56 protein-coding genes and 1 pseudogene (1 of these 57 cut by a window edge) are annotated in these 55,901 nt (G+C 62.8%); 27 read left to right on the top strand and 30 right to left on the bottom strand.

Annotated features, from left to right (window positions below; translation table 11 throughout):
• Nucleotides 1–88: 88 nt before the first annotated feature.
• From truB to ACWHXP_RS01485, 8 genes are all read right to left on the bottom strand, one after another.
• Nucleotides 89–1,093: a tRNA pseudouridine(55) synthase TruB gene (gene truB, locus ACWHXP_RS01520; RefSeq protein WP_310160003.1), complete on the bottom strand. Its 1,005-nt coding sequence runs from the start codon at nt 1,091–1,093 to the stop codon at nt 89–91.
• Between the two features lie 99 nt (nt 1,094–1,192).
• Nucleotides 1,193–1,585: a 30S ribosome-binding factor RbfA gene (gene rbfA / locus ACWHXP_RS01515; RefSeq protein WP_006464329.1), complete on the bottom strand. Its 393-nt coding sequence runs from the start codon at nt 1,583–1,585 to the stop codon at nt 1,193–1,195.
• A gap of 109 nt (nt 1,586–1,694) precedes the next feature.
• Nucleotides 1,695–4,574: a translation initiation factor IF-2 gene (infB, locus tag ACWHXP_RS01510; RefSeq protein ID WP_489634641.1), complete on the bottom strand. Its 2,880-nt coding sequence runs from the start codon at nt 4,572–4,574 to the stop codon at nt 1,695–1,697.
• A gap of 52 nt (nt 4,575–4,626) precedes the next feature.
• Complete coding sequence (gene nusA / locus ACWHXP_RS01505) at nt 4,627–6,186, bottom strand: transcription termination factor NusA (RefSeq protein WP_088756291.1); 1,560 nt, start codon at nt 6,184–6,186, stop codon at nt 4,627–4,629.
• Nucleotides 6,183–6,677, bottom strand: a complete 495-nt coding sequence (gene rimP, locus ACWHXP_RS01500; protein ID WP_034334451.1) for a ribosome maturation factor RimP — start codon at nt 6,675–6,677, stop codon at nt 6,183–6,185. Before rimP ends, nusA begins: the two co-directional genes overlap by 4 nt.
• Nucleotides 6,678–7,062: 385 nt before the next feature.
• On the bottom strand, nt 7,063–9,072 hold the full coding sequence (rluB, locus tag ACWHXP_RS01495; protein ID WP_489634642.1) for a 23S rRNA pseudouridine(2605) synthase RluB: 2,010 nt from the start codon (nt 9,070–9,072) through the stop codon (nt 7,063–7,065).
• Entirely contained in the window at nt 9,059–10,078 is a 1,020-nt protein-coding gene (gene scpB / locus ACWHXP_RS01490) for an SMC-Scp complex subunit ScpB (protein ID WP_489634643.1), read from the bottom strand. Before scpB ends, rluB begins: the two co-directional genes overlap by 14 nt.
• 407 nt (nt 10,079–10,485) lie before the next feature.
• Nucleotides 10,486–12,579 carry a putative bifunctional diguanylate cyclase/phosphodiesterase gene (locus ACWHXP_RS01485; protein ID WP_199900304.1) on the bottom strand — a complete coding sequence of 698 codons (2,094 nt, stop codon included), beginning with the start codon at nt 12,577–12,579 and terminating at the stop codon, nt 10,486–10,488.
• A 408-nt stretch (nt 12,580–12,987) separates the two neighbouring features.
• Here ACWHXP_RS01485 and ACWHXP_RS01480 point away from each other — a divergent pair, with 408 nt between their 5' ends.
• A complete protein-coding gene (locus tag ACWHXP_RS01480; RefSeq protein ID WP_489623637.1) occupies nt 12,988–14,583 on the top strand; it encodes an FMN-binding glutamate synthase family protein in 1,596 nt (531 codons plus the stop codon).
• 106 nt (nt 14,584–14,689) lie between these two features.
• On the opposite strand, the gene ACWHXP_RS01475 is transcribed toward ACWHXP_RS01480, so the two are convergent.
• The 5 genes from ACWHXP_RS01475 to ugpQ form a co-directional block, all read right to left on the bottom strand.
• Complete coding sequence (locus ACWHXP_RS01475; protein ID WP_013235553.1) at nt 14,690–14,926, bottom strand: sulfurtransferase TusA family protein; 237 nt, start codon at nt 14,924–14,926, stop codon at nt 14,690–14,692.
• A gap of 156 nt (nt 14,927–15,082) precedes the next feature.
• Complete coding sequence (locus ACWHXP_RS01470) at nt 15,083–15,637, bottom strand: NUDIX domain-containing protein (protein ID WP_489623638.1); 555 nt, start codon at nt 15,635–15,637, stop codon at nt 15,083–15,085.
• Nucleotides 15,638–15,664: 27 nt separating this feature from the next.
• Nucleotides 15,665–18,289: an alanine--tRNA ligase gene (alaS, locus tag ACWHXP_RS01465; RefSeq protein ID WP_489634644.1), complete on the bottom strand. Its 2,625-nt coding sequence runs from the start codon at nt 18,287–18,289 to the stop codon at nt 15,665–15,667.
• Between the two features lie 341 nt (nt 18,290–18,630).
• Nucleotides 18,631–18,849 carry a hypothetical protein gene (locus ACWHXP_RS01460; RefSeq protein WP_039784299.1) on the bottom strand — a complete coding sequence of 73 codons (219 nt, stop codon included), beginning with the start codon at nt 18,847–18,849 and terminating at the stop codon, nt 18,631–18,633.
• Nucleotides 18,850–19,105: 256 nt separating this feature from the next.
• The gene (gene ugpQ, locus ACWHXP_RS01455; RefSeq protein ID WP_489623639.1) at nt 19,106–19,849 is read right to left on the bottom strand and encodes a glycerophosphodiester phosphodiesterase; all 744 of its coding nucleotides are present in this window, start codon (nt 19,847–19,849) and stop codon (nt 19,106–19,108) included.
• Between the two features lie 185 nt (nt 19,850–20,034).
• Between ugpQ and ACWHXP_RS01450 the strand changes: the two genes are divergently transcribed.
• The 3 genes from ACWHXP_RS01450 to ACWHXP_RS01440 are packed head-to-tail and all read left to right on the top strand — an operon-like array spanning nt 20,035 to nt 22,371.
• A complete protein-coding gene (locus tag ACWHXP_RS01450; RefSeq protein ID WP_121043360.1) occupies nt 20,035–20,346 on the top strand; it encodes a 2TM domain-containing protein in 312 nt (103 codons plus the stop codon).
• Between the two features lie 49 nt (nt 20,347–20,395).
• The gene (locus ACWHXP_RS01445; protein ID WP_121043363.1) at nt 20,396–21,541 is read left to right on the top strand and encodes a sensor histidine kinase; all 1,146 of its coding nucleotides are present in this window, start codon (nt 20,396–20,398) and stop codon (nt 21,539–21,541) included.
• Nucleotides 21,542–21,570: 29 nt separating this feature from the next.
• The gene (locus ACWHXP_RS01440; protein ID WP_489623640.1) at nt 21,571–22,371 is read left to right on the top strand and encodes a LytR/AlgR family response regulator transcription factor; all 801 of its coding nucleotides are present in this window, start codon (nt 21,571–21,573) and stop codon (nt 22,369–22,371) included.
• 18 nt (nt 22,372–22,389) lie between these two features.
• Here the strand turns inward: ACWHXP_RS01440 and ACWHXP_RS01435 are convergent, their stop codons facing one another.
• The gene (locus tag ACWHXP_RS01435; RefSeq protein ID WP_008331432.1) at nt 22,390–22,530 is read right to left on the bottom strand and encodes a hypothetical protein; all 141 of its coding nucleotides are present in this window, start codon (nt 22,528–22,530) and stop codon (nt 22,390–22,392) included.
• 268 nt (nt 22,531–22,798) lie between these two features.
• Between ACWHXP_RS01435 and ACWHXP_RS01430 the strand changes: the two genes are divergently transcribed.
• Both ACWHXP_RS01430 and ACWHXP_RS01425 read left to right on the top strand, forming a co-directional pair.
• Nucleotides 22,799–24,550 (top strand): glutamine--tRNA ligase/YqeY domain fusion protein, encoded by a 1,752-nt coding sequence (locus tag ACWHXP_RS01430; protein WP_343726113.1) that lies wholly within the window; start codon nt 22,799–22,801, stop codon nt 24,548–24,550.
• A 152-nt stretch (nt 24,551–24,702) separates the two neighbouring features.
• Complete coding sequence (locus tag ACWHXP_RS01425; RefSeq protein WP_039784286.1) at nt 24,703–25,065, top strand: hypothetical protein; 363 nt, start codon at nt 24,703–24,705, stop codon at nt 25,063–25,065.
• 37 nt (nt 25,066–25,102) lie between these two features.
• Here ACWHXP_RS01425 and ACWHXP_RS01420 read toward each other — a convergent pair whose 3' ends face one another.
• The 3 genes from ACWHXP_RS01420 to ACWHXP_RS01410 form a co-directional block, all read right to left on the bottom strand.
• The gene (locus ACWHXP_RS01420; protein ID WP_489634645.1) at nt 25,103–26,116 is read right to left on the bottom strand and encodes a transporter; all 1,014 of its coding nucleotides are present in this window, start codon (nt 26,114–26,116) and stop codon (nt 25,103–25,105) included.
• 113 nt (nt 26,117–26,229) lie between these two features.
• A complete protein-coding gene (locus tag ACWHXP_RS01415; protein WP_034334477.1) occupies nt 26,230–26,463 on the bottom strand; it encodes a hypothetical protein in 234 nt (77 codons plus the stop codon).
• Nucleotides 26,464–26,703: 240 nt separating this feature from the next.
• Nucleotides 26,704–27,999, bottom strand: coding sequence for a solute carrier family 23 protein (locus tag ACWHXP_RS01410; protein ID WP_489634646.1), 1,296 nt, complete (start codon nt 27,997–27,999; stop codon nt 26,704–26,706).
• 298 nt (nt 28,000–28,297) lie between these two features.
• Between ACWHXP_RS01410 and ACWHXP_RS01405 the strand changes: the two genes are divergently transcribed.
• From ACWHXP_RS01405 to sbcB, 5 genes are all read left to right on the top strand, one after another.
• A complete protein-coding gene (locus tag ACWHXP_RS01405) occupies nt 28,298–28,714 on the top strand; it encodes a DUF2721 domain-containing protein (protein WP_204726023.1) in 417 nt (138 codons plus the stop codon).
• A 112-nt stretch (nt 28,715–28,826) separates the two neighbouring features.
• A complete protein-coding gene (locus ACWHXP_RS01400; RefSeq protein ID WP_034335716.1) occupies nt 28,827–29,129 on the top strand; it encodes an antibiotic biosynthesis monooxygenase family protein in 303 nt (100 codons plus the stop codon).
• Between the two features lie 203 nt (nt 29,130–29,332).
• A complete protein-coding gene (locus ACWHXP_RS01395) occupies nt 29,333–29,908 on the top strand; it encodes a DUF3828 domain-containing protein (protein ID WP_034335713.1) in 576 nt (191 codons plus the stop codon).
• A 229-nt stretch (nt 29,909–30,137) separates the two neighbouring features.
• Nucleotides 30,138–30,752 carry a YqhG/Tai3 family protein gene (locus ACWHXP_RS01390; RefSeq protein WP_134223134.1) on the top strand — a complete coding sequence of 205 codons (615 nt, stop codon included), beginning with the start codon at nt 30,138–30,140 and terminating at the stop codon, nt 30,750–30,752.
• A gap of 138 nt (nt 30,753–30,890) precedes the next feature.
• On the top strand, nt 30,891–32,327 hold the full coding sequence (gene sbcB / locus ACWHXP_RS01385; protein WP_209567458.1) for an exodeoxyribonuclease I: 1,437 nt from the start codon (nt 30,891–30,893) through the stop codon (nt 32,325–32,327).
• A gap of 15 nt (nt 32,328–32,342) precedes the next feature.
• Here the strand turns inward: sbcB and ACWHXP_RS01380 are convergent, their stop codons facing one another.
• Nucleotides 32,343–32,669, bottom strand: coding sequence for a DUF3861 domain-containing protein (locus ACWHXP_RS01380; protein WP_343743195.1), 327 nt, complete (start codon nt 32,667–32,669; stop codon nt 32,343–32,345).
• A 34-nt stretch (nt 32,670–32,703) separates the two neighbouring features.
• Nucleotides 32,704–33,333 (bottom strand): PadR family transcriptional regulator, encoded by a 630-nt coding sequence (locus ACWHXP_RS01375; RefSeq protein ID WP_039784268.1) that lies wholly within the window; start codon nt 33,331–33,333, stop codon nt 32,704–32,706.
• Nucleotides 33,334–33,574: 241 nt separating this feature from the next.
• Between ACWHXP_RS01375 and ACWHXP_RS01370 the strand changes: the two genes are divergently transcribed.
• Complete coding sequence (locus tag ACWHXP_RS01370) at nt 33,575–34,171, top strand: peroxidase-related enzyme (RefSeq protein ID WP_489623643.1); 597 nt, start codon at nt 33,575–33,577, stop codon at nt 34,169–34,171.
• Nucleotides 34,172–34,190: 19 nt separating this feature from the next.
• Here ACWHXP_RS01370 and ACWHXP_RS01365 read toward each other — a convergent pair whose 3' ends face one another.
• Nucleotides 34,191–34,691, bottom strand: a complete 501-nt coding sequence (locus ACWHXP_RS01365; protein ID WP_134223137.1) for a nucleoside 2-deoxyribosyltransferase — start codon at nt 34,689–34,691, stop codon at nt 34,191–34,193.
• A 55-nt stretch (nt 34,692–34,746) separates the two neighbouring features.
• Nucleotides 34,747–37,212 (bottom strand): acyl-CoA dehydrogenase, encoded by a 2,466-nt coding sequence (locus tag ACWHXP_RS01360; RefSeq protein WP_489634647.1) that lies wholly within the window; start codon nt 37,210–37,212, stop codon nt 34,747–34,749.
• A gap of 251 nt (nt 37,213–37,463) precedes the next feature.
• Between ACWHXP_RS01360 and ypfJ the strand changes: the two genes are divergently transcribed.
• The 7 genes from ypfJ to ACWHXP_RS01325 all read left to right on the top strand — a co-directional run bounded on the left by ypfJ (nt 37,464) and on the right by ACWHXP_RS01325 (nt 42,051).
• Complete coding sequence (gene ypfJ / locus ACWHXP_RS01355) at nt 37,464–38,345, top strand: KPN_02809 family neutral zinc metallopeptidase (RefSeq protein WP_402707759.1); 882 nt, start codon at nt 37,464–37,466, stop codon at nt 38,343–38,345.
• 39 nt (nt 38,346–38,384) lie between these two features.
• On the top strand, nt 38,385–38,765 hold the full coding sequence (locus tag ACWHXP_RS01350; protein WP_489634648.1) for an MAPEG family protein: 381 nt from the start codon (nt 38,385–38,387) through the stop codon (nt 38,763–38,765).
• A 14-nt stretch (nt 38,766–38,779) separates the two neighbouring features.
• On the top strand, nt 38,780–39,067 hold the full coding sequence (locus ACWHXP_RS01345) for a hypothetical protein (RefSeq protein WP_489623645.1): 288 nt from the start codon (nt 38,780–38,782) through the stop codon (nt 39,065–39,067).
• A gap of 92 nt (nt 39,068–39,159) precedes the next feature.
• Nucleotides 39,160–39,381 (top strand): RNA-binding S4 domain-containing protein, encoded by a 222-nt coding sequence (locus tag ACWHXP_RS01340; RefSeq protein WP_034335781.1) that lies wholly within the window; start codon nt 39,160–39,162, stop codon nt 39,379–39,381.
• Nucleotides 39,378–39,665, top strand: a complete 288-nt coding sequence (locus tag ACWHXP_RS01335) for a DUF924 family protein (RefSeq protein ID WP_489634649.1) — start codon at nt 39,378–39,380, stop codon at nt 39,663–39,665. The genes ACWHXP_RS01340 and ACWHXP_RS01335 overlap by 4 nt, the downstream gene beginning before the upstream one ends.
• Before the next feature lie 242 nt (nt 39,666–39,907).
• Nucleotides 39,908–41,146: a site-specific integrase gene (locus ACWHXP_RS01330; RefSeq protein ID WP_489634650.1), complete on the top strand. Its 1,239-nt coding sequence runs from the start codon at nt 39,908–39,910 to the stop codon at nt 41,144–41,146.
• On the top strand, nt 41,143–42,051 hold the full coding sequence (locus tag ACWHXP_RS01325; protein WP_489634651.1) for a hypothetical protein: 909 nt from the start codon (nt 41,143–41,145) through the stop codon (nt 42,049–42,051). Before ACWHXP_RS01330 ends, ACWHXP_RS01325 begins: the two co-directional genes overlap by 4 nt.
• Here the strand turns inward: ACWHXP_RS01325 and ACWHXP_RS01320 are convergent.
• Both ACWHXP_RS01320 and ACWHXP_RS01315 read right to left on the bottom strand, forming a co-directional pair.
• Nucleotides 42,019–42,405, bottom strand: a complete 387-nt coding sequence (locus ACWHXP_RS01320) for a winged helix-turn-helix transcriptional regulator (protein ID WP_489637772.1) — start codon at nt 42,403–42,405, stop codon at nt 42,019–42,021. The two genes, ACWHXP_RS01325 and ACWHXP_RS01320, sit on opposite strands and share 33 nt — an antisense overlap.
• 99 nt (nt 42,406–42,504) lie before the next feature.
• Entirely contained in the window at nt 42,505–44,205 is a 1,701-nt protein-coding gene (locus ACWHXP_RS01315; RefSeq protein WP_489634653.1) for an ATP-binding protein, read from the bottom strand.
• Between the two features lie 278 nt (nt 44,206–44,483).
• Between ACWHXP_RS01315 and ACWHXP_RS01310 the strand changes: the two are divergent.
• The 8 genes and pseudogenes from ACWHXP_RS01310 to ACWHXP_RS01275 form a co-directional block, all read left to right on the top strand.
• Nucleotides 44,484–44,852 (top strand): annotated as a pseudogene (locus tag ACWHXP_RS01310) (DUF924 family protein); the annotation flags it as partial.
• A gap of 92 nt (nt 44,853–44,944) precedes the next feature.
• Nucleotides 44,945–45,460: a type IV pilus modification protein PilV gene (gene pilV / locus ACWHXP_RS01305; RefSeq protein ID WP_489634654.1), complete on the top strand. Its 516-nt coding sequence runs from the start codon at nt 44,945–44,947 to the stop codon at nt 45,458–45,460.
• Nucleotides 45,461–45,495: 35 nt separating this feature from the next.
• A complete protein-coding gene (locus tag ACWHXP_RS01300; protein ID WP_489634655.1) occupies nt 45,496–46,374 on the top strand; it encodes a PilW family protein in 879 nt (292 codons plus the stop codon).
• Entirely contained in the window at nt 46,371–47,003 is a 633-nt protein-coding gene (locus tag ACWHXP_RS01295; RefSeq protein ID WP_489634656.1) for a PilX N-terminal domain-containing pilus assembly protein, read from the top strand. The genes ACWHXP_RS01300 and ACWHXP_RS01295 overlap by 4 nt, the downstream gene beginning before the upstream one ends.
• 2 nt (nt 47,004–47,005) lie before the next feature.
• Complete coding sequence (locus ACWHXP_RS01290) at nt 47,006–47,461, top strand: type IV pilin protein (RefSeq protein WP_121043415.1); 456 nt, start codon at nt 47,006–47,008, stop codon at nt 47,459–47,461.
• Nucleotides 47,462–47,465: 4 nt separating this feature from the next.
• Complete coding sequence (locus ACWHXP_RS01285; protein ID WP_034335795.1) at nt 47,466–47,939, top strand: GspH/FimT family pseudopilin; 474 nt, start codon at nt 47,466–47,468, stop codon at nt 47,937–47,939.
• 108 nt (nt 47,940–48,047) lie between these two features.
• Nucleotides 48,048–49,169, top strand: coding sequence for a bifunctional diaminohydroxyphosphoribosylaminopyrimidine deaminase/5-amino-6-(5-phosphoribosylamino)uracil reductase RibD (gene ribD, locus ACWHXP_RS01280; protein WP_209534187.1), 1,122 nt, complete (start codon nt 48,048–48,050; stop codon nt 49,167–49,169).
• Nucleotides 49,170–49,214: 45 nt separating this feature from the next.
• Nucleotides 49,215–49,835: a riboflavin synthase gene (locus ACWHXP_RS01275; RefSeq protein ID WP_489623650.1), complete on the top strand. Its 621-nt coding sequence runs from the start codon at nt 49,215–49,217 to the stop codon at nt 49,833–49,835.
• Nucleotides 49,836–49,861: 26 nt separating this feature from the next.
• Here ACWHXP_RS01275 and ACWHXP_RS01270 read toward each other — a convergent pair whose 3' ends face one another.
• The 7 genes from ACWHXP_RS01270 to andAb form a co-directional block, all read right to left on the bottom strand.
• Nucleotides 49,862–50,725 (bottom strand): alpha/beta hydrolase, encoded by an 864-nt coding sequence (locus ACWHXP_RS01270; RefSeq protein ID WP_489634657.1) that lies wholly within the window; start codon nt 50,723–50,725, stop codon nt 49,862–49,864.
• Nucleotides 50,726–50,798: 73 nt separating this feature from the next.
• Nucleotides 50,799–51,509, bottom strand: coding sequence for an ABC transporter ATP-binding protein (locus ACWHXP_RS01265; RefSeq protein WP_039784237.1), 711 nt, complete (start codon nt 51,507–51,509; stop codon nt 50,799–50,801).
• Nucleotides 51,506–52,273 carry an ABC transporter ATP-binding protein gene (locus ACWHXP_RS01260; protein ID WP_489634658.1) on the bottom strand — a complete coding sequence of 256 codons (768 nt, stop codon included), beginning with the start codon at nt 52,271–52,273 and terminating at the stop codon, nt 51,506–51,508. Before ACWHXP_RS01260 ends, ACWHXP_RS01265 begins: the two co-directional genes overlap by 4 nt.
• Complete coding sequence (locus tag ACWHXP_RS01255; protein ID WP_489634659.1) at nt 52,263–53,216, bottom strand: branched-chain amino acid ABC transporter permease; 954 nt, start codon at nt 53,214–53,216, stop codon at nt 52,263–52,265. The genes ACWHXP_RS01260 and ACWHXP_RS01255 overlap by 11 nt, the downstream gene beginning before the upstream one ends.
• An 8-nt stretch (nt 53,217–53,224) precedes the next feature.
• Nucleotides 53,225–54,139, bottom strand: coding sequence for a branched-chain amino acid ABC transporter permease (locus tag ACWHXP_RS01250; protein ID WP_489634660.1), 915 nt, complete (start codon nt 54,137–54,139; stop codon nt 53,225–53,227).
• 12 nt (nt 54,140–54,151) lie between these two features.
• Complete coding sequence (locus ACWHXP_RS01245) at nt 54,152–55,330, bottom strand: ABC transporter substrate-binding protein (RefSeq protein ID WP_287019793.1); 1,179 nt, start codon at nt 55,328–55,330, stop codon at nt 54,152–54,154.
• A 102-nt stretch (nt 55,331–55,432) separates the two neighbouring features.
• Nucleotides 55,433–55,901, bottom strand: partial view of an anthranilate 1,2-dioxygenase ferredoxin subunit AndAb gene (gene andAb, locus ACWHXP_RS01240; protein WP_489634661.1) — the end only. It continues 605 nt past the right edge of the window; the window shows 469 of its 1,074 coding nt (coding positions 606–1,074); the start codon falls outside the window, past its right edge — the gene reads right to left on this strand; its stop codon occupies nt 55,433–55,435.

Genomic DNA, 55,901 nt, shown 5'->3' with positions numbered 1-55,901 from the left:
TTGGAAAAACCTGTGTTATCAACGGCTTGCCGAGCCTTGCGGGCTACCCCGCAAGGCTCGGCTGAGAGCCGTTTGACGCTATCTGTCCTCAGGCGGTGGACACCAGCCTTTCGGGGGCCAGGATGGCGTATTCCTGCAACAGTCCGGTGCCCAGCAAGGCGGCGTCCGAACTGCGATAGACGCGGACGCGGCCGGTCTGCTCCGGCACCGCCACGCCTTCCTTGCCCAGCGGCAAGCGCTGGCCGTGCAGGAAGCGGCGCGCCAGTTCATCGCTGAGCTGCACCGCCGGGAAGCTGCGCAAGAGGCCGTCCACCGGCAGCAGCAAGGCCTTGCGGGCCTCCAGCTCAGCGGCGGCGTCGAAGGTCTCCAGCGTGACTGCGCCATCGAGCGTGAGAGCGCCGACTCCAGTGCGTCTCAGGGCATTGAGGTGCGCCCCACAGCCCAGTACTTCGCCAATATCTTCACCCAGCACGCGGATATATGTCCCTTTGCTGCAAGTGACGCGGATGCGCAGCATGGGGGCTTGATAGTCCAGCAGTTCCAGGGCGTGGATGGTGACGTTACGGGCTTCGCGCTCCAGCGTGATGCCGGCGCGCGCATATTCGTACAAGGGCTTGCCGTCGCGCTTCAAGGCCGAGTGCATGGGCGGCACCTGGCTGATGGGGCCACGGAACTGCGCCAGCGCCGCTTCGATCTGCGACAAGCTGACCTCAACGGCGCGCTCGCTGATGACCTGGCCTTCGGTGTCGCCGGTATCGGTGCGCACGCCCAGGTGGACCAGGGCCTCGTAAGTCTTGTCGGCTTCCAGCAAGTCCTGCGAGAACTTGGTGGCTTCGCCGAAGCACAGCGGCAACAGGCCGGTGGCGAACGGATCCAGGGTGCCGGTGTGTCCCGCCTTGGGCGCATTGAGCATGCGCTTGGCGCGGATCAGGGCGTCGTTGGAGGACAAGCCGACCGGCTTGTCCAGCAACAGCACGCCATGCACCGGCACGCGCGGCGCACGCGGCGTGCGCGCCTGCTGGCCACGCTTGGCGCGCGGCTGCGGCGGTTCAGGGGAAGCGGAACCAATGTCCGCCGTCGTATCGTCGGCCATGAAATGCAAGACCGGCCCACGCCCCGCTGAAGGGAAACGCAGACCGGCGTGAAAAGTGTGAAGAAAACTGCAATGCAAAGGGAAAAGAACCGCCCGTCATCAAGCCTCGTCGTCCGAATCCTTGGCGCGGGTGGCGTTGGCTTCGTCGATCAGGCGCGACATTTCAATGCCGCGTGCGGTCGAGTTGTCGTGCACGAAATGCAGTTCCGGCAGGGTGTGGATGGTCAGCCTGCGGCCCAGCTGGGTACGAAGGTAACCGCCCGCCTTGCGCAGGCCGGCCAGGGTGTTCTTGATCGCGTCCGGGTTGTCCACCAGCGTGGTGAAGAAGACCTTGGCGTGCGCGTAGTCCGGGGTGACCTGCACTTCGGTAATGGTGATCATGCCCACCCGCGGATCCTTCAGCTCGAAGGCGATCAACTCCGACAGGTCCCGCTGGATCTGGTCGGCGACGCGCAAGCCGCGTCCGGGAATGGATTTGCTGTGTTTTGCCATGCTTTAAAAAAACAATCCGCCGAGGGCGTGGCGGGAGGATTCCCGCGTTGCTGCGACGGATCTTGCCAGTGAAGCCGGCGCATCGCGAACGATACGCCGGCGTATTGCATTACAGGGTACGGGCGACTTCCTGGACTTCGAAGATTTCGAGCTGATCGCCCACTTCGATGTCGTTGTAGCCCTTGAGCGAGAGACCGCACTCGAAGCCCGACTTGACTTCCTTGACGTCGTCCTTGAAGCGCTTGAGCGAATCCAGTTCGCCGGTCCACACCACCACGTTGTTGCGCAGCAGGCGCACTTGCGAGCCACGCTTGACCAGGCCTTCGAGCACGTAGCAGCCGGCGATCGAGCCGACCTTGCTGACCACGAACACCTGGCGGATTTCCACCAGGCCCAGCGCCTGTTCGCGCTTTTCCGGGGACAGCATGCCCGACATCGCGGCCTTCACCTCGTCCACCGCATCATAGATGATGTTGTAGTAACGGATGTCCACGCCAGCGGCTTCGGCCAGCTTGCGCGCCGAGGCATCGGCACGGGTGTTGAAGCCGATGATGACAGCCTTCGAAGCGACGGCCAGGTTGACGTCGTTTTCGCTGATGCCACCCACTGCAGCGTGCACCACCTGGACGCGCACTTCGGCGGTCGACAGTTTCTGCAGCGACTGCACCAGGGCTTCCTGGGAACCTTGCACGTCGGTCTTGATGATCATCGGCAGGTTCTTGACCTCGCCTTCGGTCATCTGGTCGAACATGTTTTCCAGCTTGGCGGCCTGTTGCTTGGCCAGCTTCACGTCGCGGAACTTGCCCTGGCGGAACAGGCCGATTTCGCGCGCCTTGCGCTCGTCGGTCATGACCACCACTTCTTCACCGGCGGAGGGCACTTCGGTCAGGCCCTGGATTTCCACCGGCAGGGACGGGCCTGCCTCGGCGATGTTCTTGCCGTTTTCGTCCAGCATCGCACGCACACGGCCGTAGGCCGAACCGGCCAGCACGACGTCGCCGCGCTTCAAGGTACCGGACTGCACCAGGATCGTTGCCACCGGGCCGCGGCCCTTGTCCAGCTTGGCTTCGATCACCAGGCCACGGGCCGGCACATCGACCGGTGCCTTCAGTTCCAGCACTTCGGCTTGCAGCAGGACGTTTTCCAGCAGCGAGTCGATGCCTTCGCCGGTCTTGGCGGAGACGGGGATGAACGGGGCATCGCCACCGTATTCTTCCGGCACCACTTCTTCGGCGATCAGTTCCTGCTTGACGCGGTCGGGATTGGCACCCGGCTTGTCGATCTTGTTGATGGCCACCACCAGCGGTACACCGCCGGCCTTGGCGTGGGCAATCGCTTCCTTGGTCTGGGGCATGACGCCGTCGTCGGCGGCCACCACCAGAATCACGATGTCGGTGGCCTTGGCACCACGGGCACGCATGGCGGTAAACGCCTCGTGACCCGGGGTATCCAGGAAGGTGATCATGCCGCGCGGGGTTTCCACGTGGTAGGCACCGATGTGCTGGGTAATGCCGCCAGCTTCACCCGAGGCCACCTTGGTGCGGCGGATGTAGTCCAGCAGCGAGGTCTTGCCGTGGTCGACGTGACCCATGACGGTGACCACCGGTGCGCGCGGGGTGGCTTCGGCGTCGGCGTGTTCTTCGCCTTCGACCAGCAGCGCTTCCGGATCGTCCAGCTTGGCGGCATGGGCGCGGTGGCCCATTTCTTCCACCACGATCATCGCGGTTTCCTGATCCAGCACCTGGTTGATGGTGACCATCTGGCCCAGCTTCATCAGGTGCTTGATGACTTCGGAGGCCTTGACCGCCATCTTGTGGGCCACTTCGGCCACGGTGATGGTTTCGGGCACGTAGACATCGTGCACCACCGCTTCGGTGGGCACCTGGAAGTTGCTTTCACGCTGGTCATCGCCATGCGAGTGACGACGGCCCTTGGGGCCGGCACGCCAGCCGTCACGGCCGCCGCCACCGGTGGCGCCACGCGACTTCATGCCGCCGGCACCACGCTTCTTGGCATCATCCTGCCAAGTGGAGGAGACATTGGCCGACTTGATCGACTTCTTGTCTGCGGCCACGGCGGGCTTCTTGTCATCCTTCTTTTCACCCGGCTTGGCCGCGGTGGCCGGCTTGTGCAGCGTGCCTTCCGAGGTCTTGGCCGGGGCCGGTGCAGGTTCCGGTGCCTTGATGACGCGACGCGGCGCATTCATCATGGCCTTGATCTGGGCCACTTCGTCTTCCACGGCCTTGCGCGCACGGTCAGCGGCGGCGGCACGGTCAGCGGCTTCCTTGGCGGCAGCTTCTGCCTTTTTCTTCGCTTCTTCAGCAGCAGCGCGCTTCTTTTCTTCCGCAGCCGGATCCACGGCGGGGGCCTGTGCGGCAGCCGCAGCGGGCGCCTTCGCGCTGGCCGCAGCAGCAGCCTTGGCCTTCTCGGCTTCGGCCGCCGCAGCGGCGGCTTCAGCAGCCTGGCGCTTGGCTTCGGCTTCGGCTTCTTCGCGGGCACGTTGCTGTTCCAGCTCGGCAGCCTTGGCCTGGGCGGCGCGTTCGGCCTCCAGCTGGGCCAGACGTTCTTGCTGGGCCTTCAGTTCAGCCTGACGGCGAGCCTCTTCCTGCTCACGTTCCTGCGCTTCGATGGCCGGGTCGCGCTGAGGGGCCGCAGCACGCGCTGCGGACTCGTCGGCACCGGGCTCGTCACGCTTGATGAAGGTGCGCTTCTTGCGCACTTCCACCTGGATCGTGCGCGATTTGCCGGTTGCATCGGCCTGCTTGATCTCGGTGGTTTCCTTGCGGGTCAGCGTGATCTTCTTCTTCTCGCCTTCCGGCGCGGCTCCGCGCGAACGGCGCAGGTGTTCAAGCAGGCGGTCCTTGTCTTCTTTCGACAGGGAGTCGGATGCAGAGCTCTTCTCGACACCGGCCGAACGCAGCTGGGTCAGCAGCAGGTCAGCGGGCATCTTAAGCTCGGTGGCAAATTGGGCAACGTTGTTACTCGCCATTCAGTCCTCTTTTCTATGTGGCTCGGCAGATGATGTGGAGACGCTCCGCTTCTCAGCGGCCTTCGACTGCGCTCCATGCCTTGGCCTGCAGGGCCTTGGCGCGCTCATCGTATTTGGAATCGATGAGCTTCATTTCATCGTCGGTCACATCTTCAAATGCATTTTCAATCAGTTGGCGCGCGCGCTCGGAAGGCAGCGCCAGGATCGCGCCGAATTCGTCATAAGCCAGGCCGGCGAAGGCCGGCAGCGTCTTCACGCCTGCCAGGCCCAGCTTGCCGGCCAGCACACGGTCCAGGCCTTCGAAGTTGATCAGCTCCTCTTCCATGCCTTCCAGGCCTTCTTCGGAGGCGATCGCTTCGGTCACCAGGGCGTCGCGGGCGCGGTTGCGCAGCTCATTGACGGTCTCTTCGTCGAACGATTCGATCTCGAGCATCTCGGTGATCGGCACGTAGGCGATTTCTTCCAGGGTCGAGAAACCTTCCTCGACCAGGATGTCGGCCACTTCCTGGTCAACATCGAGCTTTTCCATGAACAGCGTACGGATCAGCGCGGTCTCGGCCGCCGACTTGTCGGCCGATTCCTCGGCCGTCATGATATTGATCTGCCAGCGGGTCAGCTCGGCTGCCAGACGCACGTTCTGGCCGCCGCGGCCGATGGCGATGGCGAGGTTTTCTTCATCCACCACCACATCCATGGCGTGTTTTTCTTCATCGACCACGATGGAGGTCACATTGGCCGGGGCCAGCGCGCCGATGACGAACTGCGCCGGGTCTTCCGACCACAGCACGATGTCCACGCGCTCGCCGCCCAGTTCGCCGGTCACGGCCTGCACGCGCGAACCGCGCATGCCCACGCAGGTACCGATGGGGTCGATGCGCTTGTCGGCGGTGTAGACCGCGATCTTGGCGCGCACGCCCGGGTCACGGGCAGCCGACTTGATTTCCAGCGAGCCTTGTTCGATTTCCGGCACTTCCAGCTCGAACAGCTTCATGATGAATTCCGGCGCGGTACGCGACAGGATCACCTGCGGGCCACGGGCACCGCGGTCCACGCGCAGGATGTAGGCACGCACGCGGTCGCCGATACGCAGGTTTTCCTTGGGGATCATCTGGTCGCGCGGCAGGCGGGCTTCGATCTTGCCGGATTCGATGATGGCATCACCGCGCTCCATGCGCTTGATGGTGCCGGTCACCAGAGCATCGCCACGGGCCAGGAAGTCAGCCAGGATCTGTTCGCGCTCGGCGTCGCGGATGCGCTGCAGGACGACCTGCTTGGTGTCTTGCGCGAAACGGCGGCCGAATTCGACTGACTCGATCGGATCTTCGATGTATTCGTCGACTTCGATATCGGGGAATTGATCCTTGGCTTCGAACAGCAGCACTTCCTGGTCAGGCAATTGCAGACCCGCTTCGTCGGGCACCACGTGCCAGCGGCGGAAGGATTCGAACTCGCCGCTTTCGCGATCGATCGAGACGCGAATGTCGACCTCGCCTTCATAGCGCTTCTTGGTAGCCTGCGCAAGCGCATGCTCCAGTGCGCCGAAGACGACTTCCTTATCGACGTTCTTTTCGCGCGCCAGCGCATCGACCAACAACAAAATTTCGCGACTCATCCTTTGCGACTCCTAAAATCGACCTGCGGCACCAGGTGTGCCTTATCCACATCGGCCAGCGTGAAATTCAACACGGCAGCCGACCCATCGTTTGCTTCAAATTCCAATACCAGTTCCTCGCCTTCCGGCTCGCGCAGCACGCCTTCATAGGTCTTGCGGTTGGACGTGCCGGGCAGCGGCACGCGCAACTTGACGACGGCTTCGCAATCCACGAAACGCACGAAGTCAGTGAACTTCTTCAGGGGGCGGTCCAGCCCGGGCGAGGAGACTTCCAGGCGTTCATACAGCACGTTTTCCACGGTGAAGACGTGTAGCAACTGATGCGTCGCCTTCTCGCAATCCTCGACAGTGATCGAACGCGCTTCTTCTGCTTCAGGGTCGAACGGGAAATCGATGAAGACGCGCACCAGACCGCGCGGCGCCTTCTCGAACTCAACCAGTTCGTAGCCCAGGCCCGCGAGGGTGGATTCGATCAGTTCCAGCAATTGCAAGACTATTTCTCCATCAGGATGCCGCCTGGCCAGCGAGGGCAGGCGGACATCTAAAATTGATCAGCAAAAAAAAAATGGGCATCTGCCCATCTTTTGTTATCCCACGCAACGCGAGATCACACATCACGCGAACCACCGCACTTCCATCCATCATGGCGCAGGCGGATCTATCAATGATTTATCACATATGCGATTCGCGGCAGGTTGCGTTTAACTAACACATTATAACCGATTCAGCTATTCACAGCAAATCCGGAATGATGTCAATTGCGATCGCAGCGACAAAAACGTTCATAAAAAACGTCATTGATGCATTTCACGCGCCGCTGGCCTTGCGAGGGAGACCTTGCTCATCAGCAGCATTGCTGACAAGCAAGGAAAAGCGTCAGCGACCGCCGCGACGGCGATTCATGCCCGGCAGGCCGCCCAGCATGTAGTTCGCAGCGGTGTTGCCACCGCGTTGCGGGCGATTGCCGCGCCGCTGGTTGCCGGCATCCGGGAAGCCCAGTGCGGTCTGCAGCGGATCCGGCTGGCGGCTCTTGGGCTGGCCACCCTTGTTGCCACCGCCATAGCCACCACCGTTGCCGTAGTTGCCGCCATTACCACCGTTGCCGCCCTGGCGACCCTTCTGCGGGCCCTTGTTCTGCATGGCGTTGCCACGCGGACCATTGTTCTGGGCGCGGCCAGCGTGACCGGCGTTGCCGCTGTTGCCGGACTTGGCTTCCCCGGCCTGCTTTTCCAGGCCACAGGCTGCCATCAGGTTGCGCACGGCGTTTTCTTCCAGCTCTTCCCAGCGACCACGCTTCAAGGTCTGCGGCAGGGTCATGGCACCGTAGCGGGTACGGATCAGGCGCGACACGGTCAGGCCGACCGCTTCAAACATGCGGCGCACTTCACGGTTGCGGCCTTCGCCGATGGTCACGCGATACCACTTGTTCACACCTTCGCCACCGCCATCGGCGATGCGCGAGAACTGGGCCGGGCCGTCATCGAGCTCCACGCCCGACAGCAGCTTCTGGCGCATGCCTTCTTCCAGCTCGCCCAGGGTACGCACGGCGTATTCACGCTCGATGTTGTAGCGCGGGTGCATCAGGCGGTTGGCCAGGTCACCGGAGGTGGTGAACAGCAGCAGGCCTTCGGTATTGAAGTCCAGGCGGCCCACGGCCAGCCACTTGCCGGCCTTCATGGTCGGCAGGCGGTCGAACACCGAGCTGCGGCCTTCCGGGTCGGCATGGCTGACGATCTCGCCCGAAGGCTTGTGATAGACCAGCACGCGCGGCGGGCGCTTGCTCACCTTGCGCTGGATCAGCTTGCCGTTGATGCGCACGGCATCGGTAGGCAGGATGCGCTGACCGATGTGGGCCGGCTCGCCGTTGACCGAAACGCGGCCAGCGACGATCAGCTCTTCCATGTCGCGGCGCGAACCCAGGCCGGCGTCAGCCAGCACCTTGTGCAGCTTGGGGGCGTCGTCCTCGGCGGTCAGGTCGCGGCGGCCGTTCTTGCCGCGCATCTGGTGCGGCTGGCGGCCACCGGCCTTGGCGCCTTCGTCACGGTCATACGCCTCGGAGGTCACGTAGGAGAAGATGTCATCGACCGGCTCGGCCGAGCGCAGACCCAGTTGCGGGGCCTTGGGCTTCTTGCCGTTCTTCTCGAAATTCTTTTTGCCTTGCTGCCCGGGCTGGCCATTGTTCTTGCCGAACTGGCCGCGCGGCTGGCGCTCAACGGCGGCAACAGAAGCGGCATCGCCCTCGTGCTTGCCATGTGCAGGGGCAGCATCACCGCCTCCGGCCGCAGCGCGCTGGGCAGCGCGGTTGTTGCGCAGGGCGCGCGGACCGCGCACGCCACGGCGGGCGGGCTTGGCGCGATTCGGATCAACGGGCGCATCCAGCAGGACCGGCGGCGCAACCACTTCTTCACCAACGGTGACAATGACCTTGGGCAGCTCAGGTGCAGCCGGTGCAGGCGCAGCCGCCTCGGGTGCTGCAGCCTTGGGCTTGGCAGCGCGCTTGGGCTTGGCCGGAGCGGCGGGTGCGGGCTCCATGGCCAGGCTCATCTGGGCGGGTGCCTCGGCGGCCGGGGCGTCGGCCGCCACGTCAGCCTTCTTGGCACGCGGCTTGGTGGCGCGCGGCTTCTTTTCGGGAGCGGGTGCGGACTCGGCGACGGCGACGGCCGGGGCCGGCGCAGCTTCATCGGCGGCAGCCTTCTTGGCTCGCGGCGCACGCTTCTTCGGCGCAGCCTCGTCAGCGGCCGCTTGCGGCGCGGCTGCGACTGCCTCGGCCAGTGCGGCGCTGGCCGCAGGCTTGCGGGTACGCTTTTTCACCGGCTTGTCGGATGCGGCGGCATCGGCCGCGGCCAGGTCGACCTGGGTCTCGTCTTTGGAACTAGTTGGCTTCATTCTTCGAATCTGGATGTGGCGGACGCGCGTCATCTTCCCGCTGATCGGCCCGCTCGGTGGTGTCGTTGTGCTCGCCTGCCGCTTCGCCGGCGGCTTCGGTGGCGTCCGTGCCAGTTACGGCAACGTCTTGTTCAAAAGGTTCTTGCGCTTCTGGGGAAGCGTCTTCACTGCCTGCAGCACGCTCTTCCCCGGCGGCGGCTGCTTCGATATCGGTCTGCTGGAGCTCCTCTGCGGCGAGCTCTCCAGCCGCGGGCATTTCAAGGTCGTCAGCAGGATCATCCTGTGCCGGCGCTTCTGCCTCGGCGGCTTCAGTTATTTCATTTGTTTCAGTTGCTTCGACAGTGGCAGCGGAATCAAGCGCTTCGGCCGCGCCTGCGTCCTCGCCCTCTTCCTGCTCCGCTTCGGCCAGGGCCGCCACGCCGCCTTCCAGCGCCTGCAATTCCAGCAGCGCGCCCTGGGCGGCAGCTTCGCCGCTGACCTGCTGCAGCGGCGGCAATTCTTCCAGCGAACTCAAGCCCAGGTCATCCAGGAACTTGCGGGTCGTGGCAAACAGCGCCGGCCGGCCCGGTACGTCGCGATGGCCGATCGATTCGATCCAGCCCCGGTCTTCCAGCATGCGAATGGTCTGGGTATTGACCGCCACACCGCGAATCTCCTCGATGTCACCGCGCGTGACCGGCTGGCGGTAGGCGATGATGGCCAGCGTTTCCAGCGTGGCCCGGGTGTATTTCGGCGGCTTTTCCGGATTCAGGCGCTCCAGGTAGACCTTCATCTCCTTGCGGCTCTGGAAGCGCCAGCCGGTCGACAGGCTGACCACTTCCACCCCCTTGTCGGCCCATTCGGTGCGCAGTTCATCGAGCATCTGCCGGATCATCTCGGCATTGATGTCGCTGCTCTCTTCGCTCTCGGGATCGACGTACAGCTTCTTCAGATCATTGATCGACAGGGGCTCATGCGTGCAAAGCAATGCAGTTTCGAGGACTTTCTTGGCCTCAGCAATATTCATGTACCACTCTTGTGCGTCTTGTTGTTAACAAAGTTCGGCTTGCAGCTGGTCTCCGGCGCTACGGCTGCAGCCAGTCCGGCCTGCAGCGAAAGCTGAAACGGGCCAGATACGGCAAGTCTTGCGCAGTGCTGGATGCGGCGGCGCTGCCTTCCGGTGTTTGGAGATTGAATGAGCTGGAATCTAAGACCCGGGCAAATCGGCGTCGCGGAGGACTCGCGCTTTCGCAAAGCCGTCATGTCGCGGGGTTGCGGACGGCCGACCTGCACCTTTTCAACTACCGGCCTTGCGTCATGGAGCCTTTGTTGGCCGCACAGGCTGCGGCGGTCGGGGCGCAAGGCATCAAAAGTACTGCGCGGAGTGTAGCACAAAGATTTGCGGGGATGCAGCCTGTTGCAGCCTGCGGACAATTATTTGCATGCCTGACCACTTTGCGCCTGCCGGCTCATCCAGGCGGTGAAATCCTCTACCGCCATGGGCTTGCCGAAGAAATAACCCTGCACTTCGTCACATGCATTTTCCTTCAGGAAAGCATGTTGCTGCTCATCCTCCACGCCCTCGGCAATGACACGCAAGTTCAGGATATGGGCCAGCGAGATGACGGCTTTGACGATGGCCGCACTGTCGGCATCGCGCGCAATGTCGCGCACGAAGGACTTGTCGATCTTCAGGGCATCCACCGGGAAGCGGCGCAGGTACGAGAGGCTGGAATAGCCGGTCCCGAAGTCATCGACAGAAATCTGCAGACCCAGGCGCTTCAGGGCGTGCAGGGTAGCCACGCTCTTCTCGGCATCCTTCATGACCACGTTCTCGGTGATTTCCAGCTCCAGGCAGGAGGCCGCCAGGCCGCTCTGCTCCAGCACGCCGGAAACGAATTCCGGCAGGCTCTGGTTCAGCTGCCGTGGCGACAGGTTCACCGCCACAGGGATAGGCGGCAATCCGGCCTCTTGCCAGCGCTTGTTCTGGTGGCAGGCGGTACGCAGCACCCATTCTCCGATCGGCACGATCAGGCCGGCTTCTTCGGCGAAGGGGATGAAGCGGTCGGGCGGCACCATGCCCTGCTCCGGCGACTGCCAGCGGATCAGCGCCTCGGCACCGATCACGCTGCCATCTTTCAAACTCAGCTTGGGCTGGTAATAGAGCTTGAATTCTTCCTGATCCAGCGCGCGGCGCAGATTGATGAGCATCTCCAGGCGATTGCTGACCTGGGTGTCCATCCACGGCGCGAAGAACTGGAAATTGTTGCGCCCCTGCTCCTTGGCCCGGTACATGGCCGAATCGGCTTGTTTCAGCAAGGTCTCGACATCCTTGCCATCGACCGGATAGCGGCTCACCCCGATGCTGGCCGTGACCTGAAACTCGCGGTCGCCCGCCTGCCAGGGCCGTGCCACGGCGGCCAGGATGCGCTGCATCACTTCGGCGATGCCCAGCTCGCCACCGGTCTGGTTCTGCAGCACCAGCACGAATTCGTCGCCCCCCTGGCGCGCCACCATGTCGGTATCCCGCAGGCAGGCTTGCAGACGCTGCGCCACGGTCTTGAGCAATTCGTCGCCGACCTGATGACCCAGGCTGTCATTGATGAACTTGAACTGGTCAAGATCCACGAATACCACCGCCGTCAGTCCACCCTTCTGCCGCGCCACCTGAATGGCGCGCTGCAGGTGCTCATGCAGCATGTTGCGATTGGGCAATCCGGTGAGTGCATCGTGGGTGGCCTGATGGCGCATTTCGGCTTCATAAAGCTTGCGCTCGGTGATGGCCTCCACGGTACCCTCGTAACAGACCAGCGCGCCGCTGTCGTCATAGACGGCGCGGGCGTTCTCGGAGATCCAGATGATGTCGCCGTCGCGCCGGTACACGCGAGACTCAAAATTGGAGACCGAGCCATGCTGCTCCATCAGGCGCATGAATTCCGTACGGCGCTCCGGTTCGACATACAGCTGGTGGCTGATGTCGCGCAGGCCGACGATCAGGTCTTCCGGCGAGTGATAGCCGTAGATGCGCGCCAGCGCCGGGTTGACCGCGATGTAGGTGCCATCGGGCGTGGTCTGGAACACGCCTTCGATGGCGTTCTCGAAGATGCTGCGATAACGGCGCTCGGCCTCCTGCAGCGCCTGGGCCGCTTCCTTGCGCTCGGTCACGTCCTGCAGGAAGCCTTCCATCGCCTCCACCTTGCCGGCCGCGTTGTACAGCCCGACGCCACGCTCCCACACCCAGCGCAGGCTGCCATCGGCGTGAACGATGCGGTATTCGATGTCGATGCGACGCCGCTCGCGCATGCAGGTGTCGATATGGCTGCGCACCAACGCGCGGTCTTCCGGATGGGTCAGTTGCAGGAAGGAGATGCGGCTGTTGAGCAACAGGTCCTCGGGGGCATAGCCGGTCAAGGCATGACAGCCTTCGCTGACGAATTCCAGCGTCCAGTGGGCATCATCGCGGCAGCGGTAGACCATGCCGTCGAGATTGGCCAGCAGCGTCTCCAGCAGGCGCGGCGGGCGCGCCATGGCCAGCACCGCCTGGCTCTGCGCGGCATCCTGGCGGCACAGCGCCCGCGCCGCAGGGCGCGAAGAGGAGGAAGAGGCCGCCGATGCGCCTCGTGAAGCAACTGTTTTCATAACGACATCGTGTCTCCGGCCTCGGACAAGCAGGCGCGCTGTGATAGTGGAGTTCATTGATGCACAGAGCAGCGTTCCCCACGCTGCCTGGCAGGAAGATACGTCAAAGCAATAAGGATGCCACTGCGCAAGCAGCGGGCTTGCCGGGCAGTATCGCGGCCAGTCCCGCCATATCGGCAGGAAAAACCCTTCACTTCGTCGCGCACGACTGTTGAGCCCGGGCGGTAGAATCCTTGCAAACCCGACCATGGCCTTCGGCCGGTGCCGGTTTCATCCTGACAACTAGCGGACTCTTCTATGTGGGCAAATCGGTATTTCGTGTTCTGGGCGGTGATCGCGCTGACCCTGGCCTTGGTGGTCCTGGCGGCGACCCTTGGTATCGGCTGGGGGTGGCCGCTCATTCCCCTGGTCTTGAGCGTGGTCGGCGTCCACGATCTGGTGCAGCGGCGGCACGCCGTGTTGCGCAACTATCCGCTGATCGGCCACTTCCGCTTCATGTTCGAGGCCATCCGGCCGGAACTGCGCCAGTACTTCTTTGAAGACGAAATGGATGGCCGCCCCTTCTCCCGCAAGAAGCGCAGCGTCGTCTACCAGCGTGCCAAGGCCGATGTCGACAGCCGCCCCTTCGGCACCGAGCTGGACATGCAGCAGGCCGGCCATGAATGGATAGGCCATTCGCTCTCCCCGACCAAGATCGCCAGCCACGATTTCCGCGTGATGGTCGGTGGCGACCGGGCACAGCCGTATTCGATGTCGGTCTTCAACGTCTCGGCCATGAGCTTCGGCTCGCTCTCGGCCAATGCCATCCGCGCCCTCAACCAGGGGGCGAAAAAAGGCAATTTTGCCCACGACACCGGCGAGGGTTCGGTCTCGGAATACCACCGCGAATTCGGCGGCGACCTGGTGTGGCAGATCGCCTCCGGTTACTTCGGCTGCCGCAACGCGGACGGCAGCTTCAATGAAGAAAAATTCACGGCCCAGGCGCAGTCGCCACAGATCAAGATGATCGAGGTGAAGTTGTCGCAAGGCGCCAAGCCCGGGCACGGCGGCGTGCTTCCGGCGGCCAAGATCACGCCGGAGATTGCCGCCACGCGCGGCATCCCGATGGGGGTCGATTGCATCTCTCCGGCCGTGCACTCGTCCTTCTCCACACCGGTCGGGCTGCTGGAATTCATCGAGAAGCTGCGCGGCCTCTCCGGCGGCAAGCCGGTCGGCATCAAGCTGTGCGTGGGCCATCCCTGGGAATTCTTCAGCATCGCCAAGGCCATGCTCAAGACCGGCATCGTGCCGGACTTCATCACGGTGGATGGCTCCGAAGGCGGCACCGGCGCGGCCCCGCTGGAATTCGTCGACCACGTGGGCATGCCGCTGCAGGAAGGCCTGGTGATGGTGCACAACACGCTTACCGGCATCGGCCTGCGCGACAAGGTCAGGATCGGTGCCAGCGGCAAGATCATCACCGCCTTCGACGTGGCGCGCACGCTGGCGCTGGGCGCGGACTGGTGCAATTCGGCGCGCGGCTTCATGTTTGCGCTGGGCTGCATCCAGTCGCAGAGCTGCCATACCGACCGCTGCCCCACGGGCGTGGCCACCCAGAACGCCCAGCGCGCCCGCGCCCTGGTGGTACCGGACAAGGCCGAGCGCGTCTACCGCTTCCACCAGAGCACCCTGCATGCGCTGCAGGAGCTGGTACAGGCGGCCGGGCTGCCGCATACGTCGGCGCTGCGCCCGCATCACATCGTGCGGCGCATCAACGACCACGAGATTCAGCTCATGTCCAACGTGCTGAAATATCTGCAGCCCAACGATTTACTGGAAGGCAATTACCGCTATCGGGTCTATGAAAAGTTCTGGCCGATTGCACGTGCCGAGAGCTTCCATCCGGAGCTGTAACGACAACTTCATTAATCGAAAGACAACAAAAAACCCGCAGTTCATCCGAGCTGCGGGTTTTTCAATGCTGCCAGCCTGATCTTTCCGGGATGGACAGGGATGCTGCTTATTTGCGCTTCATGAAGAAGATGAACTCGTGTTCATCATTCTGCGATTGCTCCAGCAGATCGTTGCCGGTCTGTTTGGCAAAGGCCTGGAAATCGCGCACCGAACCGGTATCGGTGGCGGTCACCCTGAGCACCTGCCCGCTGGCCATGTCGGCCAGGGCTTTCTTGGTCTTGAGGATGGGCAGCGGACAGTTCAGACCGCGCGCATCAAGTTCCCGGTGAAATTGAATGGCCATTACTTCGACTCAAAATGGATCACGACGAAAACGATTTTACTGCAAAACGCGCCGACTTGATGCATTGCACAAGTTCTGTTGTTTTCACCGCACTAGGCTTGTGCACAAGCAAGAAAATCACGGTCCAAGATGGAACGCTGCGTCTTGACCGCACGCTTATTTCAGGACCTGCGGGGTTTCAATCGGCGTAGACGAACCGGCAAACTCGACATATTGCACCGCCAGTCCACGCTGGCGCATCCAGTCCGCCACCGCATGGCCGGTACCCGCCGGCCAGGGGCGCAGGTCGGCGGGCTCGCTCAGGCGGTATTCCAGCAGCTCCGGCGACAGCTTGATCGTGCCGCTCGCCTTCACGTAATACGCGATGATCAGCTCGTTCTTGCGCATGAATTCATAGACGCCGATCAGTTCGATCTGCTCGGCGTCCAGGTCGGTCTCTTCCTTCAGTTCGCGGGCGATCCCCTGTTCCGGGGTCTCGTCGCGTTCCATGAAACCGGTGATGAGCGCAAAGCGCCCTTCGGCCCAGGCGGCGTTGCGCGCAGTGAGCATCTTGCCGTCGATCTCCACCAGTGCAGCCAGCACCGGCAGGGGGTTGTCCCAATGCGTCCAGTGACCCTCGGGACAGGCCAGCCGGACCTTGCCGGCTTCGCCTTCATCGGCGCGCAGCACAAGCGATGCTGCGCAGACCGGGCAAAACTTGAATTCGCTCATGGGCGCTCCGGGCCAGGGTCTGTGGGATTACAGCTTGGCCTGGACCCAGCCCGCCACGCCTTGCAGCGCGCCCGGCAGGGCTGCCGGCTCGGTGCCGCCGGCCTGGGCCATGTCCGGACGGCCGCCACCCTTGCCGCCCACCTGCTGGGCGACGAAGTTGACCAGTTCACCGGCCTTGACCTTGGAGGTGGCATCGGCAGTGACGCCCGCGATCAGGCTGACCTTGCCATCCTTGACGCTGCCCAGCACGATGGCGGCGGTCTTGAGCTTGTCCTTCAACTTGTCCATGGTCTCGCGCAGGGTGGCGACGTCAGCGCCTTCCAGCGTGGCCGCCAGCACCTTGATGCCGTTGATGTCGACCGCCTGGTTGACCAGCTCGTCGCCCTGGCTGGAGGCCAGCTTGGACTTCAGCGAAGCCAGTTCCTTTTCCAGCGCCTTGACCTGGTCCTGCACCTGGCCGATGCGCGGCAGCAGTTCTTCCGGCTGGGTCTTCAGGGCGGCAGCGGCTTCAGCCACGCGGGTCGAGAGCGACTGCACCAGCGCCAGCGCGCCTTCACCGGTGACGGCTTCGACACGGCGAATGCCGGCGGCGACACCGCCTTCGGAGACGATCTTGAACAGGCCGATGTCACCGGTACGGGTGACGTGGGTCCCGCCGCACAGTTCGGTGGAGGTACCGATGGAGAGCACGCGCACCTGGTCGCCGTACTTCTCGCCGAACAGCGCCATGGCACCTGCTGCAATCGCATCGTCGTAACCCATCAGCTGGGCGCCGGTGGCGACGTTGGCCAGCACTTCGCGGTTGACGATGTCTTCCACGCGGCGGATTTCGTCGGCGGTCATCGGGGCGTTGTGGCTGAAGTCGAAACGGGTCTTGTCGGCATCGACCAGCGAACCCTTCTGCGACACGTGCGAACCCAGCACTTCGCGCAGGGCCTTGTGCATCAGGTGGGTGGCCGAATGGTTGCGCATGGTGCGGGCACGCTGATCGGCATCGACCTTGGCTTCGACGGCGTCGCCGATGGCCAGGCTGCCCTTGATCAGTTGACCGTGATGGCCGAACACCTCGGCCTGGATCTTTTGCGTATCGGCCACGGCAAACAGGCCATTGGCTGCTTCCAGGGCACCGGCGTCGCCGGACTGGCCACCGGATTCAGCATAGAACGGGGTGGTGTCCAGCACCACGATGGCATCCTGGCCGGCCTCGATCTTCTGCACCGGGCTGCCGGCCACGTACAGGGCTACCACCTTGGCCGACTGCGCCAGCGATTCGTAGCCGACGAAGCGGGTCTTGTCGCCGGTGTATTCGATGGCGGCGGCCATCTTGAACTTGCCGGCGGCGCGGGCGGCGCTCTTCTGGCGTTCCATGGCGGCGGTGAAGCCGGCTTCATCCAGCTCGACATTGCGTTCGCGGCAGATGTCGGCGGTCAGGTCCAGCGGGAAGCCGTAGGTGTCGTACAGGGTGAAGGCGGTTTCGCCATCGAGCTTGCTGCTGTTGGCAGCCAGCGCGGCTTCCAGGATCTTCATGCCGTGTTCCAGCGTTTCGCCGAAACGTTCTTCTTCCTGCTTCAGGACCATCTCGACGCGCTCGGCGGCTTCCGGCAGTTCCGGATAGGCTGCGCCCATCTGCACCACCAGGTCCTTGACCAGCTTGTGGAAGAATGGCTTGGTCTGGCCCAGCTTGTGGCCATGACGCAGCGCGCGGCGGATGATGCGGCGCAGGACGTAGCCACGGCCTTCATTACCGGGGATGACGCCGTCAACGATCAGGAAGGAGGTCGCACGAATGTGGTCGGCGATCACGCGCAGCGAGGCGTTGGACAGGTCGCTGATGCCGGTTTCGCGGGCAGCGGCCTTGATCAGTGCCTGGAACAGGTCGATCTCGTAGTTGCTGTGCACGTGCTGCAGGATGGCGGCCAGGCGCTCCAGGCCCATGCCGGTATCCACGCACGGGGCCGGCAGCGGGGTCAGGGTGTATTCGCCGGTGGCCGGATCGAGCTGGCGGTCGAACTGCATGAACACGTTGTTCCAGATCTCGATGTAGCGGTCGCCGTCGGCGTCGGGACTGCCCGGGGGGCCGCCCCAGATGTCCGGACCGTGGTCGTAGAAGATTTCCGAGCAAGGACCGCAAGGGCCGGTCTCGGCCATCTGCCAGAAGTTGTCGGAGGCGTAGGGTGCGCCCTTGTTGTCGCCGATGCGCACCACGCGCTCCGGCGGCAGGCCGATTTCCTTGGTCCAGATGTCGTAGGCTTCATCGTCGGTCTGGTAGACGGTAGCCCACAGCTTGTCGGCCGGCAGGCCATAGACCTGGGTCAGCAGTTCCCAGGCCCACTTCAGCGATTCACGCTTGAAGTAGTCGCCGAAGGACCAGTTGCCCAGCATCTCGAAGAAGGTATGGTGGCGCGCGGTGTAGCCGACGTTTTCCAGGTCGTTGTGCTTGCCGCCGGCGCGCAGGCAGCTCTGCACGGAGGCCGCGCGCACGTAGTTGCGCTTGTCGGTACCCAGGAACACGTCCTTGAACTGAACCATGCCGGAATTGGTGAACAGCAGGGTCGGGTCATTGCCCGGCACCAGGCTGGAGGAACGGACGATGGTGTGTTCTTTGGATTCAAAGAATTTCAGAAACTTGTCGCGAATTTCGGCTGAGTTCATGTTCGAAGACGGATAAATGGGCCTGATGCCGCCGCTAACGCGCAGATCCGGCCCGGATGGGAGTCGGTGCAAAAAACGATTGCGAACCGATGATTATACGTGATCCCGGCCCGGATACGCAGGCTTGCCCGCCCCGCCGCAACGCCTTGCCAGCCCGGCCGGCAGCAGTGCGCTGCAGGCGAAAAAAAACCCGCCGGGAAAAATCCCCGCGGGTTACAGGCCCGGCTGACCCGGCATGGCGCGCTAATTTGCGCCGCCGGACCTTAACTGCGTCAGCCGAACCTTCCGGTAAAAACAAGTGCGGGCCACGCTGTGCGGTCCGCCACCAGAAGACCGGACGATCAGGCGCCCTTGTTGGCCGGCACCGGATTGTTCTTCTTGGCCTTCTTGTGCTTGTGCTTCTTGGCCTTCTTCGCATGCTTCTTGTGCTTCTTGTGAGCAGGCTTGGCAGCCGGGGCTTCAGCGGCGGGAGCGCCAGCCGGAGCCGGTGCGGGCTGGGCCAGGACCGGCATGGCGAAGGCGGCGACGAGTACGGCAGCCAGCAGTTTGTTGATCTTCATCGTTTTCCTCTATCTCTCAGTGTTGTGTGCTTCCACAAGTCCACCGGCGTGCTCACGGGCGCCGGCCTTGTGCTTCCTTAACGCAAGATTTTCGCGACGCGTTGACAACAACTGTCGACTGCCCTCCAGTTATTGTTGTCCGCATGCAAATCATATCTAGCGTGTGAGGATTCAGTCCGCCGGTAAGAGCGTAATTTGCCATTCATTTCCACGCTGCGCGATATGAACAATGCGGGCAGCGTGGGGGTGTCGTGGCTTACCAGGCGTCGGCCGCGATGAGATCGATGCGATCGGTGCAGAAGGCATCCACGCCCCACTGGCGGATTTCCTCGGCGCGCGCCATGTCGTTGACGGTGTAGCAGAAGAGGCCATAGCCCGCCGTCTTCACGGCAGCCGCCAGGGCCGGAGTGAGGTGCTTGTGATTGGTGTGCAGGGCCACGGCCTGCAGCTTTTCCAAGCACGCCTGCCAGTCCTCGGGAATCACATCCACCAGGTAACCACGCGGCAGGGCGGGCGCCGCTTCCTTGGCCGCCAGCAGCGCCTCGAAGGAGAACGAGGACAAGACCGGCAGTGCCGCCCCGCTCTTGCCTGCGAAGCGCCGCGCCACGGCCTGGGCGGTCAGCTCACCGGTACGGCGCGCGAATTCGGCGGCGGCGGGCTTGATCTCGACGTTCATCCAGATCCCTTCGGCCAGGCAGAAATCCAGCCCCTGCTCCAGCGTGCAGAGGCGTTCCCCGGCGAAGCGCGCATCCAGCCAGGCACCGGCTTCCAGGTCGCGCAGCTCGGCCCAGTCGCTCTCGGCGATCTTGCCGGCCCCGGGCAGGGTACGTCCGCGCTGCGGGTCGTGCATCAGGATGGGGACTTCGTCGCGGGTGAGCATGACGTCGAATTCGGCGGCGCGATAGCCGTGTTCCAGGCCGCAGCGAAAGCCGGCCAGGGTGTTTTCCGGTGCCAGGGTGCCGCCGCCGCGATGGGCGAGGATGCGGGGATAGGGCCACATGATGTTCTCTCCGAGGGTAGGCCTTGCAGAAGGATCAAGGCGATCGGCGCATAAGGTAGAGCAGATCACGCCGCGCCACAAGCCGTTGGCACCCGCCAGAATGCCGCCCGTCGCAAGTGGCTCGCCGGAGCCGGCGCGGCGGCGCATGCTTGCGCCATCGTTCACCCCACCACTGCGAGGCCATCATGCGCGACACTGCCCCCTCCTCCCTTTCTGACCAGAATCTTCATATGACCGCTGCCTCGCCCGAGGAGCTGGCCCATGCCGAGCGGCGGGTAGCGCGCCAGGTCGGCTTTTTCCATCATTTCGGCATTTACCTGGCGGTCAACACCGGCCTGATCCTGTTGAACCTGATGGGCCAGCACCGCCACTGGTGGAGCCTGGGGCCTCTCCTTGGCTGGGGAATCGGGGTACTATTCCACGCCTTGAGCGTATTCGGGCGTTTTCCCGCCGGCTGGAAGCAGGCGCTGATCGCCCGTGAACTGCGCCGCCGCTAAAGAGAGCCCGGTACGCCGGGCCGCTTGCTTGCTTCATCCCTGGAAACGCATGACCCAACACGATACCGCCCTTCCGCCCCGCCTGATCGTCCTGCTGCGCCAGCTGGCGCTGGCCTTGCTGCCCACGCTGGTCATCAACCTGCTGTGCGCGCTGGCCGTGACTTACCTGATGCGCATCGGCGGTACGTTCTACGAAAACCTGCAGGTCTCGATGTGCATCGGCCTGCTGGCCATGCTGCTCATCAACGGCACGCGGCTGGCGATCTGGGGCGATGGCGAGCCCAACAAGCTGGGCTTCCTCGCCATCATCGCCGTGATGGCCCCGCTGGCTGTGCTGCTGGGGCGCATCCTGGCCAGCCTGCTGATGGACCAGCCCATCCTCAACATGGTCCCCGAGCAGAGCGACAACATCATTGCTGTGATCGTGCTGACCTTCCTGGTGTGCTTCGGCGCTACCGTCTTTTTCTGGAACCGCCAGAAGATGGCCGCCCTGCAAGCCCACGCCAGCCAGGTCGAAAAGCAGGCTGTGCAGGCGCAACTGCAGATGCTGCAGGCCCAGATCGAACCGCACATGCTCTTCAACACGCTGGCCACGCTGCAGTCGCTGATCAGCACCGATCCGCTGCAGGCCGAGCTGATGCTGAACCAGCTGGTGCACTACCTGCGCACGACCTTGTCGGCCTCGCGGGCCGACAGCACCTCGCTGCAAAAGGAATTCGACCTCATCAAGGCCTACCTGGGACTGATGTCGCTGCGCATGGGGCTGCGCCTTTCCTACACCCTGCAACTGCCGGAACACCTGGGCAAGCTGCGCCTGGCCCCGATGCTGCTGCAGCCGCTGGTGGAAAACGCCATCAAGCATGGCCTGGAGCCCAAGGTGGCCGGCGGCAACTGCACCGTGCGGGCCGCGGTGCACAACGACATGCTGGTCTTGAGCGTGCTCGATACCGGCGTCGGCCTGCCCACCAGCGTGAGCCTGAACCAGCCGCCCGCCCAGAAGGAACCGGTGATCGGCATGCACTTCGGGCTGGACAACATCCGCGAGCGCCTGGTGACACTCTACGGCCCGCTGGCCGAACTCATCATCACCCACAACGTACCAGCCGGCGCGATGGCGCAGATCACCATCCCGCTCAAGGCCCTCAAGGCGGCGCACCGCAGCAGCAAGAACACGCGCCTGCTGGATCATCATTGAGTCCCCTGCCGCTTTGTCCGGAGTCCACGATGGCCGCGCCCACTGCCCTGATCGCCGAAGACGAACCCCTGCTGGCCAATGCCCTGCGCCAGGCCCTGGCGCGCTGCTGGCCTGATCTGCCCGCGCCGCACCTGGCCGCCAATGGCGATGAAGCGCTGGAACAGGCGCTGGCCCTGCTGCCGGATGTGCTGTTCCTGGATATCAAGATGCCCGGCCGCAGCGGGCTGGAGGTGGCCGCCGACCTGGCCGAGGAGTGGCCTGCCGGGCGGGCCTTCCCGCTCATCGTCTTCGTGACGGCCTATGACGACTACGCCCTGCAAGCCTTCGAGCGGGCAGCCATCGATTACCTGCTCAAGCCGGTCAGCCAGGACCGCCTCGCGGTGACGGTGGCGCGCCTGCAAGCGCTGCTGGCCCAGCGCGCCGCCAGCAACCAGGACAGCCATCTGGAACGCGCGCTGGCGCAGCTGCGTGCGCTGTCCGCGCCCGCCGTGGAAGACGCGCCGCCCCGGCTGGACTACATCCGTGCGGCGGTCGGCAACAAGGTGAAGTTGATTCCGGTGGACGAGGTGATCTATTTCGAAGCCACCGACAAGTATGTGAATGTGGTCAGCGCCGAGGGCAGCGCGCTGATCCGGACCAGCCTGCGGGAATTGATCCCCCAGCTCGATGGCCGCCAGTTCTGGCAGATCCATCGCGGCACCGTGGTCCAGGTGCGGCAGATCCAGGCGGCGCTGCGGGAGGAGAGCGGCAAGCTCTTCGTGACCCTGCGCGACCGCCCGGAGAAACTGGCGGTCAGCCGCCTGTTCGCCCATCTGTTCAGGCAGATGTAGGCCATCCCTCCTCAGCCATCAGCGGCCATAGTAATAACCGGGTCCGTAATAAGGACGGTAGTAATGCGGCTGCGGCGGGCCCACCGGCACCACCACGCAGGCCGACAGCGTGGCGGCGGCCACCGCAGCGGCGACGATCAGCTTGATCCAACGGCTCATGATGCACTCCTTGTGTTTTGGCGTTTTTGTTCACTGCGCCCGGCGGGATGCCAGGCCACGCTCGCAGAGTGCCAGCCGCCATGCCTGACAGGTAATGCATGGGCGTATCTTCTGTAACAAGACCTGGTAAAAAAGCTTCATATCGGCTCCAGCCGCCTTGCCAACGAGCAAAAATTCCCGCAGGAACGGCCGCAACGCCCGTGGAACCGGGCAGCTGCGGTAAAATGCTTGCCATCTGAATAAACAGGCATTCCTCCCGATTCATCCCATGAGCAACGAACTGAAAAACGGTCACACCCCTGCCCCCTCCACCAATTTCCTGCGCGGCATCATCGAATCCGACCTGGTCTCGGGTACTTATGCCGAACGCAACAGCCAGGATGGCGAGGCCCTGCCGCAGGTGGTCACCCGTTTTCCGCCCGAGCCGAACGGCTACCTGCACATCGGCCACGCCAAGTCGATCTGCCTGAACTTCGGCCTGGCCGCTGACTACGCCGGCCGCTGCCACATGCGTTTCGACGACACCAACCCGGAGAAGGAAGAACAGGAATACGTCGACACCATCCTGGACTCGGTCAAGTGGCTGGGCTTCTCCTGGGAGCATGAAGGCAAGTCGCACCTGTACTACGCCAGCAATTATTTCGATGTCATGTACGCCTGTGCCCAGGCCCTGATCCGCAAGGGCCTGGCCTATGTGGACGAGCAAAACGCCGAACAGATGCGCGAAAACCGCGGCACCCTGACCGAACCCGGCAAGGATTCGCCGTGGCGCGACCGTCCGGCAGAGGAGTCGCTGCGCCTGTTCGAGGAAATGCGCGACGGCAAGCATCCGGACGGCTCCATGATCCTGCGCGCCAGGATCGACATGGCCAGCCCCAACATGAACCTGCGCGATCCGGCCATCTACCGCATCCGCCACGCCACCCACCACAACACCGGCGACAAGTGGCGCGTGTACCCGATGTACACCTTTGCGCATCCCATCGAAGATGCGCTGGAAAACATTTCGCACTCCATCTGCACCCTGGAATTCGAAGATCAGCGCCCCTTCTACGACTGGCTGCTGGAGCACCTGGCCGAAGAAGGTTTCTTCAAAAAGCCGCTGCCGCATCAATATGAATTCGCCCGCCTCAATCTGACCTACATCATCACCAGCAAGCGCAAGCTGCGCCAGCTGGTGGACGAAAAGATCGTCTCCGGCTGGGATGACCCGCGCATGCCGACCATCGTCGGCCTGCGCCGCCGTGGCTACACGCCCGAAGCGATCCGCCTGATGTGCGACCGCACCGGCGCTTCCAAGAACAACAGCTGGATCGACTTCAGCGTGCTCGAAGGCGCGCTGCGTGAAGACCTCGATCCCAAGGCCCCGCGTGCCGTGGCCGTGCTGCGTCCCCTGAAGCTGATCATCGACAACTTCCCGGAAGGCGTGTCTATCGATTGCAGCGCCCCGGTCTATCCGCCGGCGCATCCGGAACACGACACCGCGCACCGCCACTTCCCGATTACCAAGGAACTGTGGATCGAGCGCGAGGACTTCATGGAAGAACCGACCAAGGGCTACTTCCGCCTCTTCCCCGGCAACAAGGTGCGCCTGCGCTACGGCTACGTGGTCGAATGCACCGGCTGCGACAAGGATGAACACGGCAACGTCATCGCCGTGCACTGCAACTACTTCGAAGACAGCAAGAGCGGCACCGAAGGCAGCTCCAACTACAAGGTCAAGGGCAACCTGCACTGGGTCAGCGCCGAACACGCGCTGGCCACTGAAGTGCGCCTGTACGACCGCCTGTTCTCGGACCCGCATCCGGACGCCGGCGGCAAGGACTTCCTGGCCGCCTTGAATCCGAACTCCAAGGAAGTCATCACCGCCTACCTGGAGCCGACCCTGAAGACCGCCAAGCCCGGCGAGATCTACCAGTTCGAACGCCACGGCTACTTCGTGGCCGACCGCGTCGATTCGACCGAGGGCCAGCCGATCTTCAACCGGGCCGTGACGCTCAAGGACAGCTGGGGCAAGTAAGCCTCAGCGCAGGCAGGACAACACCGGACCCCGTATGGGTCCGGCTGGGGAATACGGCCGCAAGGCCACACGGGCGGCAGTGCGCCAGCCGCCCGTGCCAACGGGATGGCGCAGCTTGATGGCACCGGCCACAAGCGGAGCAAGGGGAACGCATGTTCGAGCAGATCAAGATCCAGCGCCTGTCGATGTCGTCCATCTACAAGCTGCTGGCCGTGGGGACCACGTTTTCGCTGGTGCCGTTTTCGACGCTGATGGGCGTGCTCTCGCTGTTCGGCGCACAGACCATCACCTGGGATGGCAAGCACCTGATCGGCTATGACGGCCTGATCGCCTCGCCCTTCATCGGCCTGTTCCTGTCGGCCTTCATCACCCTCTTCATGGGGACCATGTGCTGTATCGGCCTGTGGCTGTATTCGCTGTGGCGTCCGCTGTCGCTGAAGGTGGAACCGGTGGACAACCTGGACATCGACAAGCTCATTCGCGAGAGCGAAGAGGCCATGGCCACGCGCGACTGAGCAGCCTCGCGCCGGGCCGCCACCGCCCGGCTGCGGATCAGAAAATCTTCATCCACTTCAGGAAGGCCACGGTGGCGACACCGAGGCCGCCCATCAATCCCATCACGATCCAGAACGAGGTCTCGTCATGCAGGCCCGGCAGACCTGCCACGTTCATCCCGAAAATCCCTGACACCAGCGTGGCCGGCATCAACAGCGCGGTCAGGACAGAGAGCGCCATCAGGTTGCGGTTCATCTGCTCCGACATCTGCGAGGCGATCTCTTCCTGCAGCAGCTTGGCGCGTTCATAGACGGCTTCCACGGTGGAATGCAGTTCGTTGAGTTCATCCAGCGCATGGGTCAGGTCTTCCAGCGCCTCGCGCGGCACCCAGGCCGGGCGCAACCGCTGGAACTGGGCCAGGATGCGGCGTTCCGGCGCGATGAAGCGGCGCAGTTCGGCCAGCTGGCGGCGGATGCCGGAGAGCTCGGCACGGTCTTCGGCACGGCGGTCCGAGAGCACCGAGAATTCGATGTCGTCGACCTTGTCGTTGAGCTTGTCCAGACGCGCATTGAAGCCATCAGCCAGGCAGCGCAGCAGCTCGGCGAAGAGATCCATGGGATTGTCGAAGTCGCCGCCGTCGAGCACCTTCTGGCGCAGCATGTTGGTCGAGATCAGCGGCTGGGTACGCAGCGTCAACAGGCGCGTGCGATCCAGGTAGAAGTGCAGCGCGCCCTTCTCGGTGCCGGTGTCGCCGATCTCCATCTTCATATCGGTCAGCGTGCCATAGACCCCCTCGGGGGTGGCATGCAGGCCCGGATGGGTGTCGCTGCTCAACAAGAATTCAGTGATGTACTCGGGAATGTCGCTGTGATGGGCCAGCCATTGCTGGATCTTCACATCGGCGGTCTTGACGTGCAGCCAGGTGAAATCCGGCGCACTCGGATGATAGTCAACAACTTCATTCCAGTTCATCTGGTGCGCATGGCCGTCTTCGAAGCGGAAGGCGCAGATGAATCCGGCCGGCTCATAGAGCAGGTGCAGGGCTTGCGGGGTGTCCGGCGGATTGTGCATGGGCGGGCGGGTCGGGAATGGGCCAGGGGCAATGGACGACCCCGCATTCTAACCACCGGTTTTGACAAATTTGTGACAGCGCCGTGACGGCCGCTGCCCGCCGCCGCGCCGGCTCAGTAATTGAAGTTGCGGTTGCCCCAGGCTTCGCGGGCCGCACCGCAGACCCGGATCTGTTCCTCGTTCATGCCCGAAGTGCCGTTGAGCTGGCACTGGTCGGAGACCGATTTGGCCTCCTCGATGTTCTTGCGGAAATAGGCGTAATCCTTCTTGCCGGCCACGGCGTCACAGGCCGACAGCAAAGGCAGGGCGATGCACAGCAGCGCTGGCAGGCGGAGGGCGGAGTTCATGCGGTGATTCCCCTGAAAGGCGGGCCAGGCCCGCGACAGGCAGCGGCCGGAATGCGCCTCCGGCCGGCCCTTCCCCGGGGCCGTAGCGGCGACGCTGCGCTGCAACGCGACAGAGTATAGACAGCCACTGAGGATTGCTCAACGGAAATCTTCACTCTCCTCAGATAATGGTAGAACAAAAAAGGCCGGTCACCAGGACCGGCCTTGCCGCTGTTGCATCGGCGTCTTGTCAGGATGCAATCATCCGCGACGTTTCAGCAGGGCATGCAGGATGATGGCACCGAAGGTGGCGGTCCCGATGCCACCCAGAGCGAAGCCGCCCATCTTGAGGGTGAAGTCGCCTGCGCCCAGCACCAGCGTGACGGCAGCCACGATCAGGTTGGTATTGTTGGAGAAATCGACCTTGTTCTCGACCCAGATGCGGGCACCCGACACGGTGATGAGACCGAACACCACGATCGACACGCCGCCCAGCACCGCGCCCGGAATGGTCAGGATGACCGCGCCGAACTTGGGCGAAAAGCCCAGCAGGATGGCAATGACAGCCGCCACCACGAAGACCAGGGTGGAGTAGATCTTGGTGACGGCCATCACGCCGATATTCTCGGCGTAGGTGGTCACGCCGGTACCGCCGACGCTGCCCGAGAGCATGGTGGCCAGGCCATCGCCGATGAAGGCGCGGCCGATGTAGCGGTCCAGGTTCTGGCCGGTCATGGCCGAGACGGCCTTGATGTGGCCCAGGTTCTCGGCCACCAGGATGATCGCGACCGGAGCCAACAGTGCCATGGCGCTGCCCTGGAACACGGGAGCCGCGAAGTGCGGCAGGCCGAACCAGGCGGCATTGGCCACGGTGGAAAAGTCGATCGGCTTGCCCAGGCCCATGCCATTGGTCAGCACCGCGTAGAGCACATAGGCCAGCAACAGGCCGATGAGGATCAGCAGGCGCTGCAGCATGCCGCGCGTGAACACCGCCACGAAGCCCACGCACAAGATGGTGGCCAGCGCCATCCAGCTGTCGAAGCTGCTGCCGGAGACGCCCTTGACCGCGATCGGTGCCAGGTTCAGGCCGATCACCGCCACCACCGCGCCGGTCACCACCGGCGGCATCAGGGATTCGATCCAGCGCGTGCCCACGCCGGAGACGATCAGGCCGATCACCGCATACACGGCACCACAGGCGATGATGCCGCCCAGTGCCACGCCGAGGTTGGCGTTGGGGCCGGAGCCGGCATAACCGGTCACGGCAATGACCAGGCCGATGAAGGAAAAGCTCGACCCCAGGTAGCTCGGCACGCGCCCGCCCACCAGCAGGAAGAACAGCAGGGTACCGACGCCCGACATCAGGATCGCCAGGTTGGGATCGAAGCCCATGAGCAGCGGGGCCAGCACGGTCGAGCCGAACATGGCCACCACGTGCTGCACGCCCATGGCCAGCGTCTGCGGCGCAGGCAGCCGCTCATCGGCGGCGATCACGGTCCCCTGGCCGTCGTTGGTGCTTTGGCGCAGCCGCCATTGGGGGAAATACGAACCCGACATGGAGATCCCTTTCGTTGTGGATTTGTTTTGATTTGTACGTGGATGTGGAACGGGGGCTAGTGTATTGAGCGACCGCACAAATAACAATTGCTGCGGCGCTGCCCCGCAAAAAAAATCCGTAAAAGATTTCGGCCGCCCGGCGCGCTGCTGCCCGGCGGTGCAAAAAGCGCGACTGCACCAGGCTGGCGCCCCAAAACAGACCGCCCGTTTGCGCAAACGCCGGCGACCGTTCCTGGGCATGTTTCTTGCGCCTCGGGAGAGGTTAGAATCACGTCCCCGATTGTTCCTTGCCATGTCGATGATCAACCTCACCACCCCTGCCCTGCTGTTTCCCGCGACCTCGCTGTTGCTGCTGGCCTATACCAACCGCTTCCTGGTGCTGGCGCAGCTGATCCGCAACCTGCAGAACCAGGGCCAGAACGATGAACGCGGGCTGGTGATCCGGCAGATCCTCAATCTCAGGAAACGCATCGTACTGACCCGCTACATGCAGGCGCTGGGGGTCTCCAGCTTCATCATGTGCGCCGTCTCGATGTACCTGATCTTCGTCGACTTCAATCGCTGGGCCGAGGTGTTCTTCGGCATCAGCCTGATGCTGCTGGTGGCATCGCTGCTGGTGTCGCTGTGGGAAATCATGATCAGTACGCGCGCCATCGAGATCACGCTGGAAGACATGGCGCAGAAACTGGAGAAGCGCGACATCCTGGTCGAGTGAAAGCTTTTCAGGCAGGGTTCAATTCCGTTGAACGCCCGCTTCGGACGAACATGTGATAATCGAGCCGCCCGGTGTGTGCCGGGCACCCCTCGACTATGCACTGGAGACCTACATGATCCTGGAACTGGCGGACATCCGCATCCAACCCGGCAAGCAAGCAGAATTCGACGAAGCCATCCAGCGCGGCCTGGCGCAGACCATCAGCAAGGCACGCGGCTATCTCGGCCACAAGGTCCAGAAAGGCATCGAATCGCCCGAGCGCTACCTGCTCATGGTGTACTGGGCCACCCTGGAAAACCATACCGTGGATTTCCGTGAATCGCCCGCCTTCACCGAATGGCGCGGCATCGTCGGTCCCTTCTTCGCAGGTGCGCCGGTGGTGGAACACTTCGCGCTGCTGACCGAATCCGCGTAAGACCGATGTGCGCTGACCGCGCCCGCCGAACAACGGAGACCCGCCGCGCCACCCGACCTGGCGCAGCGGAACGTTTGCGGCCTTCCCCTGACTAAAGGGCAGGCCCGGGGGGCTGGCCGAACCGGCCGCCCCTGCCGGCCTCACGACGATGATGTGCCGCCATGACAACAGCGCCGGTCCGCACCGCGCGCAGGAACACCAGAATGACCACACTGCTCCGTTTAGCCTCCCCCTCCGCTCGCCCTCTGCGCGCCACCGCCTGTGCGCTGGGCCTGCTGCTGGCCCTGTCCGGCTGCAACAACTTCAGCGGCGACGAACAGCAGCAGGCCGAGGTGATCGGCAACTTCTACCGCATCCATCTCAAGAACCACGCTCCCGGCCTGCCATCGGCGGACGAACTCAAGCAGTTCGAGCCACTGGTCAGCCGTGCGCTGTACGCCCTGCTGACCCGCGCCGAAGCCGCCGATGTGCGCTACCACACCGTGGCCGGTGCGCAGGCCGCCCCCATCATCGAGGGCGACCTGTTCACCTCGCTGTATGAAGGGGCCACCTCCTTTGCCGTGCAATCCTGCGACAGCGAGGCCGACCGGGCTTCCTGCCAGGTCAGCTTCCGCTACCAGAAGGATGGCGCGGATGAATCCTGGAACGACAAGATCCTGCTGGTGCGCGAAGAACGCCAGTGGCGCATCGACGATATCGAATTCATCGGCAACGACCAGTCCTCCCAGCGCGAATACCTCAGCGACAACCTCACCGACGCCATCCAGCAGGCCGAATGAGCCGGCCCGGCTCGCCGGGGCCGGTGCGCTGCGGAATTGGCGGCTTTTTGGCGGTGTGTTCCCGGTCTTCCTGCTGAGCCGCAGCGCGTAAGATGCCGCTCTGTCAGGCTGGTCGTGTTGCGCCCCTCGGGTCCCGCTGCGCACCGGCAGACAGGAAATATCAAAATGACAATGGCATCATGAAACAACACGCCAGTGCGCACGCGCGGCTGGACCAGGGAGAATTGGATTGAAGCGGATCGGTAAGACACTCGTCGTCGCCGCCAGCCTGTTGCTTGCAGCATGCTCGGCCAATGAAGAGGGCAAGGCCAAGGAACTGGTGACGGAGTTCTACCAGACCCATGCCTCGAACCGTCCCTCGGGCGCCCTGACGCTGAAGGAACTGATTACCTTCCGCCGCTTCCTGTCGGTGCCGCTGTTCGATCTGTTGAAGGATGTCTCGGTGGCTGACGAAGCCCGTGCGACGCAGTCTGCCGCCGAAGCGGCAGCCGATCCCGATGCCGATCCCCTGCCGCCGCTGGTGCAGGGCGATGTCTTCACCGGCAACCCGAATGGCGCTTCCACCTTCCGCGTGGTCCAGTGCGAGGCCCAGGAACGCGAAGCCAGTTGCGCCGTGGAACTGATCTTCAGTGACGCCAAGCTGCAGTCGCCCGCCAAATGGACCGACAAGGTCACGCTGGCCCGCGATGCGCGCGGCTGGGTGATCGACAACATCCAGTACGCCGGCGGCAACGCTCCCATGCGCAGCGGCACGCTGCAGGATGCGATGCGCAAGGTCCTCAAGCGCGACGCGGCCCCCATGGCGCCGCTGGCCCCCGCCGCTGCGCCTGCGCCAGCGAAGTGAGTTCAGGCCGGTCACGGCCGCTTCCCGGGCCGCAGGCCTTCAAAAAAGAACGGCTTCATCACGCCGCTGCCCCTTTGCGTGGCGGCAAGGGCAGCGCAAGGCTCTATAATCGCGCGATTCCCTTAGAAGCCGTCCGCGATGTCCAATCACACCTTCCTCTGGCACGACTACGAAACCTTTGGCGCCGTGCCGCGCCGCGACCGTCCCTCGCAGTTCGCCGCCGTGCGCACCGATGCCGAACTCAACGAGATCGGCGAGCCCATCATGCTGTACTGCAAGCCGGCGCCGGACTACCTGCCCGACCCGGTGTCCTGCCTGATCACCGGCATCACCCCGCAGCACTGCCTGGCGCACGGCGTCCCCGAACATGAGTTCGCCGCCCGCATCGAGCAGGCGCTGGGCGAGCCCGGCACCATCGGCGTGGGCTACAACACCATCCGCTTCGATGATGAAGTCACGCGCTTCATGTTCTGGCGCAACCTGATCGATCCCTATGCCCGCGAATGGGCCAACGGCTGCGGCCGCTGGGACCTGCTCGACGTGGTGCGCCTGACCTATGCGCTGCGCCCCGAGGGCATACAGTGGCCGACCAAGGAAGACGGCAGCGTCAGCTTCAAGCTGGAGCATCTGTCCAAGGCCAATGGCCTGGTGCATGAGGCGGCGCACGATGCGCTGTCGGATGTGCGCGCCACCATCGCCCTGGCACGCCTGATCCGCCAGAACAATCCGCGCCTGTTCGACTTCGCGCTGGCCTTGCACAAGAAGGACAAGGCCGCAGCGGAAATCGGCTTGCCGGCCGCCAAACCCTTCCTGCACGTCTCCGGCATGTTCCCGGTAGCCAATGGCTGCCTGGCGCTGATGTGGCCGCTGGGCATGCATCCGACCAACAAGAATGAAGTGATCGCCTGGGATCTCGGCTATGACCCGAGCGAACTGGCGGGCATGGATGCGGCCACCGTGCGTGAACGCATGTTCACCAAGCGTGACGAAATGCCGGAAGGCATGGTCCGCCTGCCGGTCAAGAGCATTCACCTGAACAAGTCGCCGATGGTGGTGGGCAGCCTCAAGACGCTGTCTGCCGAGCGCGCCGCGCAGCTGAACATCGATGTCGACCTGGCCCTGCGCCACGCGGAAAAGGCCGCCGCCCTGCCCGACCTGGGCCCGCTGTGGCGCGAGGTCTACCAGCGCGAACACGAGGCGTCGCCGGACGTGGATGAAGATCTGTACGGCGGCTTCATCGGCAACGGCGACCGCCGCCAGCTGACGCAGCTGCGTGCCCTGCCGCCACAGGCGCTGGCCGGGGCCAGCGTGGCCTTTGACGATAGGCGCTTGAATGAAATCCTGTTCCGCTATCGCGCACGCAACTTCCCCGAGACCTTGAGCCCCGAGGAAGCACAGCACTGGGAAGAACACCGCGCCGCGCGCCTGTTTGAAGGCGCTGGCGGTGCGCGTACCGTCGCGCAACTGTTCGAGCAGATCGACCAGTTGCAGGAGGAGGCGGATGACGAACGCACCCAGGACATCCTCGGTGCGTTGTATGACTATGCGGAGATGATTGCGCCGGCCAATCAGTAAGGTCCGGCGCGCATCTTATTCGGCGGCGGCCTCGCCCTGCGCTGCGGCAGCGGCCTTGCCCTGCGACTTCAGCTTCATGATGAAGTCGCGCAAGGCCGGCTGAATATCTTCGAACAGCGGATGCTTGCGATTCTTGAGCATCACCTCCGAGAACAGTTTCAAACCCAGCGCCAGCTGCGCGCTGGTGTCGCTGTCGAACTGCCCGTTGCCACGCAGGCGGGCGACGATACTGAAGATATCGTCATGGTTGCCGGCCTCGAAGCTCAGGGGCGCGTGCAAAGGCTGTCCCTCCGAGGCGGTGGCCAGATGCTCCAGGGTGATGCGGTAGCGATGTTCTCTCATGTGAAGTTCCTTTCCAAAATCCCGGATCGCCGGATCAGGCGCGTTCCACCGCCACGGCGGCGCGATCGATGATGTCGATGATGGCGTGCAGTTCTTCCTTGGCCAGCTTGCCCTTGGCCAGGCGCGTATGCAGGGCCATGCGGAAATTCTGCACGGCGCGGCGCAGTTCGGGCGAATCGGCGTCGGGACGCTCCTGGCGGCGCAATTCGAACTTGCGCAGCACCTGCTGCAACAGCTCGGCGTTTTCCTTTTCTTCCAGATAGGCCTTGCCCTCGGCGCTGAGGGTGTAAAGCTTCTTGCCGCCATCCTCGCCCTGCACCGAGGCATGGCCCATTTCTTCCAGCAGCGTCAGGGTCGGGTAGATCACGCCGGGGCTGGGGCTGTAGCCGCCGCCGACCAGTTGCTCGATGGCCTTGATCATGTCGTAGCCGTGGCGCGGCTTTTCCTGCAGCAGATGCAGCATCACGATGCGCAACGCGCCCTGCTCGAACATGCGCGCGCCGCGTCCGCCGCCGCCTTCACGGCCACCGGGGCCATGATGGCCACGCGGACCGCGCGGCTCGTCATCTTCAAACAGGCCGCCGCCATGATGCGGGCGGTCGTGTCGCTGGTGCTTGGGGCCGTGGCCGGGTTCGCCGGGTTGATTGAATAAATGCTTGAACATGGTATTTCCTTATTGTCAGGTGGCTGAGGCAGCGACTGACGCACGCTGCGGGTCGATCGATATAGCCAAGATATATCTTAATTCGCCTCATTTCAAGATATATCTTAATAATATTTCAGAAGGGTTTCCAAAAGGAAATCTGAAGCAAAAAGCTTCACCGTCAGTTCGGCGACATTACCTGTGAGCCAGAAGTGCTAAGTTCTTGATGCAGCATCCACAACAAATGAACAAGGAGACAAGCATGACCCCAGCCACCACTCCCGATGCGCCCATCGGCCGCTTTCCCATCCCCGATCTTCATACCCTGCCGGAGGACATCCGCAGCCGCATCCTGGCTGTGCAGGAAAAGTCCGGATTCATCCCCAACGTGTTCCTGGTGCTGGCGCATCGTCCGGATGAATTCCGCGCCTTCTTTGCTTATCACGATGCGCTGATGGACAAACCCGGCGGCCTCACCAAGGCCGAGCGCGAGATGATCGTGGTGGCCACCAGCAATGCCAACCAGTGCCAGTACTGTGTGGTGGCGCATGGTGCCATCCTGCGCATCCGCGCCAAGGACCCGCTGCTGGCCGACCAGGTCGCCATCAATTACCGCAAGGCCGATATCAGCGCGCGGCAGAAGGCCATGCTGGACTTCGCCATGAAGGTCTCGGCCAGCGCCTGGGCTGTCAATGAAGAGGATTTCGCCACGCTCAAGGCGCATGGCTGGAATGAGGAGGATGCGTGGGACATGGCCGCCATCGCGGCCTTCTTCGGCATGTCGAACCGGCTGGCCAATGTGACCGGCATGCGGCCCAATGAAGAGTTCTACCTGCTGGGGCGCCTGCCCCAGCAGTGAAGCAGGAAAGCGGTGACGATCAGCGCTGGCCCCCATGCCAGCGCGCCACCCTTTGCAGGCAGTCATGCACGTCGCCTTGTACCAGCTCGGCGGCATGCGCCAGCATGAGGTTGCGCGGCAGGCCGAAGTCCTCGATGAACATGCCGGCATGGCAGACGCCCGGTTCGGCCTGTGGCACCTGTTGCAGCAAGTCTTGCGCAGGCGTGTTGTAGCACCACACCTTCTTGCCGCGCCCGACGGCATAGCCGATCTCGAAGACCGTGCCCGAGTCCGGCTCATGGCCGCGGAAATCGCACACATTGGCCACCACATAATCGGCGGAGTCGATCAGGGCCACGTTGATCTCGTAGATGCGGCGCGCCACCTCGGCCTTGCTGTCGCCGCTGACCTCGTCATCACCCGGGCACAGGGCGACCAGCCCGAGGTCGGCGCACCACTGCTTGATCTGAAGTTTGTGCTGCGCATAGTCGCGCTGGAAGACGTCGGGGCCGGCCATGTAGATGCGGGGCTGCGGGGTCATGGTTCATCCTGTGGAATACGCGGGAACCGGCAGGATAACGCAAACCTTCATCTCCTTATGAACGCTGCTGCGCCACGATCTCCGCACGGTCGAAATCGGCGCCGAAGTCATCGACCTGCACGCTCTGGTCGCCATAGTGGGCAAAGGCATCGACCGCTTCCTTCTCCTGCTGCGAGATCAGCTGGCGTTCCAGCGCAAGCGCACTCCAGGCCGGGACTTCCAGCAGGCTCTGCGGCATCGGCGGCAGCTTGCCTTCCTTGATGTCGGACTTGAGGCGATGCTCAAGTTGCTGCACCACCGGCGCGAGCACGAAGGCTTTCTCGCCGCACGCCAGCGGATCGCCCTCGCGCGGCAGGTAGGCACCGGCCACCAGGCGGTTGCGGCTCTCACCCGGGGTCTGCATGGCCTGGGCCACGCGCGTGCCGAGCACATCGGAAGGCTTGCGATACGGCAGGCCCAGCGGGAAGATCAGCACCCGCAGCAGTACCGCGATGAACGGATTGGGGAAGTTGTGCAAGACATCGATGATGGCTTCCTGGGCGCGATGCAAGGCATCCTGCACCGACCAGTCCACATAGGGCAGGTCTTCTTCCTGCCGGCCCTCATCCTCGAACCGCTTCAGTACCGCCGACACCAGATAAAGCTGCGAAACCACATCACCCAGCCGCGCCGAAATCCGCTCGCGGAATTTGAGCGTTCCGCCCAGCACGCCCATGCTCACATCGGTGAGCAGCGCAAAGGCCGACGACAGATGCACCACCGCACGGAAATAGCCCCGCGTGGCACGTGCGGCATGGCTGGACGAGGGCAGCAGCCAGCCCCGGCTGATGCCGCCCACGAAGCTGCGCGCGGCATTGGCAGCCACGAAGGAGAGATGCCCGAAGAGCAGGCGGTCGAATTCCTGCACGGCGCGCTCGCGGTCTTCATCGGCGGCGGTGGCCAGCTCCTGCAGGACGTAGGGATGGCAGCGGATCGCCCCCTGGCCAAAGATGATGAGGCAGCGCGTCAGGATATTGGCCCCTTCCACCGTAATGGCGATAGGCACCTGCTGATACGCGCGCGCCAGGAAGTTGCCCGGTCCCATGCAAATGCCCTTGCCGCCGATGACGTCCATGCCGTCATTGACCACCATACGCCCGCGCTCGGTGACGTGGTACTTGGAGATGGCCGAGATGACCGAGGGCTTCTCGCCGGCATCCACCGCCAGCGCCGACAAACGGCGCGTGGCATCCATCAGGTAAAGATGCCCGCCCATGCGCGCCAGGGCTTCCTGCACGCCTTCGAACTTGCCGATCTCGATCTTGAACTGGCGTCGCATGGCGGTGTAGGCACTGGTCCCACGCACGGCCAGCTTGGAAAATCCGACGCTGGAGGACGGCAGCGAAATCGCCCGCCCGGCCGCCAGGCATTCCATGAGCATGCGCCAGCCGCGTCCGACCTGCCCGGCACCACCAATCACCCATTCCATCGGGATGAAGACATCGCGCCCTTCGGTCGGCCCGTTCTGGAAGACGGCATTGAGCGGCCAGTGACGGCGTCCGGTGATCACGCCCGGATGGTCGGTCGGGATCAGGGCGCAGGTGATGCCGGGTTCGGCATCGCTGCCCAGCAGGCCATCCGGATCGCGCACGCGGAAGGCCAGGCCCAGCACGGTGGCAATCGGCGCCAGGGTGATGTAGCGCTTGCTCCAGGTGACGCGGAAGCCCAGCGTTTCACGGCCCTCATGCTCGCCCTTGCAGACGATGCCCACATCGGGAATGGCAGCCGCATCCGAACCCGCATAGGGACTGGTCAGCGCAAAGCAGGGAATCTCCAGCCCCTGCGCCAGGCGCGGCAGGTAATGATTTTTCTGGGCGTCGGTGCCGTAATGCAGCAGCAACTCGGCCGGGCCCAGCGAATTGGGCACCATCACCGCGATGGCCGCAGCCGAACTGCGCGAGCCCAGTTTCATCACCACCTGCGAATGCATGTAGGCCGAGAACTGCTTGCCGCCGTATTGACGCGGAATGATCATGCCCAGGAAACCCTTGTCCTTGATGAACTGCCAGGCGTCAGGCGGCAGGTCCTGGGTCTTCACGCTGGTGTCCCAGTCGCTGACCATGGCGCACAATTGCTCGACCTCGTTGTCGAGGAAGCTCTGCTCTTCCGGCGTCAAACGCGGCGCGGGCAGGTCGAAGAGGCGCTTCCAGTCCGGCTTGCCGGAGAACAGTTCGGCATCCCACCAGACGGTGCCGGCCTCGATGGCATCGCGTTCGGTGGCGGACATGCGCGGGGCGATCTTGCGGAACAGGTCCAGCGCCGGGCGCGTCATCAGCGACTGTCGGACGGACTTGATCGCCACCAGCAGCGTGGGTGTGAAGAAAAGGATGGCCAGCAGCACCAGCACCGGCAACTCGATCTCGGCCAGGCGGGCGCCCAGCCAGATCAGGACCGCTTCAGCGACCAGCCAGACCCAGGCGCTGGCGCGCATCATCATGAGGGCCAGCGCGCCGGCGATGAGAAGAATGAGCCAGATGATCATGTCGTCTCCTGTACTGTTGTCGTTGTGAGCGTTAGGAATGCAGGCTGCCGGGAACAGTGTGGCATCGATTGCCGACAGCGCCAAGCCGCTCCCCGCTTTGTCACCCTCCTGCTTCCCGAACCTACACCGCCAGCTCATCCGGCGGAATCGGACAGAGCAACCTCACACGGTCAGACAACGCCCGACATGCCGCGGCCCATGCCATCCATTACAATCGCGCCATTGCAGACTGCAGCACCGGAGAACAGATCATGAAATGGGAAGGCAATCGCGAAAGCGACAACGTGGAAGACCGCCGTGGCGAGGATGGCGGCGGGGGCGGCGGCTTTGGCTTCGGCGGGCGCTCCATCGGGCTGGGCACGGTCGCGGTGGCCCTGGTGGCCTCCTACTTCCTGGGCATCAACCCGCTGACCATGCTCAACCTGCTCTCCGGCGGCGGCTCGCCTGCGCCGGTGCAACAGCAGGCACCGGCCCACAAGCCTTCGCCCAATGACCAGATGGCGCGCTTCGTCTCGACCGTCCTGGCCGATACCGAAGATACCTGGGGCCAGATCTTCGCCAACAACGGCAAGCAATACGTGCAGCCCAAGCTGGTGCTGTTTTCCGGCAGCACCCCGACCGCCTGCGGTACTGGCCAGACCGCCACTGGCCCCTTCTACTGCCCCGGCGACCAGAAGGTGTATATCGACTTGTCGTTTTATGAACTGATGAAGCAGCGCTTCAAGGTGTCCGGCAATTTCGCTCAGGCTTACGTGATCGCGCATGAAGTCGGGCACCACGTGCAACACCTGATGGGCATCTCCGACAAGGTCGATGCTGCCCGCCGCAATGCCACCGAAAAGCAGGCCAATGCCATGTCGGTGCGGCTGGAACTGCAGGCGGACTGCTTCGCCGGGGTCTGGGCCTATCACGCCAACCAGGCGCGTCACATCCTGGAAGAAGGCGACATCGAGGATGCCTTGAATGCCGCCTCGGCCATCGGCGACGATGCCCTGCAACGCCAGGCGCGCGGCGTGGTCGTACCGGATTCCTTCACCCATGGCAGCTCGGCGCAGCGCGTGACCTGGTTCAAGCGCGGCATTTCCGAAGGCAAGGTCAGCGCCTGCAACACCTTCGCTGCCAAGGAACTTTGATTCACTGACAACTGACATCACAACGAGGAGACCTCCTGCATGACCCTATCCTACTGGTGCATCCTGATTGCCGGCCTGATGCCGGTGTTCACCATCGCCGTGGCCAAGTATGGCCGGCGCGACTTCGACAATGCCGAACCGCGCGCCTGGCTGGACAAGCAGACCGGCGTGCGCCGCCGCGCCGACTATGCGCACCGCAACCACTTCGAAGCCTTCCCCTTCTTCGCTGCCGCCGTGCTGGTGGCGCAGCAAGTGGGCGCAGCGCAGGGACAGATCGATAGCGCCGCGCTGGTCTTCATCGCCGCCCGCATCCTCTACACGGTGCTGTACCTGACGGACAAGCCCTCGGCCCGTTCGGCGGTGTGGATCATCGGCTACCTGAGCGTGATTGCGCTGTTCGTCATCACTGCGCGCGCCTGAGACGGGAAGCTTCGATGAGTCACCCTGCCGCTTCCCGACTGCATGCCATGCGTGCATCATTGGATGCCCTGCGCACCGGCCAAGGCACTATCGCCGGCCTGTGCAGTACGTGGCGGGCCCAGGAAGAGGTCATGACCGCCTTGCCGCCGCGCTATCGCCAGGTCGCCGAAGACCTGCTGGGCCGGCTGGAAGCGGGCAGCCTCTTCACCGAAGAAAGCTGTTCCTTCAGCCAGAAGGACCTGACCGACAGCCTCTCCACCTGGCTGGACAAGGCGCAGCAGACGCTGGAAAGCGCCACCTGAACGTCGGGGCGGCTGGACAAATGGCCGCGCCGGGCGTACCGTACCGGTCCCCCGTGCCGCCTGTTGCGGCCGGGGTTTCCGAAAGAAAGCACATGCAAAAGATCACCTTCCCGCTGCAGGGCCATCCCTACGTCGAACTGAACCAGCTGCTCAAACTCTGCGGCCTGTGCGACAGCGGCGGTGCCGGCAAGCAACTGGTGGCCGACGGCCAGGTCAAGGTCGACGGCAAGCTGGAAACCCGCAAGACCTGCAAGATCACCGTCGGCCAGAAAGTCACCCTGGGCGACGTGCAGATCACGGTGCTGGCCGAATGAGCCCGCACGCCGGCGTCGACGCGGTACTGGAGTTCTGGTTCGGCCCCGATTGGGAGCAGCTCCCCGCGCATCAGGTGGCCGAACGCCAGAAGAAACTCTGGTGGAGCAAGAACCCCGACATCGACGCCGAATGCCGCACCCGCTTCGCCCCCCTGGTGCAGCAGGCGGCCGCCAACCAGCTCGATGACTGGACCGAATCCCCGCGCAGCATGCTGGCCCTGATCCTGTTGCTGGACCAGATGCCGCGCATACGGACAAGTAATTCAGTAATTGCATCTACGTAAAAGTTTCGTAAAAATGGACACATTCTTTAGGAAGAAGGATGTGTCATGACAGGACGTGCTCGCCAGACAACGCTCCCACACTTCGTAATTACTGAGACAACAACTGCCGAATCCCCTTTCGCGACGCGAATTGATCTTCCGGGCGGGACCGCTTACTTCATTCAACCCAAATTAGTTGCCGATCGGTCATTCGGGCAGCCCCAAAAAAACAATGGGGGCCAGCGAGCTTTGATACATATCCTTTGGTTCTACGAAGCAATGGTGCCCCGTGGGATGAGGCAAACCTCTTTATATTCGCAGGGATAGAAGGCAAACCGGATCGAAAGATCGCAACCTTCAACAGCCAAGCCGAAGATTTAGCAGCCTATTGCCGTTTCTTTGAAGAAGAGAATGTTGACTGGCGCGACTTCCCTGCTCACAAGTCAAAGAAACCAACATACCGCTTTCGAAATTATCTGACTCACGAGGTCTGGAATGGAAAGCTCGCCGCCACGACCGCAAAACGCAGACTTGGAGTAATCGTCCGGTTTTATCGTTGGCTCATCGAAGAACAACTACTCAAACTAGAAAATCCACCGTGGAAAGAAGAAAAAGTTTCAATAAGAACCACGAGTTCGTATGGACGCGCAGCAACGATAAAGGTGAAGACAACCGACCTAAGAATTAAAATCACCGAGCAAAAGACTGATGAATACAGCGAGTACATTCAAGATGGTGGCAAGTTACGACCACTGCCTCCGCAGCAACAGGAGTGGCTTATAGCCACCTTACGAGAATTGGGCAATACAGAGATGACTCTCATTCATCTACTTGCCCTACTGACCGGAGCCCGAATTCAAACGGTCCTAACGTTCCGAGTGCACCATGCACTGGAAAGCCACGATTTCGGTCCCGAGAAAATCTGCCTCGTGGGACCAGGAACCGGAATTGATACAAAGAATAGTAAGAGGCAAGCGCTTCGTATTCCAACTTGGTTTCACGAACAACTAAAGACGTACGCAAATAGCGACCGTGCTCTAAAACGACGTAAGCGTAGCGGTACAGATTCGCAAAACCAATATTTATTTCTGAGTGTGCGCGGCGCACCAATGTATGTGTCCGCCGAAAAGATAAGCGGCAGCCCCATTCATCCTCATAAATACGCACCAAAAGGGCAAGCAGTACGTCAGTACATGAAAGATTACATCATCCCCGAGATCCGACGAAAATATGATGCCTCTTTCAGTTATCAATTCCATGATCTGCGCGCCACGTTCGCCATGAATATGGTGGATTCCATGACGCCACTTATGGATCGAGGTGAGATGACCTATACCCGAGTTCTCGATTTTATTCGTGCACGTATGTTTCATGCATCTCCAACCACCACGGAGCGCTATCTAAAGTACAGAGAAAACCTTCAACTGAAATATGCAATTCAAGATGGATGGGAGACGCACCTAAAGGGGCTGATGAAATCTGCTACGGGAATAGCTCGATGAAAGCGTTTGAAGAGCGCCTTGTCACGTTTTTTGATTTTCCATTGCCATTAAAAACTGAGCATCTATATGTTGAAAGGACTGTCGTCAGGTTCCTAGAAGCGCAGTCTATCGACTTCGGCTCTCTGTGTTTTTTGAACCGAGAAACAAGTAAACGAAAACCGGGCGTTGGTCGCAAAGTTATCCTTTCATCTTTCAGCCGATCGCGCGCAAAGGAAATATTGAGAATAATTGAACTAGCGTCTGACCTATTCACCTCCGGTCAATACAGACCACATGCCTTAATGACCCGCTATAGGCAATGGTCAAAATTTATGGATTGGTGTGACGTAAACCATCATAGTGGTGTCCTTACAGATATAGCCGATGCTCGTAGAGCATATCGCGCTTGGGCCGCTGAAATTCGGCGTTTGGTCGATCAACACTCCCTCGGCCAAAACTCCGGTGCGATGTTGCAACGCCAAGTCGCATTGGTTATGGAAGATTTCTATGAGGTGGAAAATTTTACCCAGGGGGTGAATATGTTGGCCCAGATACGAGACCTTGTACAGCCAACACCCCTCCCGGACAATCAAGCGAAAGCAATGATTCTCGCTTGGTGTACCTGTTTGTTCAGCGGATTCAGTGATCTAGCACTGAATCGTACAGATAGTGGCCATCCCGAACCATTTCCATTCGCTCTGTCCGTTCCGGAGTTTGCGAACTATCCCGACAACAGACTTTGGGTTTTTCCAATTCCAGGTTGGGCGAGTGCAGCGGCTATCAGCCGCGTATACGACATAAATAATGGGAAGCTTCGGGAGGTGAACGATATTAAGCACCTCTATTTAAGACCCAGCAACGCGGCAAGTGCTGTTTTGCGTGCCAGAACCACCTTAGAGAATGCAAACGCCGATAGTGATTGTTGATTTGCTCGCAGATTTGACCCTCTCCATTTGACCCACCTTCCATTGCCTGCTGAAGGCAGCCACCCGGTCATACGACCCCTCGTATCCCAGTTCTCTTAAGTCCAGGAACATCTGTTTTAGGGTCCTTCTTTGCTTCCGAGATTTGACCGCGTCTGCGCTGAGCCAAGCGGAGAGCTTGGCGGTGAAGTCATCGAGCGAGCTTGGCGAACGCCTTGCTGGATAAGCAGGTTCGCTGACATCGGATCGGATGTAGCGGCGAACTGTGTTGCGGGAAATGTCGAGCCTGCGGGCGATTTCCCGAATTGAGATGCGGTCTCTGATGTACCAGCGTCGAATAATTCCAAGTAGGGCCACGTCTATCACTCCGTTCTCCCGCTCGCTGTCATGAGCAGGATTGTGGTCTAAACATGGGTCAACTTTGGATGCAAATTTCCGGGGAAAGTGGGTCAGTTTTCAATGCAAATCAACATCCTGCCCTTTCTGGGAGTCCAGGTTAGCGACCAAAGGATTGGCTTGACCAAGGGCATCTGCAAGCCTGGCATCAACAGCCTCCTCAAGGGCGGCGCTGTTGCGCACCTTGATCGCAAGGAATTCCTTGGTCAGCGGCAATACCCCAGGCATCTCTTCTGCCTGCACGCCTTTTCTGAAGACAACACCGCGATTCTCAAGCTCGTCCAGCGCACTAACGACTTCCTCCTCGGGAATGTCCAGCGCAATCGACAGGATGGGTAGCGTCCAGTTAGTGCCCAAGTACGGGTACAGAAGTGCAACATCGCGGGCATTTACGTTGAGCTCATCGAACATCGTTGTGAAGCAGAAGTCCAAGAACTCGCGCTTCTCGATTGGGGCACCTTTGAACGCATCCTCCGCCGTCCTGAGAGAGCCGCTCTTGGCCGCGATGGACGCGCTCCATTTCAGGGCCAGCGGAATCCCGCCGGTGTATTTGACGATGGACCGGATCGCGGCGCTGTCGTTCACTTTCCTACTATATCCCTGCCGCTTGAGCTCGATTTCGAAGAGCTGAATCGCCTCGTCTTCCAGCATCTCCGGAACAGGTACCGACAGGGCACCCATGTTCCGGCTGATACGGCTTGTCACCAGGACCTTCACCGGATCTGGCACCTCGCGATACAGGAAAGAGATCACCTGGTCGTCAGAAACATCCTCAATGTTGTCGATCAGTAGTAGCCCTCGTATGCCACTCATAGCATCAAGGATCGCAGCCTTAGTATCGTCCATAGATACTTCTGGCGGTAAGCCCAGGCAATTAGCGATTGTCTCCAGAAACTCGGTGATCCCTGAAAATCCGGCGACGCGCGACATCACGCTGCCCTGCCAGACCCTGCTCTTGGCTGACAACGAGATCAGGAACTCGTAGTCCCCGCCGTCATAGAACTGCCTTGCTAGCTCAATCGCCACGGCAGACTTTCCGACTCCACCTAGGCCGTCCAAAGAGATAACAGGGTGCCGGAGTTGCAGTGCTTTGCGGACCTCATCTAGGACCTCGCGACGGCCAATGAACTGCTCGCAGTGAGGGGCAAGGAGTCGAAAGTAGGGTTCGTCGATGTCTAGTGCGTAAGCCTCTTGCTGTGAGGCGTCGACATCCGTGAAGAGCGAGTAGATGTCGATTGGATCCTGGCAGGCCTTGGATTCGTCATCGACGCGTAGGAAGAATGTGTTTTTCTTAAATAGATTCTTGTTGTTACTCGTATCGATAGGCGCGTCTCGTTGGGTTGCGACTGGGAGCTGATTCTTAGCGATGCCAGGCACGAAGACGATCCAGATGACCCGGCCGTTCGCAAGCTCAATAGTCTCCTGGAACACTTTAACCCGCGGGCCGACATACGCCTTTAACTTGTCGTTAACTCGCTTCGTGTCGACCGCATCGGACGCCGGGATGCCTTTGACGACATATTTGTCGTCGATACCGATGCAGATCGCGCCACCCTTCGCGTTGTGAAAGGCCAGGACGTGCCGGGCGAGCTTGGCGATGCCAACGGGGCTGCTAACCTCAAGCTGCTCCTTATAGTCCCACCACTCGCCTTCGTTTCGGTTCTTTGCCTTGGTCTTATCCTTAGTCAGCAACTCAGCTTCAAATGCCGGGTCCATGGCCATCTTCTTCAAGCTGGCGGTGATGACAGCAGCCAAACTCATCCATCTCCTCCCCTGATTGTTAGGTTTTAATTTTAACCTGAAGCGCTATAAAAACCGCGCCATCTCGATATCGGCACAATGTTATCAGGCCATCGTCAACATTTCGCAATCGGAAAGATTGGGGACATACTCAATACACGCCGCATCATCAAAAAAAATGGACTAATTTCGAGCCCACTGTCCGTTTCTTACAAAAAATAATGGACATTGTACTTTCCGCTAAGTAGCTGATTCAAAAAGAAATATCTCTGTCCATTTTTAATTTACCGCCAGGTACGAGAAACATCTACCGCGACACCGCCCAGGCCTTCGCCCACGATGAACTGGCACGCCAGTGCAGCCATCTGGCGCTGGCCATGGGCCTGGATGCAGACTTGCCGCCGCTGGCCCGGGTGTTCCTCTACCTGCCGCTGGAACACGCCGAAGACCTCGACGACCAGGAGTACGTGGTGCAACTCATGGGCGCACTGGCCAAGGCGGCCAGCGCCGAAGACAAGGCGACCTTTGACGGCTATGCCGACTATGCGCGACGACACCATGCCGTGATCGCGCGCTTCGGACGCTTCCCCCACCGCAACCGCATCCTGGCGCGCGAGAGCACGCCGGAAGAAGTCGACTTCCTCAAGCAACCGGGTTCTTCCTTCTGAAGTTTTCGATAGCAGCGCACTGATTCGGGGTTTTGCTGGAGCGGCATTTTCTTTTTCCCTAGACTCGCGGGCTTTCCTTTCCAGGATTTCCCATGCGCGGTCGCTCCCCAGGTTTCTCGATGATGGAGGTGCTGGTGGCCATGCTGGTCATCGGCACCGGTGCGCTGGCCATCGCCATGCTGCAACTGCACGCGCTGCGCAGCAGCCAGGACAGCAGCCTGCACGCCCGTGCCACCCTGCTGGCGCAGGAACTGGCCGAATTGCGCGCAGCCTTGCCGGCCACCGCTGGCGTCGCCGATCCCCTGTTGTTTTCCCTCGCGGCGGGCAAGCCGTTCACGGCCCATGCCGATTGCGAACAGAGTGCCTGCAGCCCGGCCGATTTCGTCCGGGCCAGCCTGGCCGACTGGAGCGGCCGGCTGGTCCGCGATTTCCCGCAAGCGCGCGTCACCGTCTGCCGTGACGGCCCGCGCCCGCCCCCCGAAGACTGGCGCTGCGACGGCCTCGAAAGCAGCCCAGCCGTCCTGAAGATGGCCTGGCACCGCCCCGGCTCGGCCAAGGGGACGGCTGCTGCCGCCGCGCCGCTGGTGAGCCTGAACCTGGGCCGCTGACGATGCCGGCGCGATCCCCCTTCCCGGCGCGCGCGATGCGTCTGCATCAGACCGGACTGACCCTGGTCGAACTGATGATTGCGCTGGCCATCGGCCTCCTGGTGGTGCTGGTGGCCGGTACGCTGCTGCAGCAGGCGCGTGCGGCTTACCAGGAGATGGACGATGCCGGCCGCGTCGAGGAAACCGGCCGCGTGGCCCTGGATCACCTGCAACAGGTGTTGCGCCAGGCCGGCCATCTGCCGCTGGAAAGCCTCTCCGACGACAGCTCGCCGGCCCTGCTGCCGGGCCTGCGCGGGCTGGATGACAGCCGCCAGGCCGACGCCCTCGATCCGGCCGCAGGACTGTTCGGCAGCAGCACCGCTGACGGCGTCAACCACAGCGATCTCCTCATGCTCGGTTTCTTCGGTGCCCCGCGCGGCAGCCATGCCGAAATCAGCCACTGCAGCGGCGCGCAAGCTCCGGTGGGCAAGCCGGAAGAAGCCGCGCGCCACTGGGTCATCTACTACATCGCACCCGGCACCGGCGACGAGCCCGAGCTGCGCTGCCGCTACCAGGGCAAAAACGGCAACTGGACCTCGGACGCCATCGCCCGTGGCGTGGAAGCCATGCAATTGCGCTATGCCATCGACAGCGATGGCGATGGCCGTCCAGATCGCTGGCTGGATGCCTCGGCCATGCCGGGCGAGGCCTGGGGCCGGGTAATCCTGGTGCGTATCGCGCTGCTGGTACGCGGCGTACAGCGACGGCCGGCCGCGCCGGGCAGTGAAACCCGCAGCTACGACCTGTTCCTCCCCGGCCGACGCAGCGATCCGGCGTGGCGCGTCACCGAGAGCGGCCAGGAGCAGCGGCGGCGTGCAGTCTTTCAAGGCAGCGTCATGCTGCGCAACCTGTCCATGGCGGAGGCCGGGAAATGAAGAGGCCACCATGTCACCCGCGCCAGCGCGGTGCCACGCTGATGATCACGCTCATGCTGCTGAGCGTGATCCTGTTGCTGGGTGCGGCCACCACCTCACTGCTCTTACTGGAGGAACGCGGCGCGCGCAACCATCGCGAACGTGCCCAGGCCAGGCTGGCCGCCCAGGCGGCGCTGGAAGATGCCTGCGACGACCTGCGCTACCACCGCCAGATCGATCCCGGGCAATTCACTGCCAGGCGCGCCTGCCGCAGCGATGCCGCCGGTGCCGGCCTGTGCGTGGGCCATCACGACCGCGCCGGCTGGGAGCCTGCACAACTGCATGGGCCCGACGCCCTCTCGGCCACCTACGGCCAGTTCACCGGACGGCGCTATCGCGCCCTGCCCGGCGTGGCGACGCCGCGTTACCTGATCGAACGTCTGGCGCCGAAGTCCGACAAGAGTCCCAGCAAGCTCCCCGGCGACGAAGAGGCTCCCACCCTCTATCGCCTCAGCGCCGTCGGCTACGGCCGGCAGGGTGCCATCGTGGCGCTGCAGGCGCTGGTGCAGTTGCCCGCCCGGCCCGGCAGCGTGCCCGCCAGTTGCCCGCTGCAGGCCTGGCGTCCTCTCTATCTTCCTTTGACGGAATGACCATGCATCCTCCCTTGCGCTCCTCTCCCGCTCCGGCAAATGGCTTCACACTGCTGGAAATCCTGGTCAGCCTGGCCATCGTGATCCTGCTGGCCGGGCTCGGCTGGAACGGTTACCTTCACATCGTCAAGAAAGCCAGCCGCGCCGAAGGACGCGCGGCCATCCTCCACGTGCTGCTGCAACAGGAACGGCACTACGCCTACCAGCATCGCTACCGGCCCTTCCAGCCGGGCAGCGCGGCCCAGGGTTTCAAGTGGTATTCCGGGGCCACGCCGCAAACCAGCGCCTATGCCCTGTCCGCAAGGGCCTGCGAGGATGAGGATCTGGCCAGCTGCGTGCTGGTCATCGCCACGCCGGGCGGCAGCGGCGTCAACACCGCCCATGAAGATGCCCAATGCGGCGTGCTGCAAGCCGACAACCGGGGCAATCGCCGCGCCGACGGCAAGGAGTGCTGGTGACCTCATGCGCGCAACCGGATTCTCGCTCATTGAACTCATGGTGGTGCTGCTGATCGCGGCCCTGGTGCTGGCCGCCGGCATCCCGGCGCTGCAACAGCTCTCCACCGAACACCAGTTGGCGGCGGCCGGCAGCGATTTCTTCCACGGCGTGCAACTGACCCGCTCCGAAGCCCTGCGCGCCGGCCGCCGCGCCGAGATGCGTCCGCGCGATGGCCGCGACTGGCAGAGCGGCTGGGAGATCCGGGTCGGACAACAAGTGGTCGCCCATCATCGCGCTCTGGAGGTCGGCATCGCCGTGGCCTACACCACCGGCGGCGAACTGGTGGCTTACCAGCCGGACGGCCAGCCGGTCACGCGCGGCAGCTGGTACTTCAGCAGCGGCGTGAACTCGCGTGCGGTGGTGATCAACTTCCTGGGGCGGGTACGGATCTGCAATCCCGTCCTCGATAACCAGTGCAGCCTGGCCGCGCCCGAGTAGATCGCCGGTGCCGCCGGCCTTGCGGGCGATCCGGCAAAGCCGTGTATATTGACGGGCATCCGGCCTCGCCCCTGGCAGGCCTTGCCGCCTATTTCGTGTTAGCACACCATGACTTCCACTGCAGATCCGCTCTACCTGTTCGACATCGAGAATGACCAGCAAGCCATGGCCCTGGCCTTGCTGCAAGCCGGCTTCGGCATGCTCGACACCACCCCCAATCCGCGCGTGGGCTGCGTCATCGTCAAGGACCGGCGCATCATCGGTGCCGGCTTCACCCAGCCGCCCGGCGGCAACCACGCCGAAATCCAGGCCATGGCCGATGCCGCCGCGCGCGGACACGAGGTGCGCGGTGCCACCGTCTACGTCACGCTGGAACCCTGCAGCCATTTCGGCCGCACCCCGCCCTGTGCCGATGCGCTGGTGCGCGCCGGCGTGGCGCGCGTGGTTGCCGCCATTGCCGACCCCAACCCGCTGGTGGCCGGACAGGGCCTGGCCCGCCTGCAGGCAGCCGGCATCGAGGTCGCCTGCGGACTGCTGGAAGAAGAAGCGCGCGAGATCAACATCGGCTTCCTGCATCGCATGCGTACCGGACGTCCGTGGGTACGCATGAAGAGCGCCGCCAGCCTGGATGGCAAAACCGCCCTGCACAATGGCGTGAGCCAGTGGATCACCAGCCAGGCCGCGCGCGACGACGGCCACATCTGGCGCGCCCGCGCCTGCGCCATCATGGCCGGCATCGGCACCATCCAGAAGGACGATGCGCAACTCACCGTGCGTGCCATCGACACCCCGCGCCAGCCGCGCCGCATCGTGGTCGACAGCAAGCTGATCGTCTCGCCCGAAGCGCGCGTGATCCAGGGCGGCAATACCTGGGTCTTCACCGCCACCGATGACCGCGAAAAGCGCGCCGCGCTGGAAGCCGAGGGGGCCGAAGTCATCCTGCTGGACAACGCCGAAGGCAAGGTGGACCTGCCAGGCCTGGTGCGTGAATTGGGCCAGCGCCAGATCAATGAATTGCACGTGGAAGCCGGCGCCAAGCTCAATGGCGCGCTGATCCGCGCAGGCTGCGTGGACGAACTGCTGGTCTACCTGGCCCCGGCCCTGATCGGCGATGGCCGCAACATGTTCGAGCTGCCGCCGCTGGAAGACCTGTCGGGCAAGATCGGCATCCACTTCCACGAGGTCAAGCAGGTCGGGCCGGATTTGCGTATCCTTGCCCGTTTCGCGTAAGCGTTTTTGCTTTTTCTTTCAGATTTTTTGTATCAGGACTGAATCATGTTTACAGGAATCGTTGCCGCCGTCGGCACCATCACCTCCGTCACCCCCCTGGCAGCCGGCCCTGACGCCGGTGTGCGCCTGACCATCGATGCGGGCAGCCTGCCCATGGCCGATGTCGGCCTGGGCGATTCGATTGCGCTCAATGGTGCCTGCATGACCGTAGTGGAGAAGACCGCCAGCGGCTTTACCGTCGATGTCTCGCGGGAAAGCCTGCGCCTGACGGCCGGGCTGGACGCCCCTGGCGAAGTCAATCTGGAAAAGGCCCTGACCCTGGCCGAGCGCCTGGGCGGCCACCTGGTCTCCGGCCACGTCGATGGCCTGGGACAGGTGCATTCCTTCGAGCCCGTGGGTGAATCGCGCGAGCTGATCGTCGATGCCCCCAAGGCACTGGGCAAGTACCTGGCTTACAAAGGATCGATCGTGGTCAATGGCGTGTCGCTGACGGTCAACCGCGTGGAAGACCTGGCCGATGCCTGCCGCTTCTCCATCAACCTGATTCCGCATACGGTGGAAGTGACCACGCTCAAGCATTTGAAGGCGGGCAGCAAGGTCAATCTGGAGATTGACCTGATTGCGCGGTATGTGGAGCGCATGCTGTCTTCCTCGAACGCTTCCTGAGCCCCACGCCTCCCTGCAGGTCGTCCTCAGGGGCGGCCTGCATCACCGATCTCCGCAATCACCGCACGGCACACCGGACTGTTCTCATCCGCCAGCGGGAACAGCACCGTGTAGTGATGCGTCTGCGGCACCACGTGATGCGCCACCACCTGCGGCCAGCAGTTGGCCATCACGGCCGCCTGCAGGTGGAATTGCGCGGTCTCCAGTTCACCAATGATGGTATGCATGCGCGTACCCGTGGGCCCGGCCTGCAGCACCGGTGAGAGCGCATCCGCACGCTGCTCGTCCAGCGTCAGTGCCTTGTTGAGCGAAGTCGGGATCAACGGCACCAGATCGAACACGCCACTGATGGCAAAGACGGCCTGCACCGGCAAGGCACTCGCCTGCGCGGCCACGAAGGCCGCCAGATGGCCGCCCGCCGAATGCCCCATCAGCGAGACACGATTCACATCGATGCCCAAGCGATCCGCCTGCTGCGCAATGGTGGCAAGCAACGCCTGTACCTCTGCCACCATGTCCTCGATGCGAGCCTGCGGGGCCAGCGAATAATTGATCACCGCCACGCTGATGCCCGCCTTGACGTAAGGCGCGGCGATGAAGCCGATGTCACGCTTGTCGCCGCCCTGCCAGTAACCACCGTGGATGAACACCAGCAAAGGCCGCTGTGCCCCTTGCGCACGATAGAAATCGAATCGCTGAAGCGGTGCATCACCATAGGCGATGTCGGACTCGGTCAGCAAGGTAGTGGCAATGGCGGCCGTCGCCTGCTGCCATTGCTGCAGCACCTGCGGAAAATCCGGAAAGGCGGCCTTGAGGTTGTAGCCCGCCTCGCACTCGGCGATGGGGCAAAGGACGCGGCGAGCGTCCGTCTCGACTTGATTGGGGAGCATTCAGTTTTCCTTAATGCTGTTTGCAACAGCATTAAACCTGCGTTAATGGATCAATATCCGCGCAACAAGCGCCTTACACGCTCAGATACTGATCCCACAATTCCGTCTGCACCGACAGCTGCGCCGAATCGCCCTGCCAGACCACCTTGCCCTTTTCGAGGATGGTGTGCTGGTCGGCAAAGCCGATCAGACGCTTGATGTACTTGTCGATGACGATGATGGTCAGCCCATATTCGCGCAAGGCTTTCAGGCAAGCCCAGATTTCTTCCCGCACCAGCGGCGCCAGGCCTTCGGTGGCTTCATCGAGAATCAGCAGATGCGGATTGGTCATCAGCGCCCGGCCGATGGCCAGCATCTGCTGCTCGCCGCCCGAGAGCTGGCCGCCGCCATTGTGGCGGCGCTCCTTCAGGCGCGGGAACTGCTGATAAATCTTTTCCAGCGTCCATGGATTGTCGCGGCCATTGCGGCGCGCCGCAAAGGCGGACAGATTTTCTTCCACGCTCAGGTTCTTGAAGATCTGCCGCCCCTCCGGCACGATGGCGATGCCGCGCCGGGCAATCGCATCGGCACTGGCGCTGTGGATGGCTTCGCCACGAAAGCGCACCACGCCGCCGGTCGGGCGATTCAATCCGAGGATGGTGCGCAGCGTGGTGGTCTTGCCCATGCCATTGCGGCCCAGCAGGGTTACCACTTCGCCTTCCCTGACCTGCATGTCGATCCCGAACAGCACCTGGCTCGCACCATAGCCGCCGGTCAGGCCTTCCACTTCCAGCAAAGCACTCATTGCGTTTCCTCCTCGCCCAGGTAGGCCAGCTTGACCTCGGCATTGGCGCGGATCTCGTCCACGCTGCCGGTGGCCAGCACCGCCCCCTGCACCAGCACCGTCATGCGGTCGGCCAGGGCGAAGACAGCCTCCATGTCATGTTCCACCAGCACCACCGTCAGTTCCTCTTTGAGCGACTGGATCAGCGCGATCATGTCGCCGGATTCCTCATGGCCCATGCCGGCCATCGGTTCATCCATCAACAGCACGCGCGGACCGCAGGCGATGGCCAGGCCCACATCCAGCCGGCGCCGCGCTCCATGCGAGAGCTGCGACGACAACTGATGCACGACCTTTTCCAATCCGACCCGGCGCGCCACCGTCATGGCCGCTTCCCGTGCGGCGCGATCACTCGCGCTGGCATGGAAGAAGCCATAGCTGCGATGCTGCCCGCGCTGCACGGCCACCTGCAGGTTGTCCAGCACGCTCAACTCATCGAAGACGCTGGTGATCTGGAACGAGCGCACCAGCCCGGCTGCCACACGCGCCTGTTCCGCGTGGCCATGCATGGGCTGGCCGAACAGGTGGACCTCGCCCGCATCGGCTGCCAGCGCCCCGGAAAGCAGGGACAGCAAGGTCGTCTTGCCCGCGCCATTGGGACCGATGATGGCGTGCACGTGGCCCGCTGCAATCTCCAGGTCGACATCGCGCGTGGCCGCCAGGCCGCCGTAGTTTTTCTTCAGGCCCTTGACCGAGAGGGCCACCGCTGCCTGTTCATGCCCCATGCTGCTCTCCCTGCTTGAGTGTCTTGCCGATGGTGGCCAGCGAGCTCACGCCGCGCGGTGCCACCATGACCACCAGCAAGAGGATCAGGCCGACATAGATCTGCCAGTATTCGAAATGCGTCGACAGCACTTCCTCCAGCAACAGGAAGGCCGCTGCACCGAGCAGGCCGCCGTAAAAATAGCCGACCCCGCCCAGCGCCACCATCACCAGCAGGATGCCGGACTGCGACCAGTGCAGCAGCTTGGGGCTGGCAAAGAGATTGCTCATGCCGATGAGGCTGCCGGCCAGTCCCGCGATGACAGCGGCGATCACGAAGGCCGCCAGCTTGTAGCGCAGCGCCGGATAGCCGATGGCCTGGGCGCGCCGCTCGTTCTGCCGGATGGCATTCAAGGCCAGCCCGAAGCGCGAGGCCAAGAGCCGCTGCAGCAACACGAAGCTGGCCACCAGCCAGGCCAGCACGACCCAGTAGAAGGCGTTGTCGCCGCTCATGTCGAGGCCGAAGCCCAGCAGCGGACGCGCCGTCACCTGCAGGCCATCGTCGCCGCCGTAATACCGGAAGCCAACGAAGAAGTAGTAGAACAATTGCGCCAGCGCCATGGTGATCATGATGAAATACACCGCCCGCGTGCGCAGGGCAATCACCCCGATCACCAGGCCGACCAGGCCCGTCACCAGCGCGGCCAGCAGCCAGATCAGCCAGGCGCTGGTCACGCCATGGAAACTGGCGATGGCCGTGACATACGCACCCAGCCCGAAGAACACTGCATGACCAAAACTGACCATGCCGCCGTAACCAAGAATGAAATTGAGGCTGGCCGCCACCATCGCAAAGATCAGGATGCGGGTGACCACGCCGATGTAGTACTCCATCCCGCTGGCCTGCGCCAGCAGCGGCAGCAGCACCGCCAGGACGAGCAGCAGGAGAACGAACAGACGTTGCATGGGATTCCTCAGGGTCGGGCAGGGAACAGACCGCTGGGGCGCCAGAACAGCACCGCGATCATCACCAGGTAGATCATCATCGAGCCCAGCGCCGGACCGACCGAGGCGGCCGCATCGGCACTGAGGAAGAGCGCGAAGAGCTGCGGCAGCAAACTGCGCCCCAGCGTATCGACTACCCCCACGATGAGCGCGCCGATGGCCGCGCCCGGCACCGAGCCGATGCCGCCGATGACCACCACCACGAAGGCCAGGATCAGCACGTCATCGCCCATGCCGGCCTGCACCGCCACCAGCGGCCCCAGCATGATGCCCGCCAGCGCCGCCAGCAGCAGCCCGAAGCTGAACACCAGCCGGAACAGCAGGCGGATGTTGATGCCCATGGCCGTGACCATTTCCAGGTTGTTGGCGCCGGCACGCACCCACATGCCGATGCGCGTGCGGTTGATGAGGAAGTACAGCGCCACGGCCACCACCACGCCCACCGCCATGACCAGCAGGCGATAGCTGGAATACGGCAGCCCGAACAGATTGACCGGCCCGGCGAAGGCCGGCGGCATGTTCAGCGGCAGCGGCTGCGGGCCCCAGATCATGCGCACGCCATCGTTGAAGATCAGGATGAAGGCGAAGGTGGCCAGCACATGCACCATGTGATCCTTCTTGTAGAGCCGCCGGAACACCAGCCACTCCAGCAGGAAGCCCAGCGCTGCCGTGGCCGGCAGGGCCACCAGCAGGCCCAGCCAGAAGGAACCGCTGGCCCCGGCCACCACCGCCGCCACGTAGGCGCCGATCATGAAGAAGCTGCCGTGCGCCAGGTTCACGAAGTTCATCACGCCAAAGATCAGCGTCAATCCCGAAGCGATCAGGAACAGCATGACGCCGAACTGCAGGCTGTTGAGCACCTGCTCGAAGATCAGATTACCCAAGGTGCACCGTCCTCAAGGCATCTTGCATTGACCGACATAGGCGTCGACGTGATCGGGCAGCAGCGTCTGGGTCATGTTGTTGACGTACTTGCCGTCCGCGCCCTTGGTCACCACCCGCGCATACTGATTCTGGATCGGGAAGTGATTGGCCGCGAACTTGAAGCCCCCGCGCACCGACTTGAAGTTGGCCGCCTTGATGGCTGCAATAAGGGCCTCGCGATTTTCGACCTTGCCGCCGATGGTTTTGACGGCGCTGTCGATGAGCATGGCCGCGTCATACGCCTGGGAAGCGAACATCGAGGGCTGATGGCCGTATTCCTTGATGTAGGCCGCCACGAAGGCGCGGTTCTGTTCATTGGGCAGGTCGGCCGACCACTGGCCGGTGTTGGCCACGCCGGCGATCAGGTCGCCGTTGGAGAGCATCTGCTGGTCCGCATCATAGGCGGGCATCACGCGCACGATCTTGGGGTCCATGCCGGCGGCCGCGTATTGCTTGACGAAGTTCACGCCCATGCCGCCCGGCAGGAAGAAATACAGGGCATCGATATTGGCTGCACGCAACTGCGCGATCTCAGTCGCGAAATCGAGCTGGCCCAGCTTGGGGAAAAGTTCGACCGCAGGGTCTTTCTTGAGGAAACGCTTGAAGCCTGCCGAGGCATCCTTGCCCGCCGGATAGTTGGGGGCGATGATGGCCACGCGCTGGTAGCCCTTGTCGGCCATCAGCTTGCCGGCCGCTTCATGGGTGGCGTCGTTCTGGTAGCTGGCGCTGAAGAAATACGGGTTGCAGCCCGCACCGGCCAGTTGCGCCGGACCGGCATTGGCGCTGACCACCACGGTCTTGCTGGCGAAGGCCGCCGGGGCCACGGCCAGCAGGATGTTGGAATAGACGAAGCCGCTCAGGATATCGACCTTCTCGCGCTTGATGAGACGGTCCGCGCCCTGCTTGGCAGCATCGGGGCTGAACTGGTCATCGACCACGATGACTTCGGCGGGCACGCCACCGAGCTTGTTGCCCAGCATCTTCATGGCCAGCATGAAGCCTTCGCGCTCATCCACGCCGGGCGCACTGGCCGGGCCGCTCAGGGTGGTCAGGAAGCCCACCTTCACCACATCGGCCGCCTGCGCGGACAGGCTTGCGCCCGCCGCCATCGCCATCATTACCGCACCTGCCACTTTAGTGAGTCGATTCATGCCTGGATTCCCCTCTAGATTCTTTGGTTTGAATTCGGTGTGAAGCTGGAAGCGTAGCGGCGCGTGAAACCTGGATTTCACCGCAAGCCCGGCCTGGAAAAACTATTTACGCAGGTCGGCTTTCGAGACAAAGGCATCCGCAAAGAAAGCCGTCCCCGGCAGGCCGCAGGTGGCCGTGAAATCGCGCCGCGCTGACTCTACCACGACCGGCGCGCCACAGGCATAGACCTGATACGACTGCATCGCCGGTACATCCTGCATCACGGCCTGGTGGACGAAGCCGGTGCGTCCGCTCCAGCCGCTGGCGGCGTCGGCCTCGGACAGCACCGGCACGTAATCAAACCATGGCAGGCTCGCCGCCCAGTCGCGGCACAGTGCATCGAGATACAGGTCGGCGGCACGGTGACCGCCCCAGTACAGGCGCATCGCACGAGTGCTGCCGGTGGCGATGGCCTCTTCCACCAGTGCCTTGACCGGAGCAAATCCTGTGCCACTGGCCAGCAGGATCACCGGCTCGCTGCCCTCGCGCATGAAGAAGCTGCCGGCCGGTCCCTCCAGCTGGAACTGCTGC

This window comes from Herbaspirillum sp. Her2 (assembly GCF_057961375.1).
Note: the sequence above shows the minus strand (reverse complement) of the source record. Positions and strands in the feature narration are given on the sequence as shown.

Bases quoted from the DNA above. Each gene is read 5' to 3' on its own strand.
- truB (WP_310160003.1), bottom strand. From the start codon at position 1,093: ATGGCCGACGATACGACGGCGGACATTGGTTCCGCTTCCCCTGAACCG.
- rbfA (WP_006464329.1), bottom strand. From the start codon at position 1,585: ATGGCAAAACACAGCAAATCCATTCCCGGACGCGGCTTGCGCGTCGCC.
- infB (WP_489634641.1), bottom strand. From the start codon at position 4,574: ATGGCGAGTAACAACGTTGCCCAATTTGCCACCGAGCTTAAGATGCCC.
- nusA (WP_088756291.1), bottom strand. From the start codon at position 6,186: ATGAGTCGCGAAATTTTGTTGTTGGTCGATGCGCTGGCGCGCGAAAAG.
- rluB (WP_489634642.1), bottom strand. From the start codon at position 9,072: ATGAAGCCAACTAGTTCCAAAGACGAGACCCAGGTCGACCTGGCCGCG.
- scpB (WP_489634643.1), bottom strand. From the start codon at position 10,078: ATGAATATTGCTGAGGCCAAGAAAGTCCTCGAAACTGCATTGCTTTGC.
- ACWHXP_RS01485 (WP_199900304.1), bottom strand. From the start codon at position 12,579: ATGGCGCGCCCGCCGCGCCTGCTGGAGACGCTGCTGGCCAATCTCGAC.
- ACWHXP_RS01480 (WP_489623637.1), top strand. From the start codon at position 12,988: ATGTGGGCAAATCGGTATTTCGTGTTCTGGGCGGTGATCGCGCTGACC.
- ACWHXP_RS01475 (WP_013235553.1), bottom strand. From the start codon at position 14,926: ATGGCCATTCAATTTCACCGGGAACTTGATGCGCGCGGTCTGAACTGT.
- ACWHXP_RS01470 (WP_489623638.1), bottom strand. From the start codon at position 15,637: ATGAGCGAATTCAAGTTTTGCCCGGTCTGCGCAGCATCGCTTGTGCTG.
- alaS (WP_489634644.1), bottom strand. From the start codon at position 18,289: ATGAACTCAGCCGAAATTCGCGACAAGTTTCTGAAATTCTTTGAATCC.
- ACWHXP_RS01460 (WP_039784299.1), bottom strand. From the start codon at position 18,849: ATGAAGATCAACAAACTGCTGGCTGCCGTACTCGTCGCCGCCTTCGCC.
- ugpQ (WP_489623639.1), bottom strand. From the start codon at position 19,849: ATGTGGCCCTATCCCCGCATCCTCGCCCATCGCGGCGGCGGCACCCTG.
- ACWHXP_RS01450 (WP_121043360.1), top strand. From the start codon at position 20,035: ATGCGCGACACTGCCCCCTCCTCCCTTTCTGACCAGAATCTTCATATG.
- ACWHXP_RS01445 (WP_121043363.1), top strand. From the start codon at position 20,396: ATGACCCAACACGATACCGCCCTTCCGCCCCGCCTGATCGTCCTGCTG.
- ACWHXP_RS01440 (WP_489623640.1), top strand. From the start codon at position 21,571: ATGGCCGCGCCCACTGCCCTGATCGCCGAAGACGAACCCCTGCTGGCC.
- ACWHXP_RS01435 (WP_008331432.1), bottom strand. From the start codon at position 22,530: ATGAGCCGTTGGATCAAGCTGATCGTCGCCGCTGCGGTGGCCGCCGCC.
- ACWHXP_RS01430 (WP_343726113.1), top strand. From the start codon at position 22,799: ATGAGCAACGAACTGAAAAACGGTCACACCCCTGCCCCCTCCACCAAT.
- ACWHXP_RS01425 (WP_039784286.1), top strand. From the start codon at position 24,703: ATGTTCGAGCAGATCAAGATCCAGCGCCTGTCGATGTCGTCCATCTAC.
- ACWHXP_RS01420 (WP_489634645.1), bottom strand. From the start codon at position 26,116: ATGCACAATCCGCCGGACACCCCGCAAGCCCTGCACCTGCTCTATGAG.
- ACWHXP_RS01415 (WP_034334477.1), bottom strand. From the start codon at position 26,463: ATGAACTCCGCCCTCCGCCTGCCAGCGCTGCTGTGCATCGCCCTGCCT.
- ACWHXP_RS01410 (WP_489634646.1), bottom strand. From the start codon at position 27,999: ATGTCGGGTTCGTATTTCCCCCAATGGCGGCTGCGCCAAAGCACCAAC.
- ACWHXP_RS01405 (WP_204726023.1), top strand. From the start codon at position 28,298: ATGATCAACCTCACCACCCCTGCCCTGCTGTTTCCCGCGACCTCGCTG.
- ACWHXP_RS01400 (WP_034335716.1), top strand. From the start codon at position 28,827: ATGATCCTGGAACTGGCGGACATCCGCATCCAACCCGGCAAGCAAGCA.
- ACWHXP_RS01395 (WP_034335713.1), top strand. From the start codon at position 29,333: ATGACCACACTGCTCCGTTTAGCCTCCCCCTCCGCTCGCCCTCTGCGC.
- sbcB (WP_209567458.1), top strand. From the start codon at position 30,891: ATGTCCAATCACACCTTCCTCTGGCACGACTACGAAACCTTTGGCGCC.
- ACWHXP_RS01380 (WP_343743195.1), bottom strand. From the start codon at position 32,669: ATGAGAGAACATCGCTACCGCATCACCCTGGAGCATCTGGCCACCGCC.
- ACWHXP_RS01375 (WP_039784268.1), bottom strand. From the start codon at position 33,333: ATGTTCAAGCATTTATTCAATCAACCCGGCGAACCCGGCCACGGCCCC.
- ACWHXP_RS01370 (WP_489623643.1), top strand. From the start codon at position 33,575: ATGACCCCAGCCACCACTCCCGATGCGCCCATCGGCCGCTTTCCCATC.
- ACWHXP_RS01365 (WP_134223137.1), bottom strand. From the start codon at position 34,691: ATGACCCCGCAGCCCCGCATCTACATGGCCGGCCCCGACGTCTTCCAG.
- ACWHXP_RS01360 (WP_489634647.1), bottom strand. From the start codon at position 37,212: ATGATCATCTGGCTCATTCTTCTCATCGCCGGCGCGCTGGCCCTCATG.
- ypfJ (WP_402707759.1), top strand. From the start codon at position 37,464: ATGAAATGGGAAGGCAATCGCGAAAGCGACAACGTGGAAGACCGCCGT.
- ACWHXP_RS01350 (WP_489634648.1), top strand. From the start codon at position 38,385: ATGACCCTATCCTACTGGTGCATCCTGATTGCCGGCCTGATGCCGGTG.
- ACWHXP_RS01345 (WP_489623645.1), top strand. From the start codon at position 38,780: ATGAGTCACCCTGCCGCTTCCCGACTGCATGCCATGCGTGCATCATTG.
- ACWHXP_RS01340 (WP_034335781.1), top strand. From the start codon at position 39,160: ATGCAAAAGATCACCTTCCCGCTGCAGGGCCATCCCTACGTCGAACTG.
- ACWHXP_RS01335 (WP_489634649.1), top strand. From the start codon at position 39,378: ATGAGCCCGCACGCCGGCGTCGACGCGGTACTGGAGTTCTGGTTCGGC.
- ACWHXP_RS01325 (WP_489634651.1), top strand. From the start codon at position 41,143: ATGAAAGCGTTTGAAGAGCGCCTTGTCACGTTTTTTGATTTTCCATTG.
- ACWHXP_RS01315 (WP_489634653.1), bottom strand. From the start codon at position 44,205: ATGAGTTTGGCTGCTGTCATCACCGCCAGCTTGAAGAAGATGGCCATG.
- pilV (WP_489634654.1), top strand. From the start codon at position 44,945: ATGCGCGGTCGCTCCCCAGGTTTCTCGATGATGGAGGTGCTGGTGGCC.
- ACWHXP_RS01300 (WP_489634655.1), top strand. From the start codon at position 45,496: ATGCGTCTGCATCAGACCGGACTGACCCTGGTCGAACTGATGATTGCG.
- ACWHXP_RS01295 (WP_489634656.1), top strand. From the start codon at position 46,371: ATGAAGAGGCCACCATGTCACCCGCGCCAGCGCGGTGCCACGCTGATG.
- ACWHXP_RS01290 (WP_121043415.1), top strand. From the start codon at position 47,006: ATGCATCCTCCCTTGCGCTCCTCTCCCGCTCCGGCAAATGGCTTCACA.
- ACWHXP_RS01285 (WP_034335795.1), top strand. From the start codon at position 47,466: ATGCGCGCAACCGGATTCTCGCTCATTGAACTCATGGTGGTGCTGCTG.
- ribD (WP_209534187.1), top strand. From the start codon at position 48,048: ATGACTTCCACTGCAGATCCGCTCTACCTGTTCGACATCGAGAATGAC.
- ACWHXP_RS01275 (WP_489623650.1), top strand. From the start codon at position 49,215: ATGTTTACAGGAATCGTTGCCGCCGTCGGCACCATCACCTCCGTCACC.
- ACWHXP_RS01270 (WP_489634657.1), bottom strand. From the start codon at position 50,725: ATGCTCCCCAATCAAGTCGAGACGGACGCTCGCCGCGTCCTTTGCCCC.
- ACWHXP_RS01265 (WP_039784237.1), bottom strand. From the start codon at position 51,509: ATGAGTGCTTTGCTGGAAGTGGAAGGCCTGACCGGCGGCTATGGTGCG.
- ACWHXP_RS01260 (WP_489634658.1), bottom strand. From the start codon at position 52,273: ATGGGGCATGAACAGGCAGCGGTGGCCCTCTCGGTCAAGGGCCTGAAG.
- ACWHXP_RS01255 (WP_489634659.1), bottom strand. From the start codon at position 53,216: ATGCAACGTCTGTTCGTTCTCCTGCTGCTCGTCCTGGCGGTGCTGCTG.
- ACWHXP_RS01245 (WP_287019793.1), bottom strand. From the start codon at position 55,330: ATGAATCGACTCACTAAAGTGGCAGGTGCGGTAATGATGGCGATGGCG.